This is a genomic window from Floccifex porci, from assembly GCF_009696175.1.
In the GTDB taxonomy this organism is placed as follows: domain Bacteria; phylum Bacillota_I; class Bacilli_A; order Erysipelotrichales; family Erysipelotrichaceae; genus Floccifex; species Floccifex porci.
Window position 1 is genome coordinate 1 of record NZ_VUMM01000007.1, and the last position, 57,671, is coordinate 57,671.

At 32.9% G+C, this 57,671-nt stretch carries 65 protein-coding genes, 1 tRNA gene, 2 pseudogenes and 1 other annotated feature (1 of these 69 running past the window's edge); of the genes and pseudogenes, 8 read left to right on the forward strand and 60 right to left on the reverse strand.

The genetic code is table 11. The features are described 5' to 3' along the window. Positions 1-132: 132 nt before the first annotated feature. Both FYJ50_RS04830 and FYJ50_RS04835 read right to left on the reverse strand, forming a co-directional pair. On the reverse strand, positions 133-738 hold the full coding sequence (locus tag FYJ50_RS04830; protein WP_154459963.1) for an ECF transporter S component: 606 nt from the start codon (positions 736-738) through the stop codon (positions 133-135). Positions 739-842: 104 nt separating this feature from the next. Further along, complete coding sequence (locus FYJ50_RS04835; protein ID WP_154459964.1) at positions 843-2,573, reverse strand: ABC transporter ATP-binding protein; 1,731 nt, start codon at positions 2,571-2,573, stop codon at positions 843-845. 126 nt (positions 2,574-2,699) lie between these two features. Here FYJ50_RS04835 and FYJ50_RS04840 point away from each other — a divergent pair, with 126 nt between their 5' ends. Then, entirely contained in the window at positions 2,700-3,467 is a 768-nt protein-coding gene (locus FYJ50_RS04840; RefSeq protein WP_154459965.1) for a Cof-type HAD-IIB family hydrolase, read from the forward strand. A 9-nt stretch (positions 3,468-3,476) separates the two neighbouring features. Next, entirely contained in the window at positions 3,477-4,235 is a 759-nt protein-coding gene (locus FYJ50_RS04845; RefSeq protein WP_154459966.1) for an alpha/beta hydrolase, read from the forward strand. Positions 4,236-4,266: 31 nt separating this feature from the next. Here FYJ50_RS04845 and fusA read toward each other — a convergent pair whose 3' ends face one another. From fusA to secG, 6 genes are all read right to left on the reverse strand, one after another. Beyond that, positions 4,267-6,333, reverse strand: a complete 2,067-nt coding sequence (fusA, locus tag FYJ50_RS04850; protein WP_154459967.1) for an elongation factor G — start codon at positions 6,331-6,333, stop codon at positions 4,267-4,269. A 12-nt stretch (positions 6,334-6,345) separates the two neighbouring features. Continuing rightward, entirely contained in the window at positions 6,346-7,017 is a 672-nt protein-coding gene (locus FYJ50_RS04855) for an ankyrin repeat domain-containing protein (RefSeq protein WP_154459968.1), read from the reverse strand. A 219-nt stretch (positions 7,018-7,236) separates the two neighbouring features. Further along, complete coding sequence (locus FYJ50_RS04860; RefSeq protein ID WP_154459969.1) at positions 7,237-9,576, reverse strand: glycyl radical protein; 2,340 nt, start codon at positions 9,574-9,576, stop codon at positions 7,237-7,239. Positions 9,577-9,593: 17 nt separating this feature from the next. Then, a complete protein-coding gene (gene deoC / locus FYJ50_RS04865) occupies positions 9,594-10,319 on the reverse strand; it encodes a deoxyribose-phosphate aldolase (protein WP_154459970.1) in 726 nt (241 codons plus the stop codon). 57 nt (positions 10,320-10,376) lie between these two features. Beyond that, positions 10,377-12,410, reverse strand: a complete 2,034-nt coding sequence (gene rnr, locus FYJ50_RS04870) for a ribonuclease R (RefSeq protein WP_154459971.1) — start codon at positions 12,408-12,410, stop codon at positions 10,377-10,379. A gap of 33 nt (positions 12,411-12,443) precedes the next feature. Further along, positions 12,444-12,674, reverse strand: coding sequence for a preprotein translocase subunit SecG (secG, locus tag FYJ50_RS04875; RefSeq protein ID WP_154459972.1), 231 nt, complete (start codon positions 12,672-12,674; stop codon positions 12,444-12,446). A gap of 201 nt (positions 12,675-12,875) precedes the next feature. Between secG and FYJ50_RS04880 the strand changes: the two genes are divergently transcribed. After that, positions 12,876-13,409, forward strand: coding sequence for a hypothetical protein (locus FYJ50_RS04880; RefSeq protein WP_154459973.1), 534 nt, complete (start codon positions 12,876-12,878; stop codon positions 13,407-13,409). A gap of 42 nt (positions 13,410-13,451) precedes the next feature. On the opposite strand, the gene rbr is transcribed toward FYJ50_RS04880, so the two are convergent. The 3 genes and pseudogenes from rbr to FYJ50_RS04895 all read right to left on the reverse strand — a co-directional run bounded on the left by rbr (position 13,452) and on the right by FYJ50_RS04895 (position 16,297). Then, positions 13,452-14,138 carry a rubrerythrin gene (rbr, locus tag FYJ50_RS04885; RefSeq protein WP_154460045.1) on the reverse strand — a complete coding sequence of 229 codons (687 nt, stop codon included), beginning with the start codon at positions 14,136-14,138 and terminating at the stop codon, positions 13,452-13,454. 99 nt (positions 14,139-14,237) lie between these two features. Beyond that, positions 14,238-15,518, reverse strand: a pseudogene (locus tag FYJ50_RS04890) (glutamate synthase-related protein); the annotation flags it as partial. Positions 15,519-15,586: 68 nt separating this feature from the next. Then, positions 15,587-16,297, reverse strand: coding sequence for an N-acetylmuramoyl-L-alanine amidase family protein (locus FYJ50_RS04895; protein ID WP_154459974.1), 711 nt, complete (start codon positions 16,295-16,297; stop codon positions 15,587-15,589). A gap of 68 nt (positions 16,298-16,365) precedes the next feature. Here FYJ50_RS04895 and FYJ50_RS04900 point away from each other — a divergent pair, with 68 nt between their 5' ends. After that, complete coding sequence (locus FYJ50_RS04900) at positions 16,366-17,319, forward strand: AraC family transcriptional regulator (protein WP_154459975.1); 954 nt, start codon at positions 16,366-16,368, stop codon at positions 17,317-17,319. On the opposite strand, the gene FYJ50_RS04905 is transcribed toward FYJ50_RS04900, so the two are convergent. From FYJ50_RS04905 to FYJ50_RS05015, 25 genes and pseudogenes are all read right to left on the reverse strand, one after another. Continuing rightward, positions 17,312-17,989 (reverse strand): gamma-glutamyl-gamma-aminobutyrate hydrolase family protein, encoded by a 678-nt coding sequence (locus FYJ50_RS04905; RefSeq protein ID WP_205946433.1) that lies wholly within the window; start codon positions 17,987-17,989, stop codon positions 17,312-17,314. The genes FYJ50_RS04900 and FYJ50_RS04905 overlap by 8 nt on opposite strands. 16 nt (positions 17,990-18,005) lie before the next feature. After that, complete coding sequence (locus FYJ50_RS04910; RefSeq protein WP_154459976.1) at positions 18,006-19,187, reverse strand: cation:proton antiporter; 1,182 nt, start codon at positions 19,185-19,187, stop codon at positions 18,006-18,008. Between the two features lie 59 nt (positions 19,188-19,246). After that, positions 19,247-20,005 carry a glutamate racemase gene (murI, locus tag FYJ50_RS04915; protein ID WP_154459977.1) on the reverse strand — a complete coding sequence of 253 codons (759 nt, stop codon included), beginning with the start codon at positions 20,003-20,005 and terminating at the stop codon, positions 19,247-19,249. A 35-nt stretch (positions 20,006-20,040) separates the two neighbouring features. Beyond that, positions 20,041-20,355: a phosphoribosyl-AMP cyclohydrolase gene (gene hisI / locus FYJ50_RS04920; protein ID WP_154459978.1), complete on the reverse strand. Its 315-nt coding sequence runs from the start codon at positions 20,353-20,355 to the stop codon at positions 20,041-20,043. Beyond that, complete coding sequence (gene hisF, locus FYJ50_RS04925) at positions 20,352-21,110, reverse strand: imidazole glycerol phosphate synthase subunit HisF (RefSeq protein WP_154459979.1); 759 nt, start codon at positions 21,108-21,110, stop codon at positions 20,352-20,354. Before hisF ends, hisI begins: the two co-directional genes overlap by 4 nt. Before the next feature lies 1 nt (position 21,111). Then, positions 21,112-21,831: a 1-(5-phosphoribosyl)-5-[(5-phosphoribosylamino)methylideneamino]imidazole-4-carboxamide isomerase gene (gene hisA, locus FYJ50_RS04930; protein ID WP_154459980.1), complete on the reverse strand. Its 720-nt coding sequence runs from the start codon at positions 21,829-21,831 to the stop codon at positions 21,112-21,114. Next, positions 21,828-22,439, reverse strand: coding sequence for an imidazole glycerol phosphate synthase subunit HisH (hisH, locus tag FYJ50_RS04935; protein WP_154459981.1), 612 nt, complete (start codon positions 22,437-22,439; stop codon positions 21,828-21,830). The genes hisA and hisH overlap by 4 nt, the downstream gene beginning before the upstream one ends. Further along, the gene (gene hisB / locus FYJ50_RS04940) at positions 22,436-23,017 is read right to left on the reverse strand and encodes an imidazoleglycerol-phosphate dehydratase HisB (protein ID WP_154459982.1); all 582 of its coding nucleotides are present in this window, start codon (positions 23,015-23,017) and stop codon (positions 22,436-22,438) included. Before hisB ends, hisH begins: the two co-directional genes overlap by 4 nt. Next, complete coding sequence (locus FYJ50_RS04945) at positions 23,014-24,036, reverse strand: pyridoxal phosphate-dependent aminotransferase (RefSeq protein ID WP_154459983.1); 1,023 nt, start codon at positions 24,034-24,036, stop codon at positions 23,014-23,016. Before FYJ50_RS04945 ends, hisB begins: the two co-directional genes overlap by 4 nt. Further along, entirely contained in the window at positions 24,023-25,315 is a 1,293-nt protein-coding gene (hisD, locus tag FYJ50_RS04950) for a histidinol dehydrogenase (protein WP_154459984.1), read from the reverse strand. The genes FYJ50_RS04945 and hisD overlap by 14 nt, the downstream gene beginning before the upstream one ends. After that, positions 25,296-25,943 carry an ATP phosphoribosyltransferase gene (gene hisG, locus FYJ50_RS04955; RefSeq protein ID WP_154459985.1) on the reverse strand — a complete coding sequence of 216 codons (648 nt, stop codon included), beginning with the start codon at positions 25,941-25,943 and terminating at the stop codon, positions 25,296-25,298. Before hisG ends, hisD begins: the two co-directional genes overlap by 20 nt. Then, complete coding sequence (hisZ, locus tag FYJ50_RS04960) at positions 25,940-27,043, reverse strand: ATP phosphoribosyltransferase regulatory subunit (RefSeq protein ID WP_154459986.1); 1,104 nt, start codon at positions 27,041-27,043, stop codon at positions 25,940-25,942. The genes hisG and hisZ overlap by 4 nt, the downstream gene beginning before the upstream one ends. Before the next feature lie 34 nt (positions 27,044-27,077). After that, positions 27,078-27,281: a binding site (T-box leader), on the reverse strand. A gap of 74 nt (positions 27,282-27,355) precedes the next feature. Continuing rightward, entirely contained in the window at positions 27,356-28,093 is a 738-nt protein-coding gene (locus tag FYJ50_RS04965) for a copper homeostasis protein CutC (protein ID WP_338082997.1), read from the reverse strand. Then, positions 28,086-28,433 (reverse strand): M20/M25/M40 family metallo-hydrolase, encoded by a 348-nt coding sequence (locus FYJ50_RS10725; protein ID WP_338082999.1) that lies wholly within the window; start codon positions 28,431-28,433, stop codon positions 28,086-28,088. Before FYJ50_RS10725 ends, FYJ50_RS04965 begins: the two co-directional genes overlap by 8 nt. A gap of 45 nt (positions 28,434-28,478) precedes the next feature. Further along, positions 28,479-28,877, reverse strand: a complete 399-nt coding sequence (locus FYJ50_RS10730; protein WP_338083000.1) for a M20/M25/M40 family metallo-hydrolase — start codon at positions 28,875-28,877, stop codon at positions 28,479-28,481. Beyond that, the gene (locus FYJ50_RS10735; protein WP_268891879.1) at positions 28,787-29,203 is read right to left on the reverse strand and encodes a zinc-binding metallopeptidase family protein; all 417 of its coding nucleotides are present in this window, start codon (positions 29,201-29,203) and stop codon (positions 28,787-28,789) included. The genes FYJ50_RS10730 and FYJ50_RS10735 overlap by 91 nt, the downstream gene beginning before the upstream one ends. A 7-nt stretch (positions 29,204-29,210) precedes the next feature. Further along, a pseudogene (locus FYJ50_RS04975) lies at positions 29,211-30,095 on the reverse strand (glycosylasparaginase). Positions 30,096-30,105: 10 nt separating this feature from the next. Continuing rightward, a complete protein-coding gene (locus FYJ50_RS04980) occupies positions 30,106-30,327 on the reverse strand; it encodes a MupG family TIM beta-alpha barrel fold protein (RefSeq protein ID WP_154459987.1) in 222 nt (73 codons plus the stop codon). 120 nt (positions 30,328-30,447) lie between these two features. Beyond that, the gene (locus FYJ50_RS04985; RefSeq protein WP_154459988.1) at positions 30,448-32,751 is read right to left on the reverse strand and encodes an InlB B-repeat-containing protein; all 2,304 of its coding nucleotides are present in this window, start codon (positions 32,749-32,751) and stop codon (positions 30,448-30,450) included. A gap of 125 nt (positions 32,752-32,876) precedes the next feature. Beyond that, entirely contained in the window at positions 32,877-34,145 is a 1,269-nt protein-coding gene (locus tag FYJ50_RS04990) for an amidohydrolase family protein (RefSeq protein WP_154459989.1), read from the reverse strand. Positions 34,146-34,152: 7 nt separating this feature from the next. Then, on the reverse strand, positions 34,153-34,566 hold the full coding sequence (locus FYJ50_RS04995; protein ID WP_154459990.1) for a hypothetical protein: 414 nt from the start codon (positions 34,564-34,566) through the stop codon (positions 34,153-34,155). After that, a complete protein-coding gene (locus FYJ50_RS05000) occupies positions 34,547-35,062 on the reverse strand; it encodes a hypothetical protein (protein ID WP_154459991.1) in 516 nt (171 codons plus the stop codon). Before FYJ50_RS05000 ends, FYJ50_RS04995 begins: the two co-directional genes overlap by 20 nt. After that, on the reverse strand, positions 35,037-35,642 hold the full coding sequence (locus FYJ50_RS05005) for a hypothetical protein (RefSeq protein WP_154459992.1): 606 nt from the start codon (positions 35,640-35,642) through the stop codon (positions 35,037-35,039). The genes FYJ50_RS05000 and FYJ50_RS05005 overlap by 26 nt, the downstream gene beginning before the upstream one ends. After that, positions 35,639-36,268, reverse strand: a complete 630-nt coding sequence (locus tag FYJ50_RS05010) for an NUDIX hydrolase (protein WP_154459993.1) — start codon at positions 36,266-36,268, stop codon at positions 35,639-35,641. The genes FYJ50_RS05005 and FYJ50_RS05010 overlap by 4 nt, the downstream gene beginning before the upstream one ends. A gap of 164 nt (positions 36,269-36,432) precedes the next feature. Beyond that, positions 36,433-36,693 carry a DUF1292 domain-containing protein gene (locus tag FYJ50_RS05015; RefSeq protein WP_154459994.1) on the reverse strand — a complete coding sequence of 87 codons (261 nt, stop codon included), beginning with the start codon at positions 36,691-36,693 and terminating at the stop codon, positions 36,433-36,435. Positions 36,694-36,755: 62 nt separating this feature from the next. Between FYJ50_RS05015 and FYJ50_RS05020 the strand changes: the two genes are divergently transcribed. Next, positions 36,756-37,073, forward strand: coding sequence for an acylphosphatase (locus FYJ50_RS05020; protein ID WP_154459995.1), 318 nt, complete (start codon positions 36,756-36,758; stop codon positions 37,071-37,073). Here the strand turns inward: FYJ50_RS05020 and FYJ50_RS05025 are convergent, their stop codons facing one another. From FYJ50_RS05025 to FYJ50_RS05060, 8 genes are read right to left on the reverse strand one after another with little or no spacing between them, the layout of a single operon-like run. Further along, on the reverse strand, positions 37,074-37,928 hold the full coding sequence (locus FYJ50_RS05025) for a DUF4236 domain-containing protein (RefSeq protein ID WP_154459996.1): 855 nt from the start codon (positions 37,926-37,928) through the stop codon (positions 37,074-37,076). 37 nt (positions 37,929-37,965) lie between these two features. Continuing rightward, positions 37,966-38,442 (reverse strand): hypothetical protein, encoded by a 477-nt coding sequence (locus FYJ50_RS05030; RefSeq protein ID WP_154459997.1) that lies wholly within the window; start codon positions 38,440-38,442, stop codon positions 37,966-37,968. 43 nt (positions 38,443-38,485) lie between these two features. Further along, entirely contained in the window at positions 38,486-39,748 is a 1,263-nt protein-coding gene (locus FYJ50_RS05035; RefSeq protein ID WP_154459998.1) for a M48 family metalloprotease, read from the reverse strand. Between the two features lie 14 nt (positions 39,749-39,762). Continuing rightward, positions 39,763-40,560 (reverse strand): hypothetical protein, encoded by a 798-nt coding sequence (locus FYJ50_RS05040; RefSeq protein WP_154459999.1) that lies wholly within the window; start codon positions 40,558-40,560, stop codon positions 39,763-39,765. Positions 40,561-40,570: 10 nt separating this feature from the next. Further along, positions 40,571-41,044: a 2'-5' RNA ligase family protein gene (locus FYJ50_RS05045; protein WP_154460000.1), complete on the reverse strand. Its 474-nt coding sequence runs from the start codon at positions 41,042-41,044 to the stop codon at positions 40,571-40,573. Next, positions 41,041-41,619, reverse strand: coding sequence for a thymidine kinase (locus FYJ50_RS05050; RefSeq protein WP_154460001.1), 579 nt, complete (start codon positions 41,617-41,619; stop codon positions 41,041-41,043). The genes FYJ50_RS05045 and FYJ50_RS05050 overlap by 4 nt, the downstream gene beginning before the upstream one ends. After that, the gene (locus FYJ50_RS05055) at positions 41,607-41,933 is read right to left on the reverse strand and encodes a DUF6508 domain-containing protein (protein ID WP_154460002.1); all 327 of its coding nucleotides are present in this window, start codon (positions 41,931-41,933) and stop codon (positions 41,607-41,609) included. The genes FYJ50_RS05050 and FYJ50_RS05055 overlap by 13 nt, the downstream gene beginning before the upstream one ends. A 32-nt stretch (positions 41,934-41,965) precedes the next feature. After that, positions 41,966-42,655, reverse strand: coding sequence for a hypothetical protein (locus FYJ50_RS05060; RefSeq protein WP_154460003.1), 690 nt, complete (start codon positions 42,653-42,655; stop codon positions 41,966-41,968). A 118-nt stretch (positions 42,656-42,773) separates the two neighbouring features. Between FYJ50_RS05060 and FYJ50_RS05065 the strand changes: the two genes are divergently transcribed. Next, complete coding sequence (locus tag FYJ50_RS05065) at positions 42,774-43,610, forward strand: HAD family hydrolase (protein ID WP_154460004.1); 837 nt, start codon at positions 42,774-42,776, stop codon at positions 43,608-43,610. 10 nt (positions 43,611-43,620) lie between these two features. On the opposite strand, the gene FYJ50_RS05070 is transcribed toward FYJ50_RS05065, so the two are convergent. Both FYJ50_RS05070 and gltX read right to left on the reverse strand, forming a co-directional pair. After that, entirely contained in the window at positions 43,621-44,394 is a 774-nt protein-coding gene (locus FYJ50_RS05070) for a mechanosensitive ion channel family protein (protein ID WP_154460005.1), read from the reverse strand. After that, entirely contained in the window at positions 44,388-45,854 is a 1,467-nt protein-coding gene (gene gltX, locus FYJ50_RS05075) for a glutamate--tRNA ligase (RefSeq protein ID WP_154460006.1), read from the reverse strand. Before gltX ends, FYJ50_RS05070 begins: the two co-directional genes overlap by 7 nt. A gap of 100 nt (positions 45,855-45,954) precedes the next feature. Between gltX and FYJ50_RS05080 the strand changes: the two genes are divergently transcribed. Next, positions 45,955-46,030: transfer RNA gene (locus tag FYJ50_RS05080), tRNA-Gln, on the forward strand. A 52-nt stretch (positions 46,031-46,082) separates the two neighbouring features. Beyond that, positions 46,083-46,352: a GIY-YIG nuclease family protein gene (locus FYJ50_RS05085; protein ID WP_154460007.1), complete on the forward strand. Its 270-nt coding sequence runs from the start codon at positions 46,083-46,085 to the stop codon at positions 46,350-46,352. Here FYJ50_RS05085 and FYJ50_RS10910 read toward each other — a convergent pair. The 14 genes from FYJ50_RS10910 to parC form a co-directional block, all read right to left on the reverse strand. Then, complete coding sequence (locus FYJ50_RS10910; protein ID WP_154460008.1) at positions 46,326-46,688, reverse strand: DUF2752 domain-containing protein; 363 nt, start codon at positions 46,686-46,688, stop codon at positions 46,326-46,328. The two genes, FYJ50_RS05085 and FYJ50_RS10910, sit on opposite strands and share 27 nt — an antisense overlap. Further along, entirely contained in the window at positions 46,663-47,544 is an 882-nt protein-coding gene (locus FYJ50_RS05095; RefSeq protein ID WP_154460009.1) for a GYF domain-containing protein, read from the reverse strand. Before FYJ50_RS05095 ends, FYJ50_RS10910 begins: the two co-directional genes overlap by 26 nt. 87 nt (positions 47,545-47,631) lie before the next feature. Then, the gene (locus FYJ50_RS05100; protein ID WP_154460010.1) at positions 47,632-48,132 is read right to left on the reverse strand and encodes a biotin transporter BioY; all 501 of its coding nucleotides are present in this window, start codon (positions 48,130-48,132) and stop codon (positions 47,632-47,634) included. A 58-nt stretch (positions 48,133-48,190) separates the two neighbouring features. Continuing rightward, entirely contained in the window at positions 48,191-49,159 is a 969-nt protein-coding gene (locus FYJ50_RS05105) for a biotin--[acetyl-CoA-carboxylase] ligase (protein ID WP_154460011.1), read from the reverse strand. A 34-nt stretch (positions 49,160-49,193) separates the two neighbouring features. Then, the gene (locus FYJ50_RS05110; protein ID WP_154460012.1) at positions 49,194-50,345 is read right to left on the reverse strand and encodes a sodium ion-translocating decarboxylase subunit beta; all 1,152 of its coding nucleotides are present in this window, start codon (positions 50,343-50,345) and stop codon (positions 49,194-49,196) included. Between the two features lie 10 nt (positions 50,346-50,355). Next, complete coding sequence (locus tag FYJ50_RS05115; protein WP_154460013.1) at positions 50,356-50,739, reverse strand: biotin/lipoyl-containing protein; 384 nt, start codon at positions 50,737-50,739, stop codon at positions 50,356-50,358. Position 50,740: 1 nt separating this feature from the next. Then, positions 50,741-51,070 carry an OadG family protein gene (locus tag FYJ50_RS05120; RefSeq protein ID WP_154460014.1) on the reverse strand — a complete coding sequence of 110 codons (330 nt, stop codon included), beginning with the start codon at positions 51,068-51,070 and terminating at the stop codon, positions 50,741-50,743. A gap of 2 nt (positions 51,071-51,072) precedes the next feature. Further along, positions 51,073-52,455, reverse strand: coding sequence for a pyruvate carboxylase subunit B (locus tag FYJ50_RS05125; RefSeq protein WP_154460015.1), 1,383 nt, complete (start codon positions 52,453-52,455; stop codon positions 51,073-51,075). A 180-nt stretch (positions 52,456-52,635) separates the two neighbouring features. After that, positions 52,636-55,188 (reverse strand): PEP/pyruvate-binding domain-containing protein, encoded by a 2,553-nt coding sequence (locus FYJ50_RS05130; protein WP_154460016.1) that lies wholly within the window; start codon positions 55,186-55,188, stop codon positions 52,636-52,638. Between the two features lie 9 nt (positions 55,189-55,197). Beyond that, entirely contained in the window at positions 55,198-55,830 is a 633-nt protein-coding gene (locus FYJ50_RS05135; RefSeq protein ID WP_154460017.1) for an HAD family hydrolase, read from the reverse strand. A gap of 36 nt (positions 55,831-55,866) precedes the next feature. Next, positions 55,867-56,334 carry a hypothetical protein gene (locus tag FYJ50_RS05140; protein ID WP_154460018.1) on the reverse strand — a complete coding sequence of 156 codons (468 nt, stop codon included), beginning with the start codon at positions 56,332-56,334 and terminating at the stop codon, positions 55,867-55,869. A gap of 14 nt (positions 56,335-56,348) precedes the next feature. Beyond that, positions 56,349-57,050 (reverse strand): biosynthetic peptidoglycan transglycosylase, encoded by a 702-nt coding sequence (locus tag FYJ50_RS05145; protein ID WP_154460019.1) that lies wholly within the window; start codon positions 57,048-57,050, stop codon positions 56,349-56,351. Positions 57,051-57,103: 53 nt separating this feature from the next. Next, positions 57,104-57,319, reverse strand: coding sequence for a YneF family protein (locus FYJ50_RS05150; RefSeq protein ID WP_154460020.1), 216 nt, complete (start codon positions 57,317-57,319; stop codon positions 57,104-57,106). A gap of 62 nt (positions 57,320-57,381) precedes the next feature. Beyond that, on the reverse strand, positions 57,382-57,671 hold the 3' portion of the coding sequence (gene parC, locus FYJ50_RS05155) for a DNA topoisomerase IV subunit A (protein WP_154460021.1). It continues 2,200 nt past the right edge of the window; only the last 290 of its 2,490 coding nucleotides appear in the window; the start codon falls outside the window, past its right edge; it ends in the stop codon at positions 57,382-57,384.

The window sequence follows — 57,671 nt, forward strand, 5'->3', positions numbered from 1 at the left end:
ACTCCTGGTGGATCGTGAATGTATTCACCATTTCGATATTTAAGTACGCATTCTAATTTAAATTCTTTTGTATATTTCATAATAAAAACCTCCAAAGTTGTTGGTACAACTTTAGAGGTTCACTACAAATCTCTACTTTTTAATAACAACATCAATTCCTTTTGCACAGGCTCCACCAACCAGTGAACAGGCAATAGCTTCAATCAATCCCTGAACACCAACCAGAAGAATGATAAACATAATTGGATTGGTTGCCCCTAATGCAGTGCATAAGCTCTGTACATAATCGGTATGATAAAATGCCAGACAAATATATCCCATAAACAATACTGTATTTAATAAAGGAGCTGCTAAAGCACTTATGAAATAGTGGAAATTGTTTTTCATTACCTTCTGTAATCCTGATGCGATCAGTCCTGTTAACCATCCCATTAACGCTCTTGTGACAACACATAAAATAAATGTGTGCACTGGTGAAATGGACAAGAAAGTTCCTGTCATAACACTGGCTCCGGTCAAAGCATCATAGAAGCTGATCAGACCAAATACACCACCTAAAATAGCTCCTGTTAACGGTCCTAAGACAATGGCTCCAATGGCAACTGGTACCGTTAAGAAAGACATCTTTAAAGGTCCGACTGGAACCATACCCAAACCAATTAACTTCATGACAATCTGTACGGCAATCAATAATGCCAGCTGTGTCATGTACTTGACAGTTGAATTACTTTGTTTCATTTTCAAATACCTCCTACTTTCGTTTCAAATGAATACGATGTAAATTCAAAAAATGTATTTTCTTCATAATAGTCTAAAAAGATCTATTTGAAATACAAATAGGATTATATGCTTTTTTCAAATTGAAGTCGATAATATTTTGCATAAATTCCATTTTTCTTTAATAATTCTTCGTGATTTCCCTTTTCTTTTATACCTTCCTGGTCAACTACAAGGATTTCATCCGCATTCTGTATGGTACTTAAGCGATGAGCAATGGTAATACACGTTCTACCTTTTGACAAATGATCCAGACTCTTCTGAATAATTCTTTCACTTTCATTATCCAGTGCACTTGTCGCTTCATCTAATATTAATATTTTTGGATTTTTTAGAAAAACACGAGCTATTGAAATTCTCTGTTTCTGACCACCTGATAAACGAGTTCCTCTTTCTCCAACAAATGTCTGATATCCTTCTGGCAAACTCATGATAAAATCATGAATGTTTGCCAATTTTGCCGCTTCTACAATTTCTTCAAATGAAGCCATTTCATTGCCATATGCGATATTTTCAGCTATCGTTCCGGTAAATAAGTATACGTCCTGCTGTACTAAGCCAATTGCCTGTCGTAAACTTTTTAATGTATAGTTTCGTATATCCACTCCATCAATTTGGATTGAACCTTTATTGACATCATAAAAACGAGGAATCAGTGAACACAATGTAGATTTACCCGATCCTGAAGGTCCCACCAAAGCCAGTTTTTTTCCGGAAGGAATGGATAAACATACATCTTCCAGAATGGTTTCATCTTTATTATACTGAAAAGATACATGTGAAAATTCAATATCCCCTTTTACATCTTTTAGTTCGATTGCATCTTTTTCATCCTGAATATCCGGTATTAACGAAACAATTTCTTCAAAACGCCTGAATCCAGAAATTCCCTTCTGAAACATTTCCGTTAATTCAACCAGTACTTCAATTGGAGAAATAAATATACCAATATATAAGGCAAAGGTTGCCAGATTGATCACATTGAAATTTCCATAAAGAATGAAGATACCTCCAAATACTAGTACACATGTATACAACATTCCCTGAAAAAAGTTATTTCCTGCCTGAAAAGTTCCCATTGCCTTATAATTGTTTCGTTTTGAATCTAAAAATTTTTCATTGGCTTCCTTAAATTTTTCCAGTTCAATTTCTTCATTGGTAAACGATTGCACCACACGAATTCCCGATAAAGAGTCCTGTACAGCTGCATTGACATGACCTATTTTTTTTCGATTGTCATCAAACGTTTTTCTCATCTTCTTATTATAGGAAAAAGAAAAAACTCCCATACCAATCGTTACAGTCAATAGAATCAAAGCCAAAGGCCAGTAGATCCATAATAAAATCACAAAAGAGCCTGTAATCTTTAAAAAAGATATAAATAAATTTTCAGGACCATGATGTGCAAATTCACTGATATCAAATAAATCCGTAGTGATTCGAGACATCATAATTCCTGTATTGTTTTCATCATAATATCGAAAAGATAATTTCTGATATTGTTCAAACAGATCTTTTCGCATATCTCTTTCCATTTTTGCACCCATAATATGTCCCTGACACGATACATAATATTTACATAAAGCGCGGATCACATATAAAATGAATAAACCGATAAACATATAAGGAAGAATCGATTTTATACTGGAATGAACAAAAATATGATGGGTGCATAAATTTAAAATCAATGGAAAAGAAATATCAATAACAGAAATCACACAGGCACAGAATAGATCCATAAATAATGGAAATTTATAAGGAGCATAATATTTAATAAATGATTTTAATGTTTTCATAGGAATAATGTACAATAGTTTTTAAAAAAAATCAAAAAACAGAAACTGAAAACGATTTCAATGTTTTTATTTATTTAATTTATGATATATTAAATGTATTAATTTTTATAACATTCAGGAGGAGCTATGACAAAGATTATTTTCTTTGATATTGATGGAACATTGGTAAAATTAGGAACAACACAAATGAGTGAAAAAACGAAATATGCTTTACAGAAATGTAAAGAAAATGGCATTAAAATATTTATTGCCACAGGTCGTCCTTATATGTGGGTTCCCAAATTTGATATTGAATTTGATGGAATTGTTTCTTTTAATGGACAGTATTGTATCGATACAAACGGTCTGATCTATAAAAATAATATTGATCCAGAAGATGTACTTCAATGTAAAAGAAATTGTGATGATATGAATATTCCTTTAGCTATTGCCACAAAAGATAAAATGTGTGCTAATTATTCCCAAGAAACGTTAGACTACTATTTTACATTTGCTTCTCAAGTGTTAGAAATTGATGAAAATTATGAAGAAACTTTAAAAGAGCCTGTTTTTCAGATGATGGCAGCCATTGATTCGAAAGACGATGAAAAACTGATAGAAGGATGCAGGTCCATTCAGATTACTCGATGGTGGGATCATGCCTGTGATATCATTCCTGTAAATGGCGGAAAAGAAATAGGTATTCAGCAGGTACTGGATCATTATGGCTTAAAAAAAGAGGAAGCCATGGCTTTTGGAGATGGTGGAAACGATGCTACGATGATTTCGTATGTAGGTACAGGTATTGCCATGGGAAATTCAAAACAGGAAGTAAAAGAAATTGCGGATTATATTACCTCTACTGTAGAAGAAGATGGAGTATATGATGCTTTAAAACATTTTCAATTAATTTAGGGGGCTATTATGGTATTCACAAAAGATATATGGATTACACCTTTTCAATTAAATCGTACTTTACATATTTATATGCCGGATACAATTTATAAAGAAGAAAGATTACCTGTTTTATATATGTTTGATGGACATAACTTATTTTTTGATGATGTAGCTACTTATGGAAAATGCTGGGGTATTAAAGATTATCTGGATCAAAACGATGGTCGAATCATTGTTGTGGGAATTGAATGCAATCACAACGGAGATCAAAGATTGAATGAATTTACTCCTTATGACTTTTATGAAGAAGAATGGGGATATGTATCTCAAAGAGGTCGTCTTTTAATTGATTGGATGATTCATGAATTAAAGCCTTATATTGATACGAATTATCCAACCAATCCAAGTAGAGATTACACCTATGTAGGAGGTTCCAGTATGGGTGGTACAATGAGTCTGTATATGGCTATGCACCATTCCGATATGTATTCAAAATTTATTTGTGTATCTCCTCATATTTATCCAATGTATAAAAAATTCAGAGAAGATTTTGATTGTAAGATATTACCAGATACCCAGATTTATATTTCCTGGGGTGGATATGAATATCCTACACATCATATTTTTGCCATGGTTACCGATCAGAATCTGCAGATCATACGCGCTTTATTAAAAAAAGAAGGAGTGGATGTCATTCCTCATGTATTCAAAAACGACAATCATTCCGAATCTGCATGGCAAAAAGAATTGCCTGTATGGATGAAAGAATGTCATATTGTAAAATAAGGATGAGCTATTAACTCATCCTTTTCAATTATTATTTATTGGCTTCAATGATACGTTTTGCGATTGGATCTGGTACAGGATCGTAACGGTCCATACTCAATTCATACGTACCTAAACCTTGTGTCATAGCTCTTAATTCAATGGAATATTTTGGAATTTCAGACATTGGAACCTGTGCTTCAATTAACTGATCTCCATCTTCTGGTGTCATACCCATAATAGAACCACGACGTTTATTTAAATCACCAATAACTGTTCCTGTATATTCATCTGGTACACGAATGGAAATATTCATAATTGGTTCCAGTAAAATTGGTCTGCATTTTTTCATAGCATCTTTAAACGCAAGATGTGCTGCCAGTTTAAAGGCCATTTCACTGGAATCCACATCGTGATATTTACCATCTTTTAATGTTGCCTTCATATTCACAACTTTATATCCAGCTAAAGGACCTTTTTCACAACATTCTCTTAATCCTGTTTCAACTGCTGGGAAATATTGTTTTGGTACAGCCCCACCAAATACTTTTTCATCAAAAACCATATCTTCAACACCACGATTTGGTTCAAAATCTACAAAGACATGTCCAAACTGACCATGACCACCGGATTGTTTTTTATGACGACCTTCACCCGTTGCTGGTTTAGTAATCGTTTCACGATACATGATCTTAGGATCCCCAATGACAACCTGTGCTTTGTATTTGTTCTTTAATTTATTTAAAATAACGCTTAAATGCTGATCTCCAATTCCATAAATAACAGTTTCTTTTGTTTCTTTATTGGAAGTCACTTTAAATGTAGGATCTTCTTCTGCAATACGAGCCAGACCATTGGACAATTTATCTTCATCATTTTTTGTAGCTGGAGAAATAGCCTGTCCATACATTGGCTGGGTAAATACAATTTCAGGAGCCATTAACAGTTTTCCTTTTTCACACAAAGTATCGTTTGTTTTTGTGAACTGTAATTTATTGATCGCTCCAATATCTCCAGTAAACAATTTACCTGCTGCTGTCTGATGCTTTCCTTTGATGACAAAGATTGTTCCCACTTTTTCAGGTTTTCCATTGTTTCCATTTACCAGCGTTGTATCGGAAGATAAAACCCCTGATAAGACTTTCACATAACTGATTCTTCCTACAAATGGATCGGCAATCGTTTTAAATACCTGAGCTGTCAATACTTCCTGTTCCGTTGTTAACAGGTCTACGTTTACACCATTTGGAGTTGTTGCAGTATATAAACCTTTTTCCGAATAAGTTGGGAAATAAGTAACGATTAAATCCATCAGTCTTTGAATTCCAATTGATTGAGTGGCACTTCCAGAATATACAGGGATGATTTCTCCACTGCGAATTCCAATACGAACTCCTCTTGTTAATTCAGCATCACTAAATTCTTCTCCAGAGAAGAATTTTTCCATCAGATCGTCATCTCCCATAGCAACGGCTTCAGCAATCTGGTCTTTATATAAAGATACTTCTTCAATCATATCTTCAGGAACCGGCTGTGGTTTGTCCCCTTCCGCTTTCGGTCCTTTATAATACCATGCTTTATTTTTAATAATATTAACAGAACCTACAATTTCTCCATTTTCTACAATTGGAACTTCAAATGGAATAATGCTCTTTCCAAATTCTTCATGTAAAGCTGTATAAGCATCGGAGAAGTTTGTATCTTCTTCATCTAATTTGTTAATAAAGAAAATGGTTGGTTTTTTGGATTGAATGGCCTGTTTGTAAGCTAATTTTGTTCCTGACTGTAAAGGATCTTTTGCACTGGCTACAATTAATACATTATCTCCTACATTAAATCCACTTTCTTTTTCTCCAACGAAATCCAAATATCCTGGTGTATCAATAAAGTTGATTTTACAGTTTTCCCATTCAATTGGAATAATAGAAGTATATACAGACAATCCTCTTGCGATTTCTTCAGCATCAAAGTCAATCAGAGAAGATCCATCACTTGTTTTCCCAAACCGATCAGTGGCTTTTGTATAATACAACATTGCTTCCAATACCGAAGTTTTTCCTACCCCGCTATGTCCAAGGACACTTACATTTCTAACTTCTGAACTTAAATAATCACGCATCTTTACTTCCTCCTATTTTAAAATCGGTTCCAATTGAGCACGACAATGCTCACGAACATAATCCAGAGCTCTATTTCCCTGTTTGTCTACCATGTCAACATCCGCTCCATAGGCAATCAGTTTTTCCACTAAAGATGCATATCCACCAAAGGCAGCTCTCATTAAAGATGTACATCCATTGTTATCAAATAAATTCACATCCGCATTTCTTTCCAGAAGCAAAGCAATCGTATCACGTTTAAAGGCGATGCAGGCTTCCATTAATGCAGAACGTCCCACTTCATCCTGTGCATTGATATTAGCTCCTGCATCCAGTAAAAGCTGAACACAACGATCCTGTCCCAATAGACATGCTCTCATCAAAGCCGTTCTACCATTATCATCTTTCGCATTTACATTGGCTCCTGCATCAATTAAAGCTTTACATATTGTTTTATTTCCTTTTTTTGCAGCTCCCATCAATGCTGTTTTCCCATTTTTATCTGTCATATTTACATCAGCACCATTATCAATCAATAATTGTACAATGTCTTTACGATCTCTTTTAGCGGCTCTCATCAAAGCACTTCTTCCATCGCCATTCTGATAATTTACATCGGCTCCTGCTTTAATCTGAGCTGCAGCCATTGGAAAATCACCATTTGCACAAGCATCCCAAAATACTTTATTAAAGTTCTGATCCATTTCAATCTCCTCCTTTTGAATCAAATACAGAAAAACTGGAATATATAAAAATATTCCAGTTATATAATGAAAAAGGAGTCATATTCATATTTATTATTTAAAACAGCTTGAACTTTATTCATGAATACCACTCCTTTCGTTTCTGAATTCATCTTATCAAATCCAAAAGAAGTTACAAATAAATTACTGACTTTACCAGAAAAACATCCAATTAAGCCATTAGATGGTATTTTCGGTACGTGCAATGATAGCTTCCTGTGCCTGAGGCATCAAAGAAACAAATTGTGCACAATATCCAGCCACACGTACGATCAGATTCGTATATTGTTCTGGATGAATTTGAGCATCTCTTAATACAGAAGTATCAATGACGTTAAACTGGTTGTGATAAATTCCTTTTCTGGCACTTACAATCAGAAAATCGATAAAAGATTCCATATTTTCCTGAATCGACTGTGGTGTAAAGCGCATATTAAGTAACTGTCCTGCAGCTACTTTTTCATTTGGTAATTTGGATACCGAATTGATAACAGCTGTAGGCCCATTTACATCCGTTCCCTGTGTAGGTGAACATCCTTCATTTAAAGGTGTCCCTTTTTTTCTTCCATCTGGAGTGGCACCTACTACAAACCCATTTGGAACATAGCTGGTAATATTGCTTGTGGACATCGTATAGCACGATACCTTTGGTCCTTTGTTTTTTCGTAATGTTTCATAATCCGGTAATAATTCCAGATATGAATCAAATACATCTTTTACAATGTGGTCCACTTCATCTTCATCATTTCCAAATTTTGGAAGCTGATGGATCATTTTCAGAATACGAGCCCCATCTATGGATTCATAATTTTCTTCCATTGCCTTCAATAATTCATCCATTGTGATTTTTTCTTCTTCAAATACAAGTTTTTTAATGGTATATAAAGAATTTCCTACCACACTTGGACCGATATTGGATTGGGAGATGACATCGTATCGACATCCTCCACTCTTTAATGTCTTTCCTAAAGACAAGCTATCCTGAATCAGGCAGGAAGCAAATGGATCGGCATCAAATATTTCCAGACTTTCATCACAGACTTTATCACAGGCAACCGAAATATCAGAATAGAATTTCAGATACTGTTTCCACTGATCCCATAATTCTTCATAGTTTCTGGCCTGAGTAGTATGCATCATGGATATACCTGAGTTTGGATCACACCCATCATGAAGCATGATTTCTAATACTTTTCCCCAGTTCACATAAGTCATTCCTGTAGCCCTATGTCCATATTTACCAGGTACTCCTGTTTCTACACAGCCAATTGGACAATAATCGTAGGCATCTTCTTTATCAATTCCTAAATCCAGCAATCCCTGAATGGCTACTTCATCATTAAACATACTTGGCATTCCACATCCTGTGGCAATCAGTTTAGAACATGCCTTTAAAAATTCTCTAGGACTGTTACTGTGATATCGTGCTGAAAAATTTGGTTCTGCCAGAGAACAAAGATGCATCGCATCGATACAAAGATAACTTAAATCATTGACTCCTTCACTTCCATCTGGTTTCAGTCCGCCTACAACCAGATTGGAATACAATGGATATCCTTGTGAAAAACGCGTATGTCCATAAGGACGTACTTTATTATTGGAAGAAAGCATAATAAACATATGAGTAACCAGTTCCAGTGCATCTTCCTTTGTCAGAATACCCTGTTCAATATCATGGATATAATATGGATACATATACTGATCAAAGCGACCAAAACAGAACGAATGTCCATTGCTTTCAATCATCTGCAGAATATGAATCATATAAACCGCTTCAACGGCTTCATAAAAACTCTTACAAGGTTGTTCCAACAGATCAAAGGCAATCTGACTCATTTTTAACAGTTCTTCTTTACGTTTGATATCTGCTTCTTTATCCGCTTCCTGTTTTAGTAATTTTCCATATCGTTTAAAGAAATTTAAAGCTCCTTCCAGACACAAGATCACAGATTTATAATAATCATTTTCATCCTGATCCAGATGAGATCTGGCAATATCGATCAATTGATTAAATCCCATCTGCAAAGCCATTTCATGATCGGGTACGATGTGTCCATCTCCGCTCATAGAAATTCCACCACGATGAATGACACCCTGTTTTTCAGCCAGTCGGATCTCTTGAGAAAGATTCTGATTGACTCTGTCCTCGTGAGTTTTTCCTTTCCAGTAAGGATATATAGATCGGAGGTCATCTTTTGTCTTTTCATCTATATAGAAAATGTCTCCCTCTCTTTTTTCAAATTCATCCAGTTCATCAATAACCCATTGAATGGAAAATTCAGGAAAGATAGGAGCTGCAAAATTTCTGGAAGCCTGGTTTCCAAAAATTAAAGAATCGTTTTCAATATAAATCGACATATTTTCCAGAGTATGCTTAAATGCCTTGGCTTTTCTTAAAATATAGGAATCTTCTTCACTTTCTTTAAAAGACTCGGTATATAAAACAGCTCTTTGTGAACAGATACTGGCTTTTCTTTTTTCCATTTTATAACGAAGTCTTTCAATTCTGTTCTTGTCCATATGACCTCCTTTTTACTTTATTTTTTTAAATCCAGGACAACAGGAACCGAACGATATCCTACACCCATACGATCAATTCCCATATTGATCAATTGTAGGAAATGTTCTCTTGTACGAATACATCCAGAACCTTTTACTTTACATTGATTTTTCACTTCATCCTGCATCACCTTAATGATTTCAGGTGTAGCTCCATGAGCTTCATATCCTGTTAAGAATCCAGTTGAAGTTTTCACAAAATCCGCATTGGCATCCATTGCACAATGACAGGCTTTTTTCACTTGTTCAACCGTTAATGCATCCGTTTCAAAAATCACTTTTACAGGTACATTGTAGCTGTGACATACATCGACAACCGCTTTAATATCTGCTGTTACTTCTTCATATTTTCCAGAACGGATCCATCCAAAGTTTGATACAATATCCAGTTCTCCAATCACATCGGCATATTTTTCACATAAAATTTTAGCCTGTGCCACTTTGGATTCCGTTGAGCTGGCACCAAATGGAAAATCACATACTGGACATAATTTTGTAACGGATCCTTCCACTGTAACATATGGCTTACATAATTCCATATAAGCTGGATTGATACAGATTGTTGCACACTTTAATTGTACTCCATCTTTTGTCAAATCCACAATCTGTTCCTCTGTAAATTCAGGTTTTAATACTGAATAATCAATATAGGAAGCTAATTCTTCCAATGTCATTTCTTCTGCTTTTTTTGTTAATTGAATCATAATATCATCTCCTTACGAACATATTAATACATTTACGAACATTTGTAAACATTTATGTTAAACAATCTGAAAAGTAATCTGTCCTTTTTGTTTATTGACCTCCGTTACCATTACATTTACTTTCTGACCTAATACATAAGAATTAAAATCACCGACTAATGACATTGTCAGTTCATCATAAACATAAGAATCATACAACGTTCGTAAGGGTACCAATCCTTCAATACAATTATCCAATTCCACAAAAAATCCAAATTCCATTATGGAAATAATGGTACCTTCAAATGATTTAAACATATGATTTTCCATATATTCTGCCATTTTGTAATCGTTCACTTTTCGTTCCACAATAATGGCATCTTTTTCTTTTTGAGACATCTGAAAACTTTGTTTGCGTATCTTTTCTTCATCCTTTTTCACATTTCCTTCTTCCTTGTCAAAGATATATTTTCTTAACATACGATGAACCACTAAATCTGAATATCTTCGAATCGGAGAAGTAAAATGACAATACGTTTCTAAAGACAAACCAAAATGACCTTTATTTTCATTTGAATATTCCGCTTTCTGCATTGAGCGTAAAGCCATTCTGGATACAACTTCATATAAATTATGATCTTCAATACTTTCCAACAATACCTGTATCGTTTTTGAAGTCACATCCTGATCATCAAAAAGAATGTGTAAACTGTTTACATACTGACTTAACATCTCTATTTTCTTTTCTGATGGTTTTTCATGAATACGATACATACATGGATATTGATTTTTAAACAGTTCTTTTGCGACACAGACATTGGCCTGGATCATACACACTTCAATAATCTGTTCAGAAAATCCTCGTTCTTTGATCTGAATGGATACAGGTTTTCCTTTTTTATTTAATGTGATCAAAGGTTCTCTGGTATTAAAATCAATACATCCTCGATCATAGCTTCTTTCTTTCATTAAGGAAGCACATTGAGCCAGATCGACCAAAGAAGGATAAATCTGACTGTATTGAGAAATGGCCTGCAGATTTCCTTCCAGAGCCTTATTCACATTTTCATAAGTGGCTCTTTGAATGGAATGAATCACACTTGGATAAATTTTATAGTTTGTACAATTTCCATGTTCATCCATTTCCATCTGACAGGTAATTGTACAGCGATCCACATTTGGATTTAATGAACAGATTCCATTGCTTAATTTAAAAGGAAGCATAGGAATCACACGATCCACTACATAAATACTGGTACATCTGGCATAGGCTTCCTGATCGATAGGACTTGATGGCTTTACATAATGAGAAACATCCGCAATATGGACATATAATGTATATCCATATTTCTTCTTTTTAATACTGATGGCATCATCAAAGTCTTTGGCGTCATTTCCATCAATAGTAAAGGCAATCAGATTTCTTAAATCAATTCGATTATCCAAATCTTTCTTTGTAACAATATCTGGTATTTCCATTAATTGTTTTTCTATACGCTCATTAAAATTTATACGTACGTTGTTTTCTAACAAGATAGAAGTAATATCCACTCCCTTATCTTTAATATTTCCCACAATTGAATCAATTTCAACAATCATTGGATTGTCATATTTCATTATTCTAACAATTGCTTTATCGTGATTATGAATTTTATAGTCATCTATATTTTTCACAATAAAAGTACGATGATAATCAATATCACTAAAAAACTTTAATCCTTGTCGAGTATGAATAAATTCCCCTGTGATTTTATGAATGCCACGATTAAAAATCTGTTTGACTTTCCAGACTCCTTTTTCTTTCTGCACAAAGACTTCATCCTGATCAAATACATTTCTCGCATATTTTTTTTCCACATATATTTTTTTATCTTCATTAAAAACCATATATTCATATTTTGAAACATCTTTCACTTTCCCAATCATATCACTGGTAGTAACCAGTATATAATTTGTATGATTGTTGATAATCAGACGTTTTTCTACCAGTTCATTTAATGTTTTCACAAGACAAGTTAATTCCTGTGCACTTTTAATATTTAAAGCTTTTCTTAACTCATCAATATTCCATTTTTTTCTCTGATGAAATTTTTTTAATAATTCTTCTTTCATTTAACCTCCATAAAAAAAAGACCTATCCGGTCTCTAAATAATTTGTAATGCGATCACAATCACAAAAAATAAAATTCCACAAATTAAAGTCATTCGACTGATTACTTTTTCAGGACCTCTTTCTTTCTGAACCGCAAATAAGTTCAAATCTCCACTTCCTGTAAAAGCTGCAGATAAACCATCAGATTTTCCACTTTGTAACAATGTCAGAATAATAATAATTCCGGATAAGACCATTAATACTATATTTAAAATATCTTTCATAAATTAACACTTCCTATTTTTGGATTATAACACATGTTATAAAAAAATCAATTGTTTTATTTTCTATTTTAAATTCCTGTGTTATAATCTTTCACGTTGCCATTCATAAATTCCCTTTAACGTAACTGGCAGCATAAGAAAGTGGTATTTGCCACTTCTTTTTTATTTATTGGAGTATAATAGAAGAAAAAGGAGATAAAGATGAATCAGAAAACATATCCTGTATTATATGTACAGAAAATCGCAACAAGATTATATAAACATTGTGGTATTTATCCCACTTTATATTTTAAAATTGAGGAAAATGAAAAGTTAAAAGACACACCCTATTATGCACAATATATGAAAAAAATAGAAAGTGAAGTACCAAAAGCCATTATTCATCAATTTACCATGTCACAACCAGTCAGTGTAACCAACGATCGTATCGTATTTATATTGTTTAAAGACAACATAGATTTAAATCAGGTAAAAAATTTCTGCATGGGCATGTTAGAAGAATTAGAATTTTATACAAAGGAAATTCATACAGGACAATATGCCTGTCTGGATACAATGTTAATGGAGATGGATCGACCGGCTTCCCCTTTTAAATTCAATAAAGTGGGTGAAAAATTAACCCAGACCAATCTATTGGATTCATGTATTGAAATTTTAAATGGCCATGAAAATCCTCAGGACAATGGTATTTTAACAACTTTTGAAGATTTTATTCAAGAAAACGAAGAAGATTAAAAAAGTAGAATTTCAGTTTTATCTGAATTCTACTTTTCTTTTTTAATAATTTCCACAGTTGATTTCAAAATAAGCTTGAGGATGATCACAGACTGGACAAACTTCAGGAGCTTGTGTTCCCACTACGATATGGCCACAGTTTCGACATTCCCATACCTTGACTTCACTTTTTTCAAAGACTTCAGCCATTTCTACATTCTTTAATAAAGCACGATATCTTTCTTCATGGTGTTTTTCAATGGCTCCAACCATTCTGAATTTTTTGGCCAGTTCTGTAAATCCTTCTTTTTCAGCTGTCTTGGCAAATCCATCATACATATCAGTCCATTCATAGTTTTCACCTTGGGCTGCACTCAATAGATTTTCTTTTGTATCACCAATTCCATTTAATTCTTTGAACCACATTTTCGCATGTTCTTTTTCATTGTCCGCTGTTTTTAAGAATAAAGCAGAAATCTGTTCAAATCCTTCTTTTTTTGCTTTGGAAGCAAAATAAGTATACTTATTTCTTGCTTCAGATTCTCCTGCAAATGCTGCCATCAGATTTTTTTCCGTTTGTGTTCCTGCATATGGATTTGATTTTACTTCTTCTACTTTTTTTAGCTGATTGCCAGAAGCTTTACATAAAGGACAGACAGGATTTTGTCCCGGTTCCACTTCAAAGACTTCTTTACAAATGCTGCATTGATATTTGATTGATTTCTTTTTATTTTTTTCTTTTGAAGCCATACCAACGTGTTGAATACCTGTATATTTATGAATGTCTTCATTTGTGGTTGCTAACTGATCCATTGATAAAGAATGAATGGATGTATTTCCAGTGATTCGAGCAAATGTTTTTAATTCTTCATTGGATACATTTAAATAATTGAATACTCTAAGACTGGCTTTTTCAACATTTAAACGTGACCGCAAAGCTGGATCCTGGGTCGCAATACCCACTGGACAATTTCCGGATCCACATATTTTATATTGTTGACAAGCCGCTGCAATCAAGGCCGCACTGGCAATAGCTATCGCATCGGCTCCCATCGCAATGGCTTTTGCAAAATCAGACGATACACGCAATCCTCCAGTAATAACCAGCTGTATATCGCTTCCTATTGAATCCAGATATTTTCTAGCTCTGGATAAAGCATAAATTGTAGGTATCGATGTTGATTCTCTTAAGAAATAAGGACTGGATCCTGTGGCTCCTCCTCTTCCATCAATGGTAATAAAATCCGGATTGGCCCATACACAATATTCCAGATCCTGTTCAATTTTACCCGCTGCGATTTTTATTCCAATCGGTCTTCCATTGGATCGTTCACGTAACATTGATACCATGTCTTTTAGATCCTCTTTGGAATTGATTTCTGGAAATTTACTTGGACTCTGGATATCTTCACCTTTCTTTTTTCCACGAATAGCCGCAATTTCATCTGTTACTTTTTCTTTTGGTAAATGTCCTCCCATACCTGGTTTTGTACCTTGTCCAATTTTAATTTCAATAGCATCCGCATTTCTTAAATTTTCATCATTAACCGAATATTTGTTTGGAATGTATTCAAAAATATACTTATATGAAGCCTCTCTTTCTTCTGGCAATATTCCACCTTCACCTGAACACATTGCGGTTTTTGCCATGGAAGAACCTTTTGCCAAAGCCACCTTTATTTCTTTTGATAAAGCGCCAAAAGACATATGAGAAATGTAAACTGGACTTTCCAGTACCATTGGCTGTTTTGCCTTTTTTCCAATAATTGTTTTTAAACTGACCGGATCCTGATCATTTAATGGCATAGGATTCAATTGCGCTCCCATAATCAGAATGTCATCCCAGGAAGGTAAAGGCATTTCCGTTGCCATTGCACTATGTAAGGATTCCCCTTTTACCGCCATTTCATGAATTTCTTTCATATAACGATTGTTTTTATCTTCTCTTGATAAAGCAGCATCGTACATCAGATTGATCTTTGTATTTTGTTTTGTTTTCGAATCCGATATTTTTTCAAATTTAGAAATTGGTTGTTTACAGATTGGACATGCATCCAATGATGATAAAGGTTTTCCCTGTTCTTGTTCATCATAGATCATCCCACAAATCGTACATTTATAAATTGCCATAATATTAGTCTCCTTTAATAATATTATGAAAAAAAATAAATTGGTTTTCAAATAAAAACTCAAAACTTTTAGTTCTGAGCCTGTTTAATGTAATCGTTGTACGCTTTTGCCAGAGCATGAGCAATCAAATCCTGATTTTCTTCTTTATTTAATCGGGCACATTCTTCTGGATTGGTAATAAAACCAGCTTCAAATAATATTGAAGGGATTTCAAGATAATCCACAACATATAGCGCTTCATATTCTGTGGTACGCGTTCCTAAATCTTCTTTCCAGCCACTTTCGAATAGATTTTCTGAAATCTTGCTAGCTATATCCATACTAATTGAATCATTTGCTCTTACATTTGAATAATACCCATATACACTGCTATCTTCATTGGAATTGATATGAATAGAAATAAAATAATCCGCTTTTTCTTTTTTAGCAAGCTCTACACGTTCTTTCAGATCGTCTTCTTCATTTTCAGACCAGGATATATCATCACTTGTACGTGTATATAAAACTTTAATTTCTGGATTGATCTTTTCTAATTCTTCCCCCATTTTTAGAGCAATCGCAAGAGTAAGATCTTTTTCACAAGTCCCGTCTTCTCCAACGGTTCCTCCATCATATCCCCCATGTCCTGCATCAATCATAATCGTAGCAATTGTTTCTACACTTGTTTCTTCTTCCTTTTTATTCGATGAAAAACCCATATATATTCCAATACCTATCACTAAAACAATTGGTAAAATCAGTAATAATAAACGACTTATTTTTAATTTTCTTTTTTGCATGTGTGTATTTTACCACCTTTTTTTCTTTTTTGCATTTTAAAGACTAAAAATTCAGGTAAAATAAAAGTATGAATAAAATCCTTTTATCAAAACTAGAAGAAATCACTTTAGAAGAAAAAGAAATTTTAGAGGGTCACTCCATTAATCCAAAGAATTATACCAATCACTATGAATTTATCATTCAGGGTGAAAAAATGTTAGGTCCGGATTACTGTATTGATTCAAGAGTCCATACTCGTTTTATCGATTTTCCAGAACATAAACACGATTATATTGAAATGATGTATGTCATACAAGGATCGATTACACATGTTATTGACAATAGAGAAATCACCTTGCATAAAGGGGAAATCATTTTATTAAATCAGCATACATGGCATTCCATAAAAAAATGTGATAAAGATGATTTAGCAATCAATTTTATGATTCTTCCTTCTTTTTTTAATATTGTTTATGAAATGATTGGTTATGATAATATCATTGCGACATTTTTAATTGATATCTTACGTAAAAGCGATAATAAAGGTCAATATCTTATTTTTAATGTGTCCAATGTATTTCAGATTCAGAATTTAATGGAAAATCTGATTCAGTCTTTATACGATCAGGAAAACAATTTTAAAGAAAACCAGATCACAATGGGTTTGATCTTTTTATATATGATTCGTAATTTAGAATCCATTGAAAAAGGCAGTTCTCAACAGTTAGAAGATATACTGGTACAAGCCGCTTTGGATTATATTAATATTCATTATTCAAATGCGACTTTACATGAAATCTCTATAGCTTTAAATCAGACTGATTATAATTTAAGTAAACTGATAAAATTTAAAACCGGAAAGACCTTTAAAGAATTGCTTCAGTCCCGTCGTTTTTATAAAGCGGAAGAGTTATTGCTTCATACAACCTTATCAATTGATGATATTATTTCATCGGTTGGTTATGAAAGTCACAGTTATTTTTTTCGTCGATTTAAAGAAAAATATGGAGTTACTCCAAAAAAATATCGTCAATCTAAATGATTGACGAACATTTTTTTATAAATTCTTTAAAGATAAGATTCTGATCTTCTTCTTTCTTAAATAAAAATTCAGGATGCCATTGAACCGCCCATACAAAAGAATAATCAGGATGGTATATCGCTTCAATCAGATTATCCTCACTATAAGCCATTGCTTTAAGTCCCTTTCCTAATGTTTTAATTGCCTGATGATGAAGAGAATTTACATATAATTCTTCTTTCTGTATCAGAGAATAAAAAGGACTTTGTTTATCAATTGAAACTTTATGAACTTTATTATCATAAGGTTTTATTTGTCTATGATTCACTCCACTATTGTATTGAGATGGAAGATCCTGGTATAAAGTTCCATTAAAATATACATTGATCCATTGAATGCCTCTACAGATTCCTAAAACGGGTTTATCTGTTTTTAATGCATGATCCAGTACGATTTTTTCCAGTTTATCTCGTTTTGGACAACATTCTACATTCATTAAAGGTTTTTCCTGATCATATTCTGGATCAATGTCATGTCCACCTGTGAATAAGAAACCATCACATTTTTCTAAAAATGAATCAATTTCTTCCATAAATGGAAGCATGACAGGAATGGCTTTATGTACAATGCATCCTTCAAAATATTCTGGAAGCATCCATATACTTTGTTTATCATCATCCCATAAAGGCAAACACCAATTACCGGTTTCATACAGTACCTTCTATCGAATGATTCTTATATAATATTTTCAGTAATACTGGTGTTAAAACACTGGAAATAATGATCAGTAAAATAACAGATGTAAACAAAACGGAATCCATTAATCCAACCGACAAGCCTTTCTGAGCAACAATCAGTGCCACTTCTCCTCTTGTCATCATACCAACACCAATTCTCAAAGAGTCTTTATTTGAAAAACCACAGATTTTAGACATCAGTCCACAACCGATAATTTTCGATAATAAGGCCACAATGATAAAGGCAATGGTAAACAGAATGATTGATATGGAAATGTGATCGATCTGTGTCTTTAAACCGATACTGGCAAAGAATACCGGTCCAAAAAACATATAGTTTGAAATTTCCATCTTTCGATCAATATAAGAACTATCATCAATGTTGCATAAAATAATACCGGCTAAAAAAGCCCCTGTAATATCCGCAATGCCAAATACTTCTTCGGCAACATAAGCCATGATCAGACACAATGCCAATCCAAAGATAGGAATTCGTCTTGTGTGTGGACTTTCTTTATCAATTTTTTTAAAGAATCGATAAATAATGACTCCCAATCCAAAACTTAAAATAAAGAATAAAGCGGTATTTAATAAAACCGTTGAAGGTTTCACACTGGGATCTTTAAATCCAATTAAAACCGTCAATACAATGATTCCAATGACATCATCTATAATCGCCGCTGAAACAATAGTCGTTCCTGTTTTTCCATTAAGTTTTCCCAATTCTTTTAATGTCTGTACCGTAATGCTGACAGAGGTAGCGGTCATGATACATCCAATAAAAACATTGGAGAAAAATTCCAGGCTTCCAATTGGTGCAAATCCATTGAAACAGAAAGACATCAAAGCACCTAAAATCAAAGGGACAAAAACACCCGCACAGGCAATCGCAAAGGCTTTCGGTCCTGTTTCAACCAGTTCGTGTAAATCACTTTCCAATCCAGCTGAAAACATTAATAAAATGACACCAATTTCGGCCATTTGGCTTAAAAAATCCGTTGGCTGAACCCAGCCTAAAACACTTGGCCCAATCAGTAGACCCGCAATGATTTCACCAGCAACCTGAGGAATCTTACATTTTCTTGCACAGATTCCACAAAGTTTAGCCATTACAACAATAATTGCTAAATCTCTTAAAATATTGTAATCCATACTCTCACCTACCTAGAAAATAGTAGTCCAATTAAAAAAAAAGTCAAATAAAATAAGAATTAGTTTTCATTAAGATATGAAAATAATTCTTTGGATAATTTAATTTTTGATGGCAAAGAGTTTTCAAATTGAATGTTTCCTCCTGAATCATTCAATAAATTTCTATTCATTAATATATCTTTTAGATGACGTGCCGTTCCTAGGTTTCCATCAATGATGGAAATATCGGGAAACATTGTTTCTAAATCGTTTCTGAAAAAGACAAAATGCGTACATCCTAAAACCAGACTGTCTATTTTTTTATCAGGTAAATAAGATTTTAATGTTTCATTTATTAAATTCTGATTATGAATCTGATTTTCTTCTACTAAACGAACCAGTTTTGGACAAGGTATCTTATGTATTTGATGGTCTTGTTCAAATAAAGACATTAAATCCACAAACTTTTTTTCTTTTAATGTAAAATCTGTTGCCCATACTACAATTTTCTGATGACTTCCCTTTTGACAGGCTACTTTTAAAGCAGGTTCCATACCAATAATGGGAATATCATACATTTCTCTTAAAAGATTGACACAGGCTGAAGTAGCCGTATTACAGGCTATCACAATCGCTTTTACATCCAAAGAAATCAGATCATTGCAGATTTGAATGCATCTTTCTGTGATTTCTTCTTTAGTTTTGGTTCCATACGGATTGTATTTTGAATCTCCAAAAAAGATATAATTCTCATTTGGAAGCAATTCATAAAGTGTATGTAAAACACTGATTCCACCCAATCCAGAATCAAAAATACCAATTGGACTTGAAGAATTCATTTATAAAACCCCTTTCCAATGTATTATATCACATTTTAAAATTCATAGAGTCTATAAAAACAAGAATGATTTCCTGTATGACAGGCTGCACCCACCTGTTTTACTTTTAATAATATAGTATCTTCATCACAATCAATACGGATTTCTTTTACATATTGATAATGGCCACTTGTTTTTCCTTTGATCCATAATTCATTTCTGGATCTGGACCAATAAGTCGCAATTTTTGTTTCTAAAGTCATTTGAAATGCTTCTTCATTCATATAAGCCAGCATTAAAACTTCATTTGTTTCTACATCCTGTACAACAACAGGAACCAATCCATTTCCTTTTTTAAAATCAATTTTCATAAACGTACAGGTATCCCTTCTTTTTCCAGATGTTTTTTCACATCCATTACACTTAATTCTTTATAGTGAAACAAAGAAGCCGCTAGAGCCGCTTCTGCACAGTCTTCTTTAAATACTTCTTCAAAATGATATAAACTTCCACATCCACCTGAAGCAATTACCGGTACATGACAAATATTATGTACAGCCTTTAACATTTCTATATCAAATCCTTTTTTTGTTCCATCGGCATCCATAGAAGTTAATAATATTTCTCCAGCCCCTAAAGAAACGCCTTTTTTCACCCATTCCAGCAAATCGATACCAGTATCTTCTCTTCCACCTCGGACATAAACATTCCATCCACCGTTTTCTCTTTTTTTGGCATCAATGGCAAGAACGATACACTGGCTACCAAACAGTTTGGCTCCCTGAGAAATCACTTCTGGATTTTTAATGGCTGCACTGTTTAAAGAAACTTTATCCGCCCCCGCAAGCAACATCTTACGAATGTCTTCTACAGTTCGAATTCCTCCACCTACAGTAAATGGAATAAAGATTTCTTTTGCGACTTGTTCAACCACTTTAACCATTGTATCTCGCTGTTCATGAGTGGCAGTAATATCCAGAAAAACCAGTTCATCCGCCTGCTGAAGATAATATTCTCTTGCCAGTTGGACGGGATCTCCAACTTCTTTTAATCCTACAAAGTTGATTCCTTTGACAACTTTTCCATTCATCACATCTAAACAGGGAATAATTCGTCTGGTATGCATATTATCCCTCCTTACACAGCTTTAATGCATCTTTAAGATCCAATGATTTTGTATACATCGCTTTCCCAGTAATGGCTCCATATAAATCCAATTCTTTTAATGATTGTATATGAGATAGATCTTTGATGCCACCAGATGCGATTATGTTACAGTTCACATTTTCTTTTAATTCTTTCAACATTTCTAAGTTTGGACCCTGCAATGTGCCATCTTTTGAAATATCAGTAAAAATCAAAGTGGATACCCCCAACGATTCCATTTTTCTGGCAAAATCAATATAATGTATATGACTATTCTCCAGCCATCCATTTACACAAACCATTCCATCTTTACAATCAATGCCTACTGCAATTTTATCTTTGTATTTTTGAATGGCTTCCTTTAACAGATTTTCATTTTCTATAGCTGCGGTTCCTAAAATAATACGTGAAATTCCATTATCTAAATAAAAGGAAATATCTTCCATGTTTCGAATTCCACCTCCTACTTCAATAGGAATTGAAACCTGTTTTGAGACCTGACAAATCAGTTTCGCATTTTCTTTTTTACCTGATTTTGCTCCATCCAGATCCACACAATGGATCCATTTTGCTCCCTGTGATTCAAAAGCCTGAGCAATTTCCAGTACCGAATGCCCCACTTCTTCTTTTTTACTGTAGTCTCCCTGGTACAATCGTACCGGTTTTTTTTCAATGATATCTATTGCCGGAATAATTATCATACAAAGTCCTCCACAAAATATTTAAGTATTTTCAATCCATCTTCTGCACTTTTTTCAGGATGAAACTGACATCCCAATACATTTTTATGCTGCACAAGTCCACATATTTTTAAGTCCCCATAGACGGAATATCCAATCAAATCTTTATCCTCATAATCTTGTGCATAGTAAGAATGAACAAAATAGACATAAGGTTCATGTCCTAAAATAGAATATATGTCATGATCCTGATTTTTTTCCAGCTGATTCCATCCAATATGTGGAATTCTTACATTTAAATCTTCCATCAATTGAATATTTCCTTTAATAAAGCCAAATCCCTGACAATATTCCATTTCCGTACTGTATTCAAATAAAGCCTGCATTCCTAAACAGATTCCTAATAATGGTTTTCCATTGTTTACACTATCTTTAATATAATCAAATAAATCCATTTTTTTTAAATTAGAGATACAATCTGGAAAAGCTCCAACTCCTGGTAAGATCCATTTCTGGCATTGATCCAATACTTCCTTCTGACTGGTGATAACACAATCCACTTTTAATTTATGCAGGGCATTTTCAACGCTTCTTAAATTCCCCATTCCATAATCGATGATCCCAATCATTCAATCACTCCCTTTGAACTTTCGATCCGGTCGGATTCAATTCGGATTGCCTGTTTACAGGAACGTCCAAACGCTTTAAAGATTGCTTCTATTTTATGATGATCGTTTTTTCCATACATCACATTAATATGAAGGGTCATACCACAAGCCATCGCAAAAGCTCTAAAAAATTCTTCAGTCATTTCACAGGAATAATTCCCTATGTTTTCTCTTTCAAACTGTGCATGAAAAACCAGATAAGGTCTTCCTGAAATATCCAGTGTAACCTGACATAATGTTTCATCCATTGGCATTGAAAAGAATCCATATCGGGCAATCCCTTTCTTATCCTGTAAAGCCTGTTTGAAAGCATTTCCTAAAACGATTCCACAATCTTCAATGGTATGATGATCACATACATCTAAATCTCCTTTTGCGATTAATTTCAGGTCAATATGAGAATGAAATGAAAATAAACTTAACATATGATCAAAAAATCCAATTCCTGTATTGATTTCATGAATTCCATTTCCATCTAAATTCATTTGACAATAAATAGATGTTTCTTTTGTTTCTCTTCTGATTTCAGCTTTTCTCATAGAATCTCCTTTTCAAACTGTTTTAAAACTTCAAATACTTTCTGATTTTCTTCTTTATTTCCAATGGTAATACGTACATAATCTTTATCTGGATAGGTACGTATGACAATATGGCTGTCTTCAAACAACTGTTTTAATAAAGATATATTTGAACTGTATACCAGTATAAAATTTGCATGAGAAGGTATCAATTCAATTCCCTTAAATTTCTGTTTCAACAATTCATCTCGATCACAACAGATTGGTTTTACTCTTTTTAAGGCATCTTCTATATAATTTAGAGCATGAACCGCAATTTTCTGAGATAAAGTATTTAAAGAATATGGCACTTTAATTTTAGATAATGTTTCAATGTTTTTCTGATTTCCAATTAAGAATCCTGTACGAATGGAAGCTAAACCAAATACTTTTGATAAAGTTCGAGTGATATAAAAATGTTCATACTGGTTAATATAAGGAAGCATACTTTCCTGTGCAAATTCAATATACGCTTCATCATCGACAAAAGGAATATCTTTAAAAGCTTCTACAATTTTTAACATGTCTTCATTTTTCAGATAATGACCTGTAGGATTGTTTGGATTGGAAAAGATAATAAAATCAACATGATTTTTCTTGCCCATTTTAATAAATTGATCCACATCAAACGATCCATCTTTTTCACACGGAAATTTTAATATCTTTGCATCGTATCTGGATGCATAATAATCATACATTCCAAAATCTGGACTTAAAGTATAAAGTGTTTTTCCGCTGGATAAGTAATAACTCATAATCAGATCTAACATCTGGTCGGATCCATTACCACATAAAATCTTATTTTCATCAAATTGAATGTATTTCCCATAGGCTTTTCTTAATTCTAAACAATCGTTATCCGGATAACGATTGAAATCAATGGTATCGATCAAAGCTTTAATATCTTTTTTTAAAGCTTCATTGATATTGTCACTGACTTCATTGGCATTCAATAAAATGCCATCCTGTTTATGAGCCGTATATGATTCAATCTGTTTCATGATTCATTCTCACTTTCGCTGCATTGGCATGGGCATCCAGATTTTCCTGTTTTGCCATTGATACGATATATTTTCCATAAGATTCAATAGCTTCTTTTGTATAATACAGATAGCTTGATTTTTTAATAAAGCTATCCACACCTAAAGCAGAAGAAAAACGAGCGGTACCACTGGTTGGAAGAACATGATTGGTTCCTCCAAAATAATCTCCAATGCTTTCACAAGTGTAATATCCCATAAATACCGATCCAGCATTGATTATTTTTGACAGATAGCGCATAGGATCTTCTGTCATCAGTTCTAAGTGTTCTGGTGCAATCGCATTACTGATTTCAATGCATTCTTCTATTGAATCACAAACAATGGCTTTTCCATAATTTTGTAAAGACTGTTCAATGATTTCTTTTTTCGGCAGTACGTCACTTTGTTTCTTTAATTCAAGATTGACCTGATTCAATAAATCTTCTGATAGACACAATAAAATGCTGCTGGCCATCGGATCGTGTTCTGCCTGTGATAACAGATCGGCTGCTAAATATTCTGGATTGGCTTTGTCATCGGCAATTACCAAGATTTCACTTGGTCCAGCGATCATATCAATATCCACTTTTCCATAAACCAATTTTTTGCTGGCTGCCACATAAATGTTCCCAGGTCCTACAATTTTATCCACACCCGGAATGCTCTTAGTACCATAGGCTAAAGCCGCTATAGCCTGAGCTCCACCGATCTTATAAATTTCAGTGACTCCAGCCAGTTTAGCCGCATAGGCAATATTGGGATGAATGGAGCCCTCTTTTGAAGGAGGTGTTACCATTACAATTCGTTTGACACCGGCAACATGAGCTGGAATGGCATTCATTAAAACAGAACTTGGATATTGTGCTCTTCCGCCTGGAACATAGATTCCAACGGATTCTAGAGGTAGAACTCTTTGTCCTAAATAAATTCCTTTTTCTTTCTGAAGAAGATAACTGTTCTGTTTTTGTGCCTGATGAAAATAAACGATATTGTCTTTGGCTTTTTTCATGCTTTCACAAAAAAGCGGATCGCATTTTAATATCGCCTGATCAATTTCTTCTTGTGTTACTTTAAAAGAATCTATATCGATTCCATCAAACTGTTTTGTATATTTTTTACAGGCTTCATCTCCATTCATTCGAACATCTTCAATAATTTTGGATGCACGAATCAGGATATCACTGGAAATTTCCTGATTTCTTGAATTCAAATAATTCATTAATTCTTTTGTATCTTTTTTATTGATCTGACAAAGCATTTTTCTTCACCATACTTTCTAAATCGGAAATCACTTTCATAACTTCTTCTTTTTTTAATTTATAACTGGCTTTATTCACAATCACACGAGCACTGATATCACATACCGTATCCAGTACCACCAGACCATTTTCTTTCAAGGTCGTTCCTGTTTCCATAATATCTACAATTCCATCGCATAAACCTAAAATAGGCGCCAGTTCGACCGATCCATCAATTTTAATAATTTCAACATCCATTCCTTTTTTCAGAAAATAGTTTTTGGCAACTTCTGGATATTTGGTTCCAATTTTAATATGTCCAACTTTTGAAAATAAATGAATTTCTGGTAAAGAGGCTACAATGAATTTACATTTTCCAATTTCAAGATCCAGCATTTCATAATAGTCTTTTCCACCTTCCAGTAAAGTGTCTTTTCCAACGACTCCAATATCGGCAACTCCATGTTCCACATAAGTTATACAGTCATTGGATTTTACTAAAAAATATTGAATATCATAAACAGAATCTGGAAATACCAGCGCTCTTCCTTTATTTTTCAGGCTTTCAATACCATAACCACACTCTTCTAACATTCCTACTGTCTGTTTTTCAAGTCGGCCTTTTGTCAAAGCTATGGATAAACTCATCGTATTTCCTCCTTAATTATTATTTCATCCTGGTCGTATTCTTTACATTCTACACAGGAATACTCATTTCTTAATTCACGAGCTTTCATATAAGCTTCAATCTGTTTGGATGCAGGATAATAAATCACCATTTTTGTCTGTGATTCCAACTGAATCACATCCAGCAAATAATCCAGTTTTACAGAAAATCCACAAGCCGGATATTCATCGGTAAATTTTTCCAGTAAATGATCGTATCTTCCTCCATTTAAAACCGATGTTCCCACCCCTGCTACATATCCTTCAAAGATGATTCCTGTATAATATTTATAATGAGGAACTTTTCCTAAGTCATAGGTAATATGATGATGGACACCCATTTTCTCTAACATATGATTCAATTCTTTTAAATAAAGAATGACTTCTCTAATTTCATCATTAAAACTTAAATCATAGGCTTCATCTAATATGGAAGCATCCCCTGATAAAAATGGAAGTTTCATAAAGAAATCATAAGCTTTTTTATCCACTTTACTTTCGATTAAGAATTCTTTTAATTCCACCATACTTTTAGAATTGATCAGATCGCTTAATTTTTGAGAAGACAGATTGAAATAAGAACTGGCTTTTTTAAAGAAATTTACATTGCCAATTTCAAGTGTATAGGAACATTGCAGGCTTTCCATTACATCAATGGCACACAACAATACTTCCAGGTCGCTATTTTTTAAGCCAATGCATTCAATTCCACAATCGGTTACTTCACTTTGTTTTCCTCTGAATTTCTGGCGAACTTTAAACACATTGGATGTATATCGAAACCGATAAGGAGGTTTGATGTCTTTAAATTTTGTTGCACAGACTCGAGCAATGGGTACGGTCATATCGCTTCTTAAAGTTAATATTCTTCCATTCTGATCAAAAAATTTATATTTATCTTCTTCAATGATATTCTGATAGGCATTTGAATAAGTTGAATAAAATTCAATGGTTGGACTCATAACTTCCTGATATCCATATGAATCAAAAATCGATTCTATTTTAGATTGAAGCCACCTTTTTTTACGACACTGGTCTAATATTAAATCTCTCATTCCTTCAGGTATTTGTATCTGTTCCATATATTCCTCCTGTATAAACAAAAAAAACTTTCATCCAAAGGACGAAAGTTAACTTACGTGGTACCACCTTATTTTGTGTAAAACACCTCAAACCTCTAACGCGGGATCACGTTATAAACTACTCTAGTTCATTTATACTGCTCCAAGATGTGTTCAAATAATTTGTTTCTTCTTTTCCACCAGCCAAGAAGTCTCTATTAAACATCCTTATTTTACTATTTCTTTTCTTTGCATTTGATATATTTTGTATTATATCGATTTTTAAAAAATTGTCAAACAAAAGTATACAAATGTATTTAGAAAATGAACAGTCTATTCAGATTTTAAATCTTCTCTTACCAGTTTTTCAACCAGATCCAATTCAACTACATCATACTGGTTGGTATTGTCTATATAACTATAAGAAACAGAATCATTGGAAGTTGTAGGATCAATGCGATATCCTTTACAGGAAGAATGAACCTGTTTAATTTTTGTATAATTTTTCATTTCCTGAATATTCTTATGATTCATTCCAGAACCTGCCAGAATTTCGATCTGTTGGCCATATTTTTCCTGCAGATCTTTGATCAGTTCCATCCCCTGCATAGCTTTTGATTTTTGTCCGCTTGTCAGAATACGATCGCATTTTAAATTAATTAATGTTTCAATGGCCTGATAAGGATCTTTAGTGATATCAAAGGCTCTATGAAAAACCGCTTCTTTGTGATAAGAATGAATCAGATTGATCATTTGTCTAGTTGCCTTTTCATAAATGGTTCCATCTTCATTTAAAAAACCAAAAGCAATTCCATCGGCTCCATTTTCCAATAAAAGCTTTGCCTGTTCTAACATCAGTTCTATATCTTCTTTATCATAACAGAATCCAGCGGCACGTATACGCACCATACAGATTACTTTCAGACAGGTCTCTTTTTTTACCCGTTTTAAAGTAGCTATAGAAGGAGTCAATCCTCCAACACTTAATGCACTGTTTAATTCAACTCTTTGTGCTCCACCTTTATAAGCGGTTATACAATCCTGATACGATCCGGCACATATTTCAATCACAAATTCCACCTACTCTCAATATACTTAATGCATATATTTTCGCATTTAAAATCAAATCTTTACGATCCATCCATTCATTGGGATTGTGTCCAATTCCTTTTTGTCCTGGAAAGCTTGGCCCAAATGGAACAATGTTTGGCATACATTTGGCATACGTTCCCCCTGTTGTCGTAACTGGAGTTCCATCCAATCCAGTTACCTTTTCATAAGTCTCTTTTAAAGTTTGACATAAAAACCCTTTTTTATCAAATCGTACTGGATCATAATTCTGAATGCATCTTACCTGCAGTGGTTTTTTACATTTATTTAAGATGTGTTGTTTTATTTCTTCATTTGTGATTGAAGCTGGATAACTTAAAGTGAATTCAAAACAAAGTTCCCGATCCTATATTTTACATTTCTTATTTTTTAACTGCATTTTTCCAAATTCTAAATCGTCTATATCCAATTCCAGCTTATCAGCATATTCATTGCTGGATAAAATATATTTATTCACAAATTCATTGAATTCATTTGAATATTGTTTTTCACAATATATTTGATAAACTGCCCTTCCTCTTTCTACATACACAACTGGATATTTACAATCTGGAGTCCAACCCATAATTGGTGGTTTTCTAACTTTTAAATAATGGTGAAGATCCTGGAATCCAGTCTCTTCATTGGTTCCAAATAGAATATAAATAGGGTGTTTCAACGAAATGCCACATTCTTTAATAGCATATAATGTATATAAATTTGCCAGAATAGGACCTTTATTATCCAGTATGCCTCGAGCATAGATTCTTCCCTTTTCGTCTTCATAACAGGAAAAGGGATCGTGGTCCAGCCTTCTCCAGTTTCAAATACATCCAGATGGCCCATAATTCCAATGTAGTCATCCCCTTTTCCATATTTTGCGATTCCAACCATATGATCTACATTTTCTGTTTCAAATCCAAGACTTCTTGCCAATGACAATGTCGCATTTAAACAATCATCAATATCTTTTCCAAAGGGATAGGTTAAAGAACTTTCTGTTAGAACACTTTTTATTTTTGTGATAGATTTGATTCCATCAATCATTTCATTGGCTATTTCATCTATTTTCTGTAAAACAATTTCTTCCATAAATACACTACTTTCGAATTAATGGAGCCGTTCGGCTAGCCATATAATGATCCATCCATTCTTTTGATGCAGGTTCAAAATACTGTTTTCCTTTTTCATCAAATTTTACTAAATAGACAGTGGGCTTCTCTTTTTCTGTACAAACCGCAAAGGAAAACCCTTCAATATTCGTTGCACATCCCCATTCTCCTTTATTATTCATAGCAATCAATGACATATCTCCAGCTTTTCCTCTTCTTTGTCTTAATTCTGTATCAAAGTCTTTAACAGCTTTTTCACCCAAACCAGTTGCACTGGCACCTCCTACTTTTGAATCCACATAAAAACCAGATCCGGATACTGGGGAATCTCCCACTCTTCCAGGATGTTTCATAAACAAACCACTTGTGCTGGTAGCACTTGTCATAGATCCAAAAGAATTCAGACAGACCATACCAACTGTATCGTGTCCAGAATAAGGCTTTAATTCACGATTTTAACTGGTTTCCACTACGCGATTATGATAATGGATCTTAGCTCGTTCTGTCAGCATATTTTTTCTTTCAAATCCATGTCAATGAGCAAACTTTTCGGCCCCTTGTCCAACCAAAAAGTTATTTACTGGATAAGTAGACAGTTTTCTTGCGATGGATACCGGATTGGCAAAATCTTTAATGGCTCCTACACACCCTACATCTAACGTGTCTCCATCCATAAAGGCTGCATCCAGTTCCACTTCCATATCTTCATTGGGTAAACCACCATAGCCTACACTTTTATAAAATTCAAAATCTTCTACAGCTTTTATCGCTGTTTCAATTGCATCCTTAGCATTTTCTTTCTCTTTCAGCATGGCATCTGCCTCTGTAATTCCTTCCAGTGCCATTCTCCATGTTGCGATGATTCCGTACATATATCCTCCTTTAAAATAAAAGAGCTGTATCGGCTGCAACAATAAAACCAAGTTCATGTGCTTTTGAAACAAATTGTTTAAACTCTTTCACAATTTCTTCTTTTGGCTTTTTGACTGACAATAAACAAGTAAAAATTCTAGAATATCCATACTTTGAAGCCAATTCCATGTAAGCTGAATCTTTTTCAAAAGTAGAATGTTCCGGATAAACGGAAATGCCTAATCTGTGCATATTATAACCTCATTTCTATATCTCGATTATAATCTGAAAATTAGTACAAAATAATTAGACGGTTTCCTGACATTAGGAAACTATAATAAAAGCCTGAAAATCAATTCAGGCTAATATTTTCTATTTTCTTTTTTTCAGTAAGCATACAATGGAAACAATACTGATCAGCATCATAAATCCATATCTGGATGAATTTGTGATGGTTGACGTATTTACCTGTTTTTTATTTGTTTTATTTTCTGTCTTATTTTTATTAATTTCCTCTTTTTGATATGTGATCGTAAATGTTTCTTCTTTTGTGATATTTAAATCCACTGTTGGAAGTACATCCCATTTTCCATCTTTGTATCCTTTATCCGCTTTTGAAGAAGGAATCTGAGCCTGATTTAAATGACCCACTCCACTTTGTGACCAGTTTCCATTTTCATCATATAAAGTCACATAAGTATAATCAAAAGATACAATTCCATTTACCGCTTTAAAATTCACACGTACCTGGTATTTGTCTGGAATGCCATCGGATTGTTCAGGATTACCTGGAATCGTACTATGAACATCTTTTTCATAATATACTTTTATAATTCCTTCATTTTTAATTGTATCTGGTATTACAGATGGATCTGTATAATCGAAAGCATATCCGTTATATTTATTCGTCGTATTTATAGAATTCTTATCTACGGTTAATGTATTAGACTTTGATAACACCCAGACAGATTCTGTAACTGTATCGGTATCGCTTAATACTCCATCTTTATAATATTCCACTGTATAAGATAAATCTTTTGTCTGTGAATCATCTTTACTATAATACAATGAAATAACTCCCTGGTTATTTATTGTTTCTGCTTTTCCATTGGCAGAAATGGAATCGTATTTATACCCTTTAATAGTTAAAGGTTGAATGCTTTCTCCTGTTACAGTTAGAATTTGTGGATCATTTACCCATACATTTTGCGTAACCTTAGTTGTTTTAAAGACATCCATAGAATCCATTAGAATATGATTTACTGTATAAGAAAGTGTATTTACCGCTGCATCATCTTTTATACATGTATAAGTATAAGTGGTATTTTCTTTAACAATTGTTGTAATCGTTGGAGTGATATCCCAGCTGCCTTCCTTATAACCTGTATTTGGTTCTGGTTTCGGAATATTAGACAATTTTGTTTCAATTGAAGTCCAATTACCATTATTGTCTTTTTGTGCAATCACATAAGTCTGAACGATGCTTTCTTTTCCATCAAATGTACCATTGATCACATTATAAGTAATAGTTACTTCATATTTGTCCGGTATCCCATTTTTATTTTCATCTTTTGCGTAATATACATTGATCACATTTTTCGATTCATCTACACCGATTGCCAATGGAAGACCCTGTACTCGATCAAGAGTATATCCATCCTTACATTTATCTATGTATTCATTAATAGTTAAACCATACGTTGCACTGGATGAAATGGTTTCAGACAAATTTCCATCATAATAGTAATTTACAGAATAATTAATGGAAGCCGGAACATAGTGCCCATAATAAGTTTCATTTGTTGTGATTTGTGTAGAATCAAAATTTACTTTTTGTGTAAATTGTTCATCTAAATACCATCCATCAAAGACATATCCAGAAATATTTGACATCGATGGTTGAGATATAGAAGATCTTAATGTATTCTTATCCATCAATTCTGGATTTTTTGCCAGTACAAAATTCGTCTGGTTTACTGGCTGGTAATAAAATGAAACCTGCACTTTTGTTTCTGAAAACATAACCGCATGTCCATCCACATGATAGGTTTTGGTTCCATTCGGTACAAAATCACCTTGTTGATTGTATCCTCTATTGGCCCCATCAGCGACAATCACATAATCCCATACAATGTAATAGGTGTATGGTCTTTGAATGGTTTGAGCATTGGCATCGTAAGTATATGATTTTCCATCTAAACCAGTAATCGTTGGATAACTGGATGGATAAGCAGTTACAGAACCAATTGGATATTTTGTATTGATGGTTTGGGTAGATGGATCAGATAGATTCACATTTCCAGTACTTGAAATCCCATACCATAATTCATCCGGTGTTTTATTTGATCCCGCTGTTTCTCCTGGTTTTAAAATATAAAAATAAGCCTTTTGTTCCGATATAGAATCTTCTGTATCTGGAATCAATGTATAGGGACTGATTTCATTCTGATTTAAATCTTCTGTATCTGATAAATTTGAATCCTCTTCTATGTCTTCTTCCTGATCTTCTATAACCTCTTCATTCTCTTCTTCTGGATTTTCTAAAATATTATTGTTCTGTTCATTCTCCTGTGTTTCTAATTGTTCATTTGCGTAAACTGGAATTTGATATCCTATTGTTGAAAATCCTAAAAACAGGCTCATCAAAATTCCGATTAATTTATTATTCTTTTTCATAGGTTGCTCCTTTCTTTTATTCATTATAAAACAATACATTTTATATTTCACATAATACGGAAACGTTAATTATTACATTTATATTGTTATAATTGTATATTAAAAGCCGGTTTTTAAATCTCCGGCTAAATTATTGTATCTTCATACAGTTTCCATAATGTTTCATTCATATAATCTCTTTTAATTGTTGGATTTTTAAAGACTCTTCCATTAAATACAACTGTATTGATATTTCGTAAAGCTTTTAGATCCTCTGCTGGATTTTCATCCAGTATTAAAAAATCTGCATATTTTCCAGGTTCTACAGTACCTGTAAGATTGTCTATATTTAATAATTTGGCATTGTTTTTGGTCGCAAGAAATAAAGTATATTCATTGGAAACATTCATATATTTCTGAAAATAGACCAGTTCCCTGTAAAAATCACTATGACAGATAAAAGGTCTTCCTGCATCGTTACCAATTCCTACCGGTATCTGATGATCGATGGCTTTTTTCACATTATCGATGACTCCATTGAATACATATTTTGCATTTTCTTTTACTGAATCAGATATATAAGTGGTTGTATTATCAAAATGTGCATAAGGAATCATTCCGGATAAAATGGATATCAGTTTTGCTCCTTTACGGATATACAACAATAATTCTTCATCATCTGCATAAGAACCATATTCAATAATATCGACGCCATTTTCTAAAGCCAGTTTAATCCCTCTTTTTGTCTGTACGTGAGCTGCAACAGGCAAATGATTTCGATGCGAAACATTTGTGATATATCGAATCAGTTCCGCCGGCATTTCAATATCTTTTAAACGATTATTGGTAGAAGTCCCTGTTACCATAATTTTTACAAAATCAGGTTTTGTCTTCAATAACTTATTTAAAGCCTCTTTACAATCATCCAGCTGGTGTATCTCCATAGGTCCCTGATTGTGCATATATCCATTTTCAACGGTAATAGCCCGATTGGCCACTAACATTCTAGGTCCAATTAGTTTTCCCTGTTTGATTTTATCGCGAATCTGTGAATCAACATCGGATAAACCACCTACGCAACGAATCGTAGTAACGCCTGACATTAATTCTTTATACGCAAAACTTTGACAGATACGGAATCCAATATATCTTCCGATGGGGTTGCTGTTGACAAGTCGAGCAATTTTTGAGTCGGTATTTTTATGATTATATAAACCATCACTGGATAAATGAACATGCATATTTATCAGACCTGGACAAACAAATTTTCCAGTACAGTCAACAATGGTTCCTTCTAAATTGTCCTTATCAATCGAAACAATTTTTTCATTTTCAACAATAATATTTACATTTTTCTGAAGAATCATATTTTCATTTCCATCTAACAGGTTACAATGCGCAAATGTTATCTTCATAAATACCTCATATTTCTTTATACGGCTTTATATCTTTTCTTAATGGTAAAACGACTTTCTGATATTTTGTATTGTTGTACAATGGATGACAATTTCCCGTTACAATTCCCAAATAACACAACTGAAGGATAGAAGATGGCTGTTTCGCCCAATAGGAATGATCATATTTTAAATAAACATCGTTAACATCCACTATATTGACTTTTGAAAAATGAACGACATACAATTGTCCAAATAAAGAATCTATTTCTTCTTTTTGACTCATTACTTTTGATTTATCTAAATAAATCGGATTGTCTACCTGAGTAAATCCATTTTCCTGTTTCATTAACTGAACACCAACTAAATATTTGTCTTCCGTATTTTTATCTGGCAAACATTGTGTAAATAATTGATATACATTATTTTCGTTTAGTTCCATATGCATCCTCTACTTTCTTAATATATGTTAAGACTTCCTCTTTTTGAGCATCCTCTAACATTCTATGATCTATCAACATCACTTGCCCATCGCTTCTATAGAAATAATAGTAATGATAATATTTTCCAGCCTTTATTATGACATCCCATGGATATAAATCAAAACCATATCGGGAACGCAAAGAAATTCCTTCGTCACTGATGGTATAAGTACGAATCAATGTTCCATCTTCCGGAAATTCTTTCTGAATGGATTTTTCCATTTTCTTTTTCAGTCCTTTTTTAGACATATAGAAAAAGAAAATAAAATGAAACACAAAAACAATAGGAACCACAATCGAACCACAGAAAAAGAAAAAGATTCCAAACAAAAGACCTACAAAGGCAACGATCTTATAAATCTTCTGTGATTTCTTATAACGATTGTTTAATTCAATCAATAATTCAATGAAGGCTTCTCTTTCTTCCTGATTAATCACTAGATCCTGTCTGATCATCTTCTTCTCCCTCTTTCTTTTCGTTATCTTTTTTCTTTTTAAATCTTAAAATTGTGATGGATAACCATGTCAGCGACAATAAATTAAATAATGAACTGATCAGTAAAAGCCATACTGGAAACTGATCAATGAAATAAACCAGATCCATATCCAATATTACCAGAATTGAACATACAATCATTATACAAGCAAATAAAAATTGGACAAAATAAAATACGCTTCTTAAAAATTTTAATTGTATAGCCCATTGTAATGAAAAAATTCCAATCAATAAGACAAGAAATCCAATAAACAGATTAAAAATATCACATAGTATTTCACTTTTTATAAATCCAATGCAACCCAATATTAAAATCAGAACTCCAATGGAAAATCCATATTGATTCCACTCTAAATACTGTTTCTTATAAAAGAAATAAAATATCAATAACAGACCAACAACCGCAAACAGTAAAAAAAATATACGACAAATCGTTTCAACATTTAAATTTTCTATACATAATAGACAAAAACAGGAAATAACACTTAATACATTTAAACCAATAATGGTAAGAGTAAAAGAATTTATATTTTTTTTCATAACCACATCTTCGATACAAATACCATTAGAGCCGCCCATGTATAAACCGAATAAAAAATATGATTGTCATCTTTCCCATTTTTTAAAATACGAAGTGCATCTTCAATAGTTAATAGTGAATATCCATCAAACAGTTCACTTCCTTCACATCCATCCGCATTTAAATTCTGTATAGAATCTACTTTCACACAGACTAAAGCATTGGATTCATCGCTCATTCCTGGAGTTGAAAACAACAATGGATTGATAATTGAAATCTGTTCTCTTTTTACATGAATCCCACATTCTTCTTTAATTTCCCTTTGTGCTGTTTCAATCACATCACAATCTTCTTCATCCATTAATCCTGCAGGAACGCCTAATAAAAACTGTCCAGTTGGATATCGGAATTCATGACACAATACCAGTTTTGGTTCTTCCATATTCAGAATTAGAACACAGCTTACCGCATCCGGTCTCATATTCTGAAATTCTTCTGTGTTTTTTAAACATACCAGATTCTCTTTTATTCGTCTGGAAGCATTATAATAATGAGAATTTTCTTTATAATGCATATCATATACATTCATAAATTTGGATTGAAATACGGTTTCAATCTGATTTTCTTTGATATTGAGCTTTTTCATAATAATATGTCCTTTTTCTTATCTATTATACACTAAAAAGAAGAGTTGGTGAACCAAACCAACTCTTCCACAGGCCAGCACTAAAAGTGCCAAAAAAAATATACAATATTTTTTTTAATATCTTATTTTTTAGTCAAACTTTGTCTAGTCCATTTTGAACTGATTTAATCAAACCCGTAAAAGGACATATAATATTTCACCACTTCATTAAATTCTTCATCACTTTTAATTTCTTCAAATGTCATATCCATTCCTTCATTCTGACAGCGATAAATATATAAATCATCCTGTATTTCATCTTCTATGATTTCTGAAACCGATGCATATTGAATGCCATCTTTTTCAAAAACATCCATTAAAGCCACTTCAATGGGTTTTCCTGTTCCATCTATGATCGTATAGGTATCAATCTGTACACTACTCATATATTCCTCCTGTAACTGTATAAAACTTATATTTATTTGTTATAATGAAATGGGTGATGCATATGTTTCCTTTTAAAAAGAAAAAACAAGAACAAATCATATTAAATCCAGAAGATAAACGATTCTGTTTCCATTTCTATGGAAAAGTCCAGGGCGTTGGTTTTCGCTTTGTATGTTCTCAATATGCCCTGCAATATCATTTAACCGGATGGGTCTGTAATGAAAAGGATGGATCCGTCATATTACAGATTCAGGGATGTGTTGATAAAATTCAACAATTGATACAACAATTGCATAAAGATACATATATTCGAATCGAATCGTATGATTTTAAGGAAATCCCTGTTGTGAAAGAATCTGGATTTGTTGCCAAATATTAATTAATCAAATGGAACAATTTCTTTCATTGTTTTGTTTGAAAGAATATGACATCGATTTTCAAAATTCATACAGAATTCATATGGATCTACTTTTGTCAGATCGGTTTCTTCAAAAACATTTCTGGAGAATTTAATGGAGTAAATATATTCATCTTTTAAATCTCCTTCTGAATTTCTTCTTTGCGTATAGGAAGAAATTAAGATTCGTTCTATATCAAAAGACATATTAAAGAAATAAGAACATACAAATACAGCCAATCCAAACACAATCTGAATATAGTCTTCTTTGATCTGTGTCTGGGTTTTCTTTTTCTTCTTCATTTTTCCATCCTGCTGGGTAAAACATTCTTTTGGTATATCTTCTATTTCTGGAAGATCCATATCTACATATAAACAATGTTGTTCTTTATAAAAATCATAATTTATACTGATTTCAAATGGAAGCTGAATGGAAGCCACAAAATCTTCCATCACTTCATTTAAATTTTCTTTATTTAGTAAAGACGACAATACCAGTTTTTTTAATTCCAGCTGTTCTTCCTTACGACTGGATGTTTTTTCAAGGCGATTCCATTCTTTCTGAACCTCTGTTTCATTTAAAACATCACAGGACATAGAAACAATATCGATCAGTTCACTCTCTACAGCTTCTTCTTTTAATTTATCTGGCATATCCAGTAATTTCTGACGATAGGAAATCCCAGTTCCTGGGATGCCTAAATTCCCATACACTCCATTTTTCCCAATGTTTACACTGGCTCCTTTTTTACCCACTGTGACACTGAGACCAGATTTTGATACATTTAATTTTACTCCTTTACAGAGTTTAACTGTTTTACGAAAACGTAATCCCATATAATCTCCTTTAAAAAAGAAAAAGTGGTTTTCACCATCAATTCTTTATTATTTCCTCTACAAAATGTACATTAATTTCTAGCTGATTTGCGATCTGTTCCAGTGTATATCCTTCTTTAGATAAATTTAAGACCGTACAATCCAAATCACATAGATTCAGATTCTGTTTTTCAAACTCATTAAATTTTATATTCTTATCATTTTTATATTTCCGGATCTTTAATTCTTTTAAAAGATTATCTTTTTCTTCTAAAACCAGACCTTTAAAACCAATAGAAGGATGTTTTATAACCATTTTGTTTAAAAAACTCTTTACACTTTCCAAAGTTCCTTCATAAACGGAAACGGATGTAAAAGATAAATAATGAGAAAATAAGAAAATATCATCTTTTAAATTTCCTTCTTTAATCCAAAGATAATCTTCTTTATTATCTTTAAAGAAATTCTTTATACTTTTTATTTCTTCTAAAGAATTATCCCGAAAATCAATACATATATCGCCACTTATCTTCATATTTATTACCTCTTTGTAGATTATACACGAAAAATACAAATTATCAATTTTTTGATAAAGCAATGATTCTATGATACATACTTGGATGATCGTATTCCAGAAATTCAATCAATGGATGTGGATTCACATTGACCAGTTCATCTTTGGATAAATTTTTAAATAATTGAATCAATTCTTTCTGGTATCCTTCTTTAATGACATTTTCATCGGCTTCATATTCTTCTTTTCGCGTAATATAATTTTTATAAACCATCAGAATATAAAAGAAAGGGTCCATGATAAGAGATACAATGTAAAAATAAAGATAATATACAGGATGAACCAGATCAAAGGAAACATCGATCCATTGGATTCCTTTATACAACATTGAAGCATTTGGCAATAACCATACGATAAAAAGAAACATGAATCCTAATGATAGATAGAATATATAATTGTACACTTTCTTTTTATGTTTTAAATGACCTGCTTCATGAGCTAATACTCCTAAACATTCGTTATACGAATTGTCGTTGATAAAATTATCCGCAATTCCAATCATACGATAAAATGGTAATTTTAATACAAATGCGTTTTTTGTCGTACTTTTCTTTGATTCATCATAAACCATAATGTCTTTTACTTTTTTTGGACATCCTTTTAAAAGTCCCTGGATCTGATTTAATAAATATTGGTCTTTTAATGGTTCAAAATGATATTGCTGCTTCAATAATAAAAAGGATAAATAAGAAAAAAGAATAAATATAAGATAGAAACAGAATCCAATTCCAGATACAATCATAAAGGATTGTATATAGGAAATCGAAAAACCATTTGTCCATTTTGAAATATTTTTACAGATAAAAGCAATTCCTGTATAGATCACAAATGAAAAAAACAATTCAAATATCTGATCTAAAAGAAAATCTTTAAAAAATTCTCTTCTTGTCTTTTTATTCATACCAAATTCTTCTTCGATCACAAAGGTCGCATAATATTCACTGATTAAAGATAGAATCAGATCCACTATAAAAAAGAACAGGATACAGATGAATAAAGAGATATAAATAGATTGTATTTTAGATACAATATGAAAAAATGGAGAATATAGAATCAGAAAGATACAGATCAGTTCTATTGTCATTTTTATAAAAGATAAGTTTCTATATTTCTTTTTGTATAAAATAAAATCTTTATATCTTTTTTCATCATAGATATCACTTACCTCTTTAGGAAGTGGCTGTTTTAAAGACTGATTCTGTAATCCATTTAATATCAGTTCCCAAATACTTTTTATCACATAAAACAGACAAATGATTTTTAACATACATCCTCCTAAATTTACCAGTCACTGGACCAGTCTGAACTGGATGAATCCCAGGAATCTGAAAAATCCCAGGAACTGTCATTGTCCCAGTCATCCGAAAAATCCGATGAATCACTGGACCAGTACTGACTGTCTTCAAAATCACTGACTCCAGAACTTGGATCGTACTGATCGGACTGATAATAGGAATCGGCATTGTCCTTTAATTCAGAATCAATCGAATCGGTATAATACCAGTCATCGTATACGTCATCATAATAATACCAGTCATTGTTGACATAATAATATTCATTTCCGTTATAGTGATAGTATCCTCTTGAAGTTGAGGGAGATGCCAGTAAAAACGAAAACAAAAGAATCAGTACTATGGAAATGCTGAAGACTAGAAAAATCGGAAAACGTTTTTTTTCACTCCTGGGCATACCTCTTTGATTTTGATTTCTTTTTTTCTGATTGGAAATTTCAGCACGCAATCTCTGATAGACTTCATTAACCGCATAGGCTTCATCTTTTCCTTCATACCGTATAGCTCTTTGTCCATTGTCTTTATTTTTATAAACAACAAAATTTCCAGTCTGTTCGTCCTGATAAATTCCAATGCAGCGAGCTTCTTTTTTATTTTTCCCAATAAAATAACGTGTTATTTCTTCTGGTGGTAAATTATGGTCTTTATACCATTGTTTAAGTTCTTCAATCGTTTTTGGCTGCGAATTTGAACTTCGTGCTATATGATCATTAGGTGCACAACAGTAAGGACAATTCTTTTCTGTATCATCATAATAATTCCCACAATAGTCACATTTCTTTTTCATGTATTCACCTCTAATCTAAATGATAAATTTTTAAATCCTGGTAAGGCTTTGTCTGAGATATTGATATTTTAATAACTTTTGATCGAAAAGGAACAAATTGTTTATTTAAAATATCAAATGCTTCTTTCAGTTCATTCGAATTTAAATGTCTGATCAGTGTCAAATGAGGAAACAGATTTCCTTTTTTATAATAAGGATGGCAATCTTTTTCCAGAATTGAACTTTGAGCCTTTCTACATATAGTATATAATGAATCATTCATTATAGGAATGAGACATAAATTATTTTTTAGACAGGCAATGGAAACAAATTGTATTTCAAAAGAAGAACAGTCTGGCTCCCATTCAATATTCTGATAGCTGGCAGCTAATGTGATATGAAATGGAATCGTATCCTCTATTTTGATTGATTCACATTTCTTTATCATTGACTGTATATATTCATTTGTGTTTGAATCAAAATAAAGAGAAATACAGTACATCATTCCTCCTTTTTTAACATTCCTAATTTATAATGTTTACGACATAAACTGATATACGATTCATTGGATCCTAAGACAACCTGATCTCCTTCTCGAATAATTCCCAATTTATTATAACGAGCATTACATAAAGCTTTTTTACCACACCAGCAAATCGTTTTAATTTCTTTAATTTCATCACAGATTTCCATCAGTCTTAAAGACCCTGGAAAAAAATTATTCTGAAAATCACTTCTTAATCCATAACAGATGACTGGAACATTATAGAAATCAACAATATCTGAAAGATCATCAATCTGTTCTCTGGTTGCGAATTGGACTTCATCCACAATAATGGCATCATACTTTACAACAGAGCCAGGATCTTTATGATACTGTTCCAGAAAGGAATCCAGCAACTGACAGGAATGAGTCAATCCAATCCTTGAACGAACAATATGCTGTCCATCTCTGGTATCCACTCCTGGTTTTAATAAAACAGGATTCTGATTTCTTTCTTCATAATTGTATAGAACCATTAGGGCATTGGCACTTTTACTTGAACCCATCGCTCCATAATTAAAGATTAGTTTTGCCATTGTATCACTCTTTCTAATAATTTTAAAAGGATTCCATTTTCACAATACTGATCAATAAATCCAATCACAAACTGTTCATTCTTAAAGATATAACTGATATAGGAATACAATTCCGTAAGCGTTAGAGTCTCTATTTCTTTATTTTTTATTAATGAATAGTTTTCAATACAGTTAAAATCCATACATAAAGACTGATATAGATTTTCTTCTAATTTTAAAATATCTGGGTGATAAAAAGGAAAAGAATCTTCATAAGTAACCCATTTATTCTTTTTAATGCATTCTATTCCATTTTTTATACATTCTAAACCCATAAGCCCTCCAAAAAAAAGACGAAAATTCGTCTTTAGATCGTATTGATCTGGAATACTATTTTTATTCCTTCAAATCCAAAATAAGAAATTAAAAACATAAATGCACATACAAATAGTATTTTAAAACAATAAGTTACCAGCCATTGAGCTTTATAAGTTTCTTCCAGTCTCATATATTTAAATTGTGCCCATAAACAATACAAAGGAATCATAAAAATAAAACCTTGAAGTACAACAATTGTAAATGTTGGATTGGTAAAATAATAATAAACATTAGTAATTTTTAAACTGAATACATCATGTGCAAACTGTGAAATATATCGAAAAGATTCACCATTGTTTAACAATCCCATTGTACTGATAATTCCAAAGGAAAACATCAGATAGACACCATAAATTACCACTTTCCCTGCCAATGTTTTTTCATTGAGTGCAACTTTACAGGCTTGTCCAAAAGTACATAAAAAAGTAAAAAATAACCATAAACCGTATAGAATCTGATAGAATGGCAAAATCCAATATATCAGACAAAATAAAACAGAAAAGAAAAGCATAAAATTTGTAAATGTATCTACATGATCTCTTCTTCTTCGAATGTAACGAATGCCAAATGTATACATGGTAAATGGTTTAAATATTTTATATAAGAAACGAGTTGGTATTAGAATCAGTAACAATCCAATGAATAAAGCAACCCCTAGAATAACAGCAATCTCTACCATAGTACCCCCTTATTTGTCTTATATAATGATACAATAAACCAGACTGAAAACTCAAGTCCACTTTACAAATCCAATTTCTTTCAGTAAGATACCTTTGCGTATAAAGGATGGATATAATATGAAAATAATATTTTTAGATGCAGATGGAACACTTTTACACCACAGTGGAATCATTCCAGAAAGTGCTGTTAAAGCTATTAAAATGGCAAAAGAAAAGGGTCATAAAATCTGTTTATGTACAGGAAGACAGCACTGTGAATTGTATGGAGATCTATTAAACATTGATTTTGATGGAATCATTACTGGTTCTGGGAATGGTGTTTATATCAATAACAATTTATTACATGAGTCTTATTTTGATTTAAAAAGTATACAAAGACTGGTACATTTTTTTAAAGAAAACAGAATTCCTGTACTTTGTGAAACCGATCATAAAATTTATGGAAATCAGGAAGCGTATGATTATATTTTAAATTTAAAGAAAATTCATTGTGATTCTTTAAGTTTAGAAGAACAAAAGAAACATGGAGTGATGATTATCTATAAAAATTTAAATGTTTGTGATTATGATACTTTATTAAAGAAAAAAATAAATAAAGTGACTTTCTTTGATTCAAACTTAACATACAATCAGATCAAAGAAGAATTACAGAATGAATTTGATCTGGTTCCTTCTACTTTTGCTCTTTTAGGAAAAGAAAGTGGAGAAATATCTCAAAAAGGGATCACAAAAGGAACTGGTATGAAATATTTAATGGATCATTACCATATGTCCAGAAAAGATGTACTGTCGATTGGGGATAGTTATAACGATCTTCCAATGTTTGAAGAAAGTAACATCTGTATTGCAATGGGAAATGCGGATGAATATATAAAATCAGTATGTGATTATACTACAACTCCTATTTTAGAAGATGGAATCTACCATGCATTTTTGCATTTTAATCTAATATAAAAGGCAAGTCTTAGTGACTTACCTTAATTTCAGGAACTGGAATTTTCATTTCCAGTTTTTTATTTTGAATGGTTTTATTTAATTCATAAAGTGTATTCCAGTACTGTTCCAGTTCAACCCAGCAGAAAATACCAATCTCAATGTATTTTTCCTTAATATTTTCAACCACAACATTTATATCCTGATCTTTTAATACCTGATCATTTTCTATTAATACACTTTCAAAAGCAGGCAATATATCTTTAATGTCGGCCTGTAAAGAAACTGGTACGGTTATATGAATTCTTCGTATTTTATTTTTTGAATAGTTTGTGACAAATTTATTGATTACCTGTGAATTGGGTAAAATGACAATCTGATTGGATAAAGTTGTTAAAGTAACAAACATAATTTCAATATTTGTAACGGTTCCTTCTTTATCCTCAACCTGAATATAGTCTCCTACTTCGAATGGTTTTGTGAATAAGATCTGTATTCCACAGGCAACATTGGCCATATTGTCTTTTAAAGCTAAAGAAATTCCCAAGCCGATGGCTGAAAAGGAACCAACAATAATTGATATATCCACTCCCAGACTGGATAAAGCAATCACAATTGAAATCAAGCGGATCAGTACCGATGCACATGAGCCAAAAAATGTAAATACACCCTGATTGGAACTACGTCTGGATAAAGTAATGATTTTCTTTTTGACAAAGGGTCCAAGAATCCAGCCGATTAGAACAATAATGATAAATTCAGCCAGTTTATAGGCAACTGAGATCAGTCCTTCAATCGTTAACAATTTGACTCAAGATCCTTTTCTAATCGTTGTATTCCAATCTGGATACGTCGTAATGTTTCTTCTTTTCCCAGAATGTGTCCAATTTCCATAGCTCCCCCTGGGGTAAACTGTTTTCCTGAAACAGCAGTACGAACTGGCCATAAAACACGTCCATTTTTCACTTCTAATTTAGCAGGCAAACTCATTAAAGCATCCTGAATATTCTGTGCATTGGACCAATCTTCCAATTGGGATAAAACAATATAAGCTTCTTTTAATGGCTCAATTGAATTTTCTTTAGTAGTTTTCATTTTTTTATGTTTATACATTTCTAAATCATAATCTGGCAATTCTTCAAAGAAATCAATTAATGGTTCAATGTCTTCTTTCGAAATGCGTTTGATTCTAGGCTGTACTAAAGAAGCAATTTCTTTTAAATCATAAGGCTTTGTGATAATTTCTTCTAAAATTGGTTTTGCCAGTTCATAAAAAGAATCCAGATCCATTTTATTGATGTATTCCCCATTCATCCATGCCAGTTTATCAATATCGAAAATCGCTGGAGATTTAGAAATACGACTGACTTTAAAAGCCTTCAACAATTCATCCATTGTATAAATCTCCTGATCAGTTTCGGGAGACCATCCCAATAAAGCAATATAATTTATGATTGCTTCTGGCAAATATCCTTTTTTAACCAGATCCTGGAAAGAAGCATCCCCATTACGTTTGGATAACTTATGAGATTCATCTTTCATAACAGGAGGTACATGCACATAAGTGGGTCTATCCCAACCATAAGCATCGTAAATCAGATTGTATTTAGGTGTACTGGATAAATATTCATTTCCTCTTACAACATGAGTGATATTCATTGTATGATCGTCAATAATATTGGCAAAATTATAAGTTGGAAATCCATCCGATTTAATCAGGACCTGTTCTTCCAGTACATCGGCATCCACATCAATCTGTCCATACACTTCATCATAATAAGAAGTCTTTTCCACATTCTCAATGGTCTGACGAATGACATATTCTTCATTGTGATCCAATTTTTCCTGAATCTGTTCTTTTGTCAGATTCTTACATGGATCGACAAATTTAAAAGACTCTCCTGCTTCTTTTCTTTGTGCTTCCAATTCACATTCTTTACAGAAACAATAATGTGCACCATTTTTTTCAATTAAATCTAAAGCATAACCTTTATACATTGAAAGACGTTCACTTTGAATATAAGGACCATAATTTCCCCCTACATCGGGTCCTTCATCCCAATTCAATCCACATGTTTTCAATGTATCATAAATAATATCAACGGCTCCTTCTACTTTACGTCCCTGATCGGTATCTTCGATACGTAAAATAAAATCTCCACCATCTTTTTTAGCAATCAGATATTCAAATAAAGCCGTGCGTAAATTTCCTATATGCATATACCCTGTTGGGCTGGGTGCAAATCGAGTACGAACTTTTTTCATTGTATTCACTCCTTTTAACAGTTTAATTATACCTAAATGTTAATTAGTTTCAATATTTAGTTGATTTTTAAAAAAATAGTGGTATTATTATATAGCAACTTGGGGTATAGCCAAGCGGTAAGGCATCAGACTCTGAATCTGACATTTCCAAGGTTCGAATCCTTGTACCCCAGCCATTGAAAATAGAAATCTCATGCATTCATGAGATTTTTTTATTATACTGATACTATGTACTATGTTTATATACTGGAATGCTGTGACAAAAGTTTATATACTGGATATACAAATCATTTAGAAAAACGTATTAAAGCGCATAATGAAGGCAAAGGAGCCAAATATACAAAAGGAAGAAGACCGGTTTCTTTGGTTTATTTTGAATCCTTTCAGACAAAATCTGAAGCTTTAAAACGAGAATATGCAATCAAACAGTTTTCCAGAAAAAAGAAACTGGAACTGATCAAAAGTTCCATTTTAAATCCAATTAAAGATAAATTTTAAAAGGCAATTGCGATCATAAATCATAGGTGCCTCTGGAAATATAAATATCATTCGATATATATAATAGACAATCATTAGAAAACACCATAAATACAATAGTTTTATGATGTTTTTTTTCTTTTTATACAAAACTATACATAAAATAAAACAAAGAATGGTTGGTATGCACATCGCATGATAATAGAGTGAAGTCTGAATCTGTCCTTTTATTAGATAATAGAAAGAAGTCATCATATTGCATCCTGGACATGGAATTCCGGTTAATTTCTGAAAAGGACAGGAATAAAATAGAGGCACAAGGAGTGCCTCTTTATTGTGCAAATGTCTGAATATCATTTAATGTACTTTGCAGGATGCAGCAGGAAATAATTGAAAATCCAAATAAAGCCAAAACCATTGTGATAATGGAATCATCTGCAGCAACATAACCATTTGAAAAATGAAGGGCATGCAGATTCTTACAGGCTTTATAGAAGAAATAAATTGTATAAATACCACAGGTTAAAACACTCAATAATAATACATTTCCTGCTGACATAGAAGACGACTGGTTCTTACACAGAGTATCAACATCTTTAGCGATGGAATACAGCCAGTACAGCCCAAACAATCCACATGTTACAATCGATAATAATAAATATAATCCAATGCTTTTTTTCTGAATATAGACAGGATTGTTTGCGGCCTGTGTTTCTGGTTTTTGGTTGGATTTAAGATAAATACTTAAAGGTGTATTCTTTACAAATTCCCAATCTTTCATACCATTTTGCCATACATAAGTATTGGCACCAATCACTCTTTGTTCAATTAATGAAACGATTGTGGATTCATCCACCGGACCAGACTGTTCATTGTTCACATTGATGTAATACCATTGATTTCCTGATTCTTCTGACTGTTTTTCTTCTACTTTTTCTGTTTGTACTTCTTCAGCATCTTCATATAAATCACTTTTAGAATAAGGAATCCAATCTGGCATTGGTGATTTCCATACATATGTATTATTAGTGATTCTTCCCTGTTTATAGAAGTCTTTCATTTCCTGTTCAGTATATGTACCATTTGACTGATTATTTTCTACAAAATACCATTCTTTAATGGATTCTTTTTCTTCTTTTTCGATTTTTGTACCGCAATTTGGACAGAATTTTACATCATCCGAAATTTGGGCACCACATTGTTTACATATCATAATATAAAACCTCCATGTGTATTATATCATGTTTCGTTAAAATCAAAAGTTATTTGAATATTTCACATATTATAAAAAAAAGATGTTTTATTGAACACCTTTTAATTTTAATGTAAGAAGATAAGCACAAATAATTTTTAATGCATCCCCAATCAGAAATGGAATGACACAAGACATTAAACTGGCCATCAGATCCATTTTTGTTAAAAACATAAACCAGATGGTTCCAATAATGTACAATACAATTGTCCCCAGGATCATGTTTATGATTTTAAACCACGATTTTTCGACTTTTAATCCTGTAAAGAAAGCCAAAGCCAGATAACCAATAATATATCCACCTGTCATTCCAAAAAGAGTCACAAATCCACTTTTATATCCTGCAAATACTGGAAGACCAATGCATCCTAATAGAATATATAAAGCGGTGGCCATCACACCTTTTTTCCATCCTAACCAGCTTGATGTGAACATAATCATAAAAGTAGCCAGTGAAATTGGAATTTCTCCTACAGGAATGGATAAAGGAGCTATAATCGAAATACTGGCAGCCATTAAAGCAATATAAGCTATATCTTTTGTTTTCATACTTTCACCTCGAAAACAAATATATAGAAAAAAACATATATTGTCAACCTTATATTCATTATAGGTTGACGTTTACATGTACTTCCCCTGAAGATACTTTTCTTTCAATTCCATTTTCAACGATAACCAGTTCAAAATTTTCATCTATGTCTTTCGCATACACTTTGGAAAAACCAGATGGTCCTTGAATATAAACTTCCTGATTTAAGATCATACTGTGATCTTTATACTTCTGGTAATATTCTTTTTTATCCCAATGATAATAATAATTCATAAAAGAATTGATAAAATACGCCACCAGTTTATTTTTTCCGTCTTCAATTTTGGAATCGTAGATAGAACCTGCAATAGTTTCCAATTCTTTAGGAAAACCATTTTCAGGCATATAGACATTCATTCCAATGCCCATTACAACATAATCCATACATTTGTTTTCCATACTGATGGAAGCTTCCGTTAAGATTCCACATACTTTTTTCTGATTCACAAAGATATCATTGATCCATTTAATTTGTGGTTTTACATCTTTTACTTTTTCAATCGCATCACAACAAGCTACAGCTGCCATGGATGTAATATTCGTGGCTTCCATTGGTGTCTTATCATTGGGTCTTAAAAGAATAGATAAATATACTCCACTTTCATTTGGTGAATAAAATGTATGCCCTGTTCTTCCTTTTCCTTTTGATTGAAAAGAACTCACAAGAATATATCCTTCTTTTTCATTCTGATTGGCTTTTTGAACCACCATTGTATTGGTAGATGTCACTTCTTTTTCATAATGGATATCACAATGTACCTGAATGTATTTTTCAATTCCTTCTTTTGAAACAATATCATTTTCTAAAGATAAAGAATATCCTTTATTGGGTACAGCCTGAATATCATATCCTTCTTTCTGTAAAGACTTCATTGTTTTCCAGACTGCATTTCTGGAAATCTTTAATGCACTGGCAATGGCTTCGCCACTAAAAAATTGTCCACGATTCTGTTCTAATAAGGTGATAATTTTTTGTTTTGTTGTCATAATCCTCCGAAAAAAACTCGGAATCCTCCGAGTTTTACATACCAAATATTTTCAACATGAAACCAGCGGCAACGGCTGAACCAATAACACCCGCTACATTTGGTCCCATTGCGTGCATCAGTAAGAAGTTTTTTGGATTGGCTTTCTGCCCTTCTACCTGTGATACACGAGCAGCCATAGGCACAGCCGAAACCCCAGCGGAACCAATCAATGGATTGATCTTTCCACCACTTAATTTGCACATAATTTTACCAAATACCAAACCACCGATTGTACTTAACATAAATGCTAACAATCCCAACCCAATGATCATTAATGTTTCTACGGATAAGAAAGTTGCAGCATTGGCTTTACATCCAACAGACAATCCTAATGCGATGGTAACAATATTTGTTAAAGCATTTTGAGCTGTATCACTTAAACGATCCGTTACTCCACATTCTCTGAATAAGTTTCCTAACATCAGCATACCAATTAATGGAGCTGTATCCGGAATCAATAGTACAACAAAAATCATAACGGCAATTGGGAAAATAATTTTTTCCGTTTTAGAAACCGTTCTCATCTGTTTCATTTCAATTTTACGTTCTTTTTCTGTTGTGATTAATTTCATTAGTGGCGGTTGAATCATAGGAATCAATGCCATATAAGAATAAGCCGCAATGGCAATAGCAGGAAGATAGTCTTCTGCTAAACGAGAAGCAACCAGAATAGCAGTCGGTCCATCAGCTCCACCAATTACCCCAATGGCAGCTGCCACTCTAGGATCAAATCCTAAAGCAAGTGCCAGTAAGAATGCTGTAAAGATACCAAATTGAGCTGCAGCTCCCAACAATAAGGATGATGGACGTGAAATCAATGGTCCAAAATCAGTCATGGCTCCAATCCCCATAAAGATAATAGATGGGTAAATGGCATGCTGTACCCCTTGGTATACGACCCACATAAATCCAGGGCTGGATCCATCTGTCGGTGGATTCAAAATTCCTGTTCCTGGAAAGTTACAGAATAAGATACCAATTGCGATTGGAATCAATAAAAGTGGTTCATATTTTTTCTTGATTCCCATGTACAATAACACACACGCAATTAAAATCATGATCAATTGTCTTGGATCTGAGAAAAGACCGGCAAATCCACTGGATCCAAGAATTTTAGATAAAATCCCGAAAAATGATATATCCATAGTCTCACCTCTATTGTAACGTTGCTAAAACAGCATCTGTCTGTACAGAAGCACCTTTAGAAACAACAACAGAAGTAATAGTCCCATCTTTAGGCGCTACAATTTCATTTTCCATTTTCATGGCTTCCAATACAAATAAAATATCTCCGGCTTTTACTTTTTGTCCATTTGATACATTTACCTGTAAAATTGTACCTGGCATTGGTGCTTTAACAGGTTCGCCATCACCAGAGGCTGCTGGAGCTGCTGGCTGTTGTGCTGGAGCCTGCTGTACAGGAGCAGGTTGTACAGGAGCTGGCTGATCTTTTACCAGACCCATAAAACTTGCAGTGGCTTGCCCTTTTTCTACTTCTACTTCATATTTTTTTCCATTCAACGTAATGACATATTTCATGCTAGTTATCCTCCAATAATCGAATCTTCTTAAAAATCAGGTTTTCCAGTGGAATCTGAGTTTCATCACTGATGATGGCCATAATACAGGCAGCAGTTTTTTCATCAACATCAATTAATTGAATTTCCCCAGTATATTCAATATTTGTTTTCTTTTCGACTGGTTTTTCTTCTACTTTAACAGGTTCTTCCACTTTTTTAGGTGTCATCATTTCAACCAGTTTACTTAATACATTAATAATAAGCATTAAGATAGCCAGCATAATGAAGACAGTTGTAAATCCATAGAGTGCAATTTTTAAACCCTGAGTCACTGTCAATGATTCAATCATAGTTATTCAACCTCTCTAATTGTATATTTCGCAACTAAAGCTTTCTTTTCTTCTCTTTCTTTAAAGAATTTTTCTGCAATCTGAGGGAATAAAACATAACTTAATACGGTTTCTTCATTTTTCGCATACGCTCCTAGTCGACTAACCGCTTCTGACATTTCATTTTTGATCGTATCTGCATAACGACCTTCAATTGGTTTTTCACCATTTAAAGCTTTTTCCTGTAATTCTTTATTGATTTCACCTGGAGCTTTTCCATATTCTCCACGTAAATACGCTTTTACTTCTTTAGAAATATAATTGTATCTACCACCATATAATACGTTCATTACCGCTTGTACACCTACCATTTGTGACATAGGTGTTACCAGAGGTGGATATCCTAAGTCTTTACGAACATTTGGTGTTTCTTCCAGTACTTCATCTAAACGATCCAATGCATTCTGAGCTGTTAACTGAGCAATTAAATTGGATAACATTCCCCCAGGAATCTGATAATTTAATGCATCAATATTTGTACCCATTACTTTTGGATTCAACATTCCTTCATCTAAGAATTTCTGTTTTACAGGAACAAAATGGTCGTTGATCAATTTTAACTTATCAAAATCCAATCCAGTATCGTAACCCATTTCATTTAAAGCATATACAGTGGATTCTGTTGCTGGCTGACTTGTTCCCCCACTTAAGCAGGAAATAGCAGTATCAATGACATCTACACCGGCTTCAACTGCTTTTAAATAAGTCATCTGTCCCAAACCTGTTGTAGAATGTGTATGCAGTACAATAGGAATGCTTACATTTTTCTTTAAAGCACTGACTAAATCATAAGCTACCTGTGGAGTCATGATCCCAGCCATATCTTTAATACAGATAGAATGACATCCCATTTCTTCCAGCTGTTTTCCTAAATTCACAAACATTTCCAGTGTATGAATTGGACTTGTTGTATAACAGATGGTACCTTGTGCATGCCCACCTGCTTTGATGCATTCATCAACCGCTACACGAATGTTTGTATAGTCATTTAACGCATCAAAAATACGAATAATATCAATTCCATTTTTAATCGAATCACGAACAAAAGCTCTTACCGTTGCATCGGAATAATGGTGATATCCTAAAATATTCTGTCCACGCAATAACATCTGCAATTTTGTATTTTTTACTTTTGAACGAATAAAACGTAATCTTTCCCATGGATCTTCATCCAGGTAACGAAGACAAGAATCAAATGTTGCACCACCCCAGCATTCTAATGAATGATAACCGGCTTGATCCATCGTTTCTAAAATATCTTCAAAATCAGAACGTGGCATACGTGTTGCAATCAAAGATTGTTGTGCATCTCGTAAAACAGTTTCCGTAATCTTTATTTGTTTCATAATTTCCACTCTTTCTATTTTTTAAAACAAATTTCAGATAGATAACTATCCGCTATGCCATACACATTATCACATTTTTATTACATTTTTAAGTCTTTTTTCACCTTTTTTATCAAAATAATTTTTTTGTTATTTTGGTAAATTTTGTAAGTGCTTACAAAAAAGTAGAGTTTTTACACTCTACTTTTTTATACCCGAAATAACTTTTCTTTTAAAAGGATCGTAAGCTAAAATCATATTTTCACAACGATAGACAGAAAGGATTTTCTTCAGTTCTGCATCAATAAATTGACTGGAAATGTCCTTGCACTCTTTTAAAATTTCTTTATTAAACTGTATAGTATGACTGTTTTCCATACAGGCAATGTATAAAATCTGAGCCTCTACCAGATCCTGAAACATATGAGAACCAAAAGACAATTCTGGCATATACCCCACTTTACTGTAGGCTACTTCCATTATGGCATTGAATTCACTGATTTCGGCAAATGAAACAGGAAGTCCTAATTCCGGAGAAGACGTACCAATGCGTCCTGGTGTAATCAGAATCAGATGAAGCCCTTTATCTTTAAAATACTGATTGATTTTACCAACAGCTCTGGCAACATTGGGTTTCTTGACATATTCCAGTGAATAATATTCATAAGGGTCTATATAGACAATAATATCAATATCTATATTTACTGAATTCCCCATAACATTCTTATCAATTTCAAAGAATATATCTTCATTTGGTAAATCCGGTAAAGAAACATTCTTTTTCTGTAGGGCCTGTAATGGACGACATTGCAGTAAATTTATATAAAATTCCCCCGTTTGAGAAACATTGACCGTATATTCAATATCCACTGGTGTTCCATATTCTTTCTGCAGCGTCTGAAGGATGGTGTGCATAGTCTCAATAAATTCTTTATTTTCAACCAGTTTCTGACAATCCGCAAATAAAACTTCACGATACATACCTCGATCTCTAAAATTCCATTCGGCATCGGTATCATGAGAAAACAATAACTGTTTATGCCATGGCAGGATTTCTGGAAGAATGGTTTCGATGCGCTTACTGACGACATCAAAACTGTCAAAGGACAATACATCCATTTTTCTTTGGGAATAACGATGCCGGCTGCTGCTGGAAGTATACATCGATAAAGAAGGTTTATCCAGATTCACCAGTCTTGGATAGTCTCCTGGTGTTCGATCCACAGCACGTGTACCAAGACCTGCCACTAAACGCAACATTCCGGCATTGGGATCCAGTTCATCCGACCATGGATAACTGTTATACGAATAACCAACTCCAGCAGCCATCGGAAAATAATAGTTTCCTAAATGAGACCCGGATACTCTTTGAATCAGTAAAGCCATCTGCTCATCGCTATCCAATAGATTTCTTCTTCGTCTATATTCTAAAGCACTGCTGGACATAGTGGATGCATAGACGATACGAATGGCTTTTTCAAATGTTAATAACCGATCTTCCAATGTATCTCCACTGACACAGAATACCGATTCATATTTCCCCGCAAAAGCATTGCCAAAACCATCTTCCAGAAAAGAACTGCTTCGTACAATGATCGGACATGTACCATAATAATCTATTAATCGTTTAAACTGCTGACGAATAAAGACTGGAAAACTTCCCGACAAAAGACGGTCCTGTATTTCTTTTGCCAGTTCCATATTTTCAGGATCGGCTTTGTGCTGGATCCATAAATTCCAGAATCCATTATGAATAATATATGTATAAAAAATATCGGATCCTACATAATAAGAATCATGCGGTTCTAAATGTTTTGCCACTTCTTCACAATTATTGATGATAATTTTTGTAGCTACTAACATCCCACACGCTTTCCCACCAATTTTTCCTGTTCCGATCATTCTAGAATGAAGCTGAATAAAATCTCGATTTTTAAAATTTTTAATGATCAGTTTTTTCATTCTTTCATCATCGCTCATCAGCATAGAACACATTTTTTCTTTATCTTCAGGAACCAGCTCTTTTCTTGAATAATTCAGCTGCATCAAAGAAAAAAAGCGATCCCAGGAATCCTGCAGCTGTTCTGCAGGTCCAGATTGTTCCACGGCTGCATAATATTTTGCCAGAGAGGTCGAATATGTCAAAGGATGAAAACTCAGATCTTCATCAATGCGATGGGTCAAAAACATTTGGGCATTGTATCGATTCTCTACTTTTAATGGCGTTAAATAATAGTGGTTATCTGCATAAAAAACATCTAAAAAAATCTGTGTACTTTCTCGTATCTGATTGATACAGTCATACGAATGTGCCCCTCTTCGTAAAGGAATTAAAGTAATCCCCTGAACTCGAGTAAAAATCGGACAAGATACATTAATAAAATTCTGCAGCATTAAATCTGTATTCCAGTAATCACTTAATATCGAAATATTATCAAATATAAATAAGGAACCTTTTTTCGCTTCTGTGGCAATTTTATAAATCTGAACCGAAAAAGATTCAAATCCTTCATTTGGATCCAATTGATGCACAAACACATTTCCTAAATTTTTTAACATCGGTTTGTGCTCTCCAAATCGAATATAATGAATGTCTCTTTGATCTTCAATTGCCTGAATCACAAATTGTTTTGCGAAAAAACGAAAATATTCAAGATTTAATACACGAAAGACAATATTATCTCCTTTTCTTACATAATCCAGTTTCTGATCCAAACCTTTAAAACCAGAAGAAACATATAAATTTTCAAGCATAATTTTCTCCTATAAATAATCCAGTAATTCCATTAAATCGGATATGACCACTTTATTTTTCTTTTTTAATACTTCTTCACTTTGATGTCCATTTGAAAATAGAATACAATACACATTCATCGCATCCGCTGTATCTTTATCATGATCGGTATCGCCTATAAAAAGACATTCTTCTGGATCTAAATTTCTTTTTTGAATCCACTGTTTTCCATATTCCACTTTACTGATAGCATGAATGGTATGAGTGCCAATGATATCCGAAAAAAAAGGAGCAATTCCATAATACTGAACCTGTTCGATTAAATTCTTATAATGAGAAGCGGATAAAATGGAACAGTTAATCTGTCTTTCTTTTAATTCCTTTAACAATTCAACGGTATGATGCATTAAATGACATTCTTTATATCTTTTTGAATAGATCTTTGTGAATTGTGTAGAAATGTCTTCAAAAGAATGATTTTTAAAATCAAATCCAATTTTTTCATAATAATGAATCACAGGAAAACAGAAACAATTTCTATATTCTTTTAGATCAATCTGTCTTAATCCTCTTTCTAAAAATAAATCATTTTCAATTTCTAAAGACAATTGTGTATCATCAATTAAAGTGCCATTCCAATCAAATATTATATTTTTTATCATACTTCCATTGTATCAAAAAAAAGCGACAGAGTCGCTTTATTCTTTATCTTCTTTTATGATCTTACGAAGATTATTAAAAATCACATCATGCAGTTTATCGGAAACATCTTCTGCTTTATCAATGGTTTTCTTTAATGTTTCACTCTGTCTGAAATCATCAATTTTTTTAGAAGATTTATCGATAAAAGACTGAATCGATTCATTATTTTTAATCGATTCTGCACTGGAAGACACAAAAGAATTAATTTTTTCATTTGAAGAAATTGCTTCTTTAACATTGGATAAAACCTGAATGGATTGTTCTTTTGCCTTATTCAAAATATCCTGAATCGTATCTGGATCGGTATAATCCTTTATTTTTTCTTTTGCTTCCTGATAGATCTGTTCAATGCGATCCTTAGAAGTATCAAAAATATCCTCCTGTTCTTCTGTTTCCATGATATCTTCTTCCTCTTCATTTACAGGAATATCAGGAATTTTAAATTCTTCATTATTTTCTGACATAGTCTTTTCCTCCTTTAATATATAGAACCATTCCATATGGTTTCTATTTCATCTTTAGTGATATATCCACAATCTTCCATACAGACCAGAACATTATACTGTCTTTGTTTGGCATTCTGGTAATGATCGGATAACTGATAATACCCTGGCAAATTGGGAATGCCTGCTAAAATTGTACTTTGTTCCATACTTAGCTGATAAGGAAGTACATTAAAATAATTGGTTGCAGCTTCATAAATACCCTGATTGTTGTCTCCATAATTAATTATATTCACATATACCGCAAAAATCTCCTCTTTTGTATAATTTTTTTCCAGTTCCCAGGCCATCCACATCTGACATCCTTTGGTCAACAGACTGGATTCATACATATGATATAAATTCTTTGCGGTCTGCTGGGTAATTGTAGATCCTCCACTTTTCAAAAAATCATCGTCTACCTGTGAAACAATGGCTCTTAAAACACCGATAAAATCCACTCCTCCATGAATATAATAGCGTCGATCTTCAATGGCAATGGTTGCTTTTACTAAAGAATCAGGTAAAGCATCGAAAGGAACAAAGTTTTCTTTATGCATCGTTTCCTCCATTAACGTTACAATAGAAGTCTGATTCTGATAGGTTTCATACATTTGATAACATTTATACATATAACCACTTATTGTTAAAGCAATCACAATTGTAATCAAAAGGATCACATTTCGTATCTTCTTCATACTTTAAGTATACCTAAAAACAAAAAAGAGTTCCATTGGAAACTCTTTTGACATTATCGATTCTGATTAACACTTTTCATGATTTGACGAATCTGTGCTTCAGAAGGTTTTCTTCCCATCTGTAAAAACATAGCACGAATCATCTTTTCGTTAATAGGTGGATTTTCTTTCAATTGTTTTTCAAATTTTTTCTTTGTGAAATAAAATCCTAGAAGTCCTCCAATAATTGCACCCACCAATGTGTACATTATTGATGATAAAATATCCATATAATCAACCTCACTATCTATTTGCTATTCTACTATTTTTTATACAATTTTACAACTACATTCTATGATTCCATGTCAAATAATGAGATTTGAATCTCTTTATGTTGTTCATTTTCAATCCATTCTCCCTTTTTTATTTCTTCTAAATTCTCAATCCATTCAAAAGAATTTAATTTACCAAACGGGTTTGAAAAAGTAGCCTGTTCATTCATAATTGGAATCTCTTTGGCTTCAAAAGTATACAAATCTTGTGAATAGATTGTAAATGTATATTTTGGTTCACAATAGAAAATTTTTGAAATCAAACTTGGATTGGATTTAACCAGTTTACAGATACGATTTCCTTTTGCTG

What these genes read in the sequence shown, in the direction of transcription:
- FYJ50_RS04830 (WP_154459963.1), bottom strand. Translation starts at nt 738, where the DNA reads ATGAAACAAAGTAATTCAACTGTCAAGTACATGACACAGCTGGCATTA.
- FYJ50_RS04835 (WP_154459964.1), bottom strand. Translation starts at nt 2,573, where the DNA reads ATGAAAACATTAAAATCATTTATTAAATATTATGCTCCTTATAAATTT.
- FYJ50_RS04840 (WP_154459965.1), top strand. Translation starts at nt 2,700, where the DNA reads ATGACAAAGATTATTTTCTTTGATATTGATGGAACATTGGTAAAATTA.
- FYJ50_RS04845 (WP_154459966.1), top strand. Translation starts at nt 3,477, where the DNA reads ATGGTATTCACAAAAGATATATGGATTACACCTTTTCAATTAAATCGT.
- fusA (WP_154459967.1), bottom strand. Translation starts at nt 6,333, where the DNA reads ATGCGTGATTATTTAAGTTCAGAAGTTAGAAATGTAAGTGTCCTTGGA.
- FYJ50_RS04855 (WP_154459968.1), bottom strand. Translation starts at nt 7,017, where the DNA reads ATGGATCAGAACTTTAATAAAGTATTTTGGGATGCTTGTGCAAATGGT.
- FYJ50_RS04860 (WP_154459969.1), bottom strand. Translation starts at nt 9,576, where the DNA reads ATGGACAAGAACAGAATTGAAAGACTTCGTTATAAAATGGAAAAAAGA.
- deoC (WP_154459970.1), bottom strand. Translation starts at nt 10,319, where the DNA reads ATGATTCAATTAACAAAAAAAGCAGAAGAAATGACATTGGAAGAATTA.
- rnr (WP_154459971.1), bottom strand. Translation starts at nt 12,410, where the DNA reads ATGAAAGAAGAATTATTAAAAAAATTTCATCAGAGAAAAAAATGGAAT.
- secG (WP_154459972.1), bottom strand. Translation starts at nt 12,674, where the DNA reads ATGAAAGATATTTTAAATATAGTATTAATGGTCTTATCCGGAATTATT.
- FYJ50_RS04880 (WP_154459973.1), top strand. Translation starts at nt 12,876, where the DNA reads ATGAATCAGAAAACATATCCTGTATTATATGTACAGAAAATCGCAACA.
- rbr (WP_154460045.1), bottom strand. Translation starts at nt 14,138, where the DNA reads ATGGCTTCAAAAGAAAAAAATAAAAAGAAATCAATCAAATATCAATGC.
- FYJ50_RS04895 (WP_154459974.1), bottom strand. Translation starts at nt 16,297, where the DNA reads ATGCAAAAAAGAAAATTAAAAATAAGTCGTTTATTATTACTGATTTTA.
- FYJ50_RS04900 (WP_154459975.1), top strand. Translation starts at nt 16,366, where the DNA reads ATGAATAAAATCCTTTTATCAAAACTAGAAGAAATCACTTTAGAAGAA.
- FYJ50_RS04910 (WP_154459976.1), bottom strand. Translation starts at nt 19,187, where the DNA reads ATGGATTACAATATTTTAAGAGATTTAGCAATTATTGTTGTAATGGCT.
- murI (WP_154459977.1), bottom strand. Translation starts at nt 20,005, where the DNA reads ATGAATTCTTCAAGTCCAATTGGTATTTTTGATTCTGGATTGGGTGGA.
- hisI (WP_154459978.1), bottom strand. Translation starts at nt 20,355, where the DNA reads ATGAAAATTGATTTTAAAAAAGGAAATGGATTGGTTCCTGTTGTTGTA.
- hisF (WP_154459979.1), bottom strand. Translation starts at nt 21,110, where the DNA reads ATGCATACCAGACGAATTATTCCCTGTTTAGATGTGATGAATGGAAAA.
- hisA (WP_154459980.1), bottom strand. Translation starts at nt 21,831, where the DNA reads ATGATAATTATTCCGGCAATAGATATCATTGAAAAAAAACCGGTACGA.
- hisH (WP_154459981.1), bottom strand. Translation starts at nt 22,439, where the DNA reads ATGATTGGGATCATCGATTATGGAATGGGGAATTTAAGAAGCGTTGAA.
- hisB (WP_154459982.1), bottom strand. Translation starts at nt 23,017, where the DNA reads ATGAGAAAAGCTGAAATCAGAAGAGAAACAAAAGAAACATCTATTTAT.
- FYJ50_RS04945 (WP_154459983.1), bottom strand. Translation starts at nt 24,036, where the DNA reads ATGAAACAGATTGAATCATATACGGCTCATAAACAGGATGGCATTTTA.
- hisD (WP_154459984.1), bottom strand. Translation starts at nt 25,315, where the DNA reads ATGCTTTGTCAGATCAATAAAAAAGATACAAAAGAATTAATGAATTAT.
- hisG (WP_154459985.1), bottom strand. Translation starts at nt 25,943, where the DNA reads ATGAGTTTATCCATAGCTTTGACAAAAGGCCGACTTGAAAAACAGACA.
- hisZ (WP_154459986.1), bottom strand. Translation starts at nt 27,043, where the DNA reads ATGGAACAGATACAAATACCTGAAGGAATGAGAGATTTAATATTAGAC.
- FYJ50_RS10735 (WP_268891879.1), bottom strand. Translation starts at nt 29,203, where the DNA reads ATGGAAGAAATTGTTTTACAGAAAATAGATGAAATAGCCAATGAAATG.
- FYJ50_RS04980 (WP_154459987.1), bottom strand. Translation starts at nt 30,327, where the DNA reads ATGCACAGATTAGGCATTTCCGTTTATCCGGAACATTCTACTTTTGAA.
- FYJ50_RS04985 (WP_154459988.1), bottom strand. Translation starts at nt 32,751, where the DNA reads ATGAAAAAGAATAATAAATTAATCGGAATTTTGATGAGCCTGTTTTTA.
- FYJ50_RS04990 (WP_154459989.1), bottom strand. Translation starts at nt 34,145, where the DNA reads ATGAAGATAACATTTGCGCATTGTAACCTGTTAGATGGAAATGAAAAT.
- FYJ50_RS04995 (WP_154459990.1), bottom strand. Translation starts at nt 34,566, where the DNA reads ATGGAACTAAACGAAAATAATGTATATCAATTATTTACACAATGTTTG.
- FYJ50_RS05000 (WP_154459991.1), bottom strand. Translation starts at nt 35,062, where the DNA reads ATGATCAGACAGGATCTAGTGATTAATCAGGAAGAAAGAGAAGCCTTC.
- FYJ50_RS05005 (WP_154459992.1), bottom strand. Translation starts at nt 35,642, where the DNA reads ATGAAAAAAAATATAAATTCTTTTACTCTTACCATTATTGGTTTAAAT.
- FYJ50_RS05010 (WP_154459993.1), bottom strand. Translation starts at nt 36,268, where the DNA reads ATGAAAAAGCTCAATATCAAAGAAAATCAGATTGAAACCGTATTTCAA.
- FYJ50_RS05015 (WP_154459994.1), bottom strand. Translation starts at nt 36,693, where the DNA reads ATGAGTAGTGTACAGATTGATACCTATACGATCATAGATGGAACAGGA.
- FYJ50_RS05020 (WP_154459995.1), top strand. Translation starts at nt 36,756, where the DNA reads ATGTTTCCTTTTAAAAAGAAAAAACAAGAACAAATCATATTAAATCCA.
- FYJ50_RS05025 (WP_154459996.1), bottom strand. Translation starts at nt 37,928, where the DNA reads ATGGGATTACGTTTTCGTAAAACAGTTAAACTCTGTAAAGGAGTAAAA.
- FYJ50_RS05030 (WP_154459997.1), bottom strand. Translation starts at nt 38,442, where the DNA reads ATGAAGATAAGTGGCGATATATGTATTGATTTTCGGGATAATTCTTTA.
- FYJ50_RS05035 (WP_154459998.1), bottom strand. Translation starts at nt 39,748, where the DNA reads ATGTTAAAAATCATTTGTCTGTTTTATGTGATAAAAAGTATTTGGGAA.
- FYJ50_RS05040 (WP_154459999.1), bottom strand. Translation starts at nt 40,560, where the DNA reads ATGAAAAAGAAATGTGACTATTGTGGGAATTATTATGATGATACAGAA.
- FYJ50_RS05045 (WP_154460000.1), bottom strand. Translation starts at nt 41,044, where the DNA reads ATGATGTACTGTATTTCTCTTTATTTTGATTCAAACACAAATGAATAT.
- FYJ50_RS05050 (WP_154460001.1), bottom strand. Translation starts at nt 41,619, where the DNA reads ATGGCAAAACTAATCTTTAATTATGGAGCGATGGGTTCAAGTAAAAGT.
- FYJ50_RS05055 (WP_154460002.1), bottom strand. Translation starts at nt 41,933, where the DNA reads ATGGGTTTAGAATGTATAAAAAATGGAATAGAATGCATTAAAAAGAAT.
- FYJ50_RS05060 (WP_154460003.1), bottom strand. Translation starts at nt 42,655, where the DNA reads ATGGTAGAGATTGCTGTTATTCTAGGGGTTGCTTTATTCATTGGATTG.
- FYJ50_RS05065 (WP_154460004.1), top strand. Translation starts at nt 42,774, where the DNA reads ATGAAAATAATATTTTTAGATGCAGATGGAACACTTTTACACCACAGT.
- gltX (WP_154460006.1), bottom strand. Translation starts at nt 45,854, where the DNA reads ATGAAAAAAGTTCGTACTCGATTTGCACCCAGCCCAACAGGGTATATG.
- FYJ50_RS05085 (WP_154460007.1), top strand. Translation starts at nt 46,083, where the DNA reads ATGTACTATGTTTATATACTGGAATGCTGTGACAAAAGTTTATATACT.
- FYJ50_RS10910 (WP_154460008.1), bottom strand. Translation starts at nt 46,688, where the DNA reads ATGATATTCAGACATTTGCACAATAAAGAGGCACTCCTTGTGCCTCTA.
- FYJ50_RS05095 (WP_154460009.1), bottom strand. Translation starts at nt 47,544, where the DNA reads ATGATATGTAAACAATGTGGTGCCCAAATTTCGGATGATGTAAAATTC.
- FYJ50_RS05100 (WP_154460010.1), bottom strand. Translation starts at nt 48,132, where the DNA reads ATGAAAACAAAAGATATAGCTTATATTGCTTTAATGGCTGCCAGTATT.
- FYJ50_RS05105 (WP_154460011.1), bottom strand. Translation starts at nt 49,159, where the DNA reads ATGACAACAAAACAAAAAATTATCACCTTATTAGAACAGAATCGTGGA.
- FYJ50_RS05110 (WP_154460012.1), bottom strand. Translation starts at nt 50,345, where the DNA reads ATGGATATATCATTTTTCGGGATTTTATCTAAAATTCTTGGATCCAGT.
- FYJ50_RS05115 (WP_154460013.1), bottom strand. Translation starts at nt 50,739, where the DNA reads ATGAAATATGTCATTACGTTGAATGGAAAAAAATATGAAGTAGAAGTA.
- FYJ50_RS05120 (WP_154460014.1), bottom strand. Translation starts at nt 51,070, where the DNA reads ATGATTGAATCATTGACAGTGACTCAGGGTTTAAAAATTGCACTCTAT.
- FYJ50_RS05125 (WP_154460015.1), bottom strand. Translation starts at nt 52,455, where the DNA reads ATGAAACAAATAAAGATTACGGAAACTGTTTTACGAGATGCACAACAA.
- FYJ50_RS05130 (WP_154460016.1), bottom strand. Translation starts at nt 55,188, where the DNA reads ATGCTTGAAAATTTATATGTTTCTTCTGGTTTTAAAGGTTTGGATCAG.
- FYJ50_RS05135 (WP_154460017.1), bottom strand. Translation starts at nt 55,830, where the DNA reads ATGATAAAAAATATAATATTTGATTGGAATGGCACTTTAATTGATGAT.
- FYJ50_RS05140 (WP_154460018.1), bottom strand. Translation starts at nt 56,334, where the DNA reads ATGTCAGAAAATAATGAAGAATTTAAAATTCCTGATATTCCTGTAAAT.
- FYJ50_RS05145 (WP_154460019.1), bottom strand. Translation starts at nt 57,050, where the DNA reads ATGAAGAAGATACGAAATGTGATCCTTTTGATTACAATTGTGATTGCT.
- FYJ50_RS05150 (WP_154460020.1), bottom strand. Translation starts at nt 57,319, where the DNA reads ATGGATATTTTATCATCAATAATGTACACATTGGTGGGTGCAATTATT.